The organism is Actinomycetospora chibensis, assembly GCF_028737215.1.
GTDB lineage: Bacteria > Actinomycetota > Actinomycetes > Mycobacteriales > Pseudonocardiaceae > Actinomycetospora > Actinomycetospora chibensis.
In genome coordinates this window covers 112917-168926 of the sequence record NZ_JAQZAM010000007.1, presented here as the reverse complement: position 1 = coordinate 168926, position 56010 = coordinate 112917, and the positions used below count along the sequence as shown (strand labels likewise).

The 56010-nt window shown below is 73.2% G+C and carries 53 protein-coding genes and 2 pseudogenes (2 of these 55 running past the window's edge); 28 read left to right on the top strand and 27 right to left on the bottom strand.

From position 1 onward, the window contains the following. From PH189_RS12935 to PH189_RS12925, 3 genes are all read left to right on the top strand, one after another. On the top strand, positions 1-412 hold the 3' portion of the coding sequence (locus PH189_RS12935; protein WP_274189201.1) for an amino acid ABC transporter permease. The gene continues 446 nt to the left of window position 1, outside the view; 412 of the gene's 858 nt are visible here — the last part of the coding sequence; the start codon falls outside the window, past its left edge; the stop codon is at positions 410-412. After that, positions 409-924, top strand: a complete 516-nt coding sequence (locus PH189_RS12930) for a GNAT family N-acetyltransferase (protein ID WP_274189200.1) — start codon at positions 409-411, stop codon at positions 922-924. The genes PH189_RS12935 and PH189_RS12930 overlap by 4 nt, the downstream gene beginning before the upstream one ends. Positions 925-1026: 102 nt before the next feature. After that, positions 1027-1512 carry a DUF3592 domain-containing protein gene (locus PH189_RS12925; protein WP_274189199.1) on the top strand — a complete coding sequence of 162 codons (486 nt, stop codon included), beginning with the start codon at positions 1027-1029 and terminating at the stop codon, positions 1510-1512. Positions 1513-1570: 58 nt separating this feature from the next. On the opposite strand, the gene PH189_RS12920 is transcribed toward PH189_RS12925, so the two are convergent. From PH189_RS12920 to PH189_RS12890, 7 genes and pseudogenes are all read right to left on the bottom strand, one after another. Beyond that, a complete protein-coding gene (locus PH189_RS12920) occupies positions 1571-2440 on the bottom strand; it encodes a succinate dehydrogenase/fumarate reductase iron-sulfur subunit (protein ID WP_274189198.1) in 870 nt (289 codons plus the stop codon). A gap of 128 nt (positions 2441-2568) precedes the next feature. Then, positions 2569-4518: pseudogene (locus PH189_RS12915) on the bottom strand (fumarate reductase/succinate dehydrogenase flavoprotein subunit); the annotation flags it as partial. Continuing rightward, positions 4518-5354 carry a hypothetical protein gene (locus PH189_RS12910; protein ID WP_274189196.1) on the bottom strand — a complete coding sequence of 279 codons (837 nt, stop codon included), beginning with the start codon at positions 5352-5354 and terminating at the stop codon, positions 4518-4520. The pseudogene PH189_RS12915 and the gene PH189_RS12910, both read right to left, overlap by 1 nt. Positions 5355-5559: 205 nt before the next feature. After that, positions 5560-6189 (bottom strand): regulatory protein RecX, encoded by a 630-nt coding sequence (locus PH189_RS12905; protein ID WP_274189195.1) that lies wholly within the window; start codon positions 6187-6189, stop codon positions 5560-5562. 5 nt (positions 6190-6194) lie between these two features. Further along, positions 6195-7235: a recombinase RecA gene (recA, locus tag PH189_RS12900; RefSeq protein ID WP_274189194.1), complete on the bottom strand. Its 1041-nt coding sequence runs from the start codon at positions 7233-7235 to the stop codon at positions 6195-6197. Positions 7236-7488: 253 nt separating this feature from the next. After that, a complete protein-coding gene (locus tag PH189_RS12895) occupies positions 7489-7683 on the bottom strand; it encodes a DUF3046 domain-containing protein (RefSeq protein WP_274189193.1) in 195 nt (64 codons plus the stop codon). Beyond that, a complete protein-coding gene (locus PH189_RS12890) occupies positions 7674-9341 on the bottom strand; it encodes a glycosyltransferase family 39 protein (protein WP_274189192.1) in 1668 nt (555 codons plus the stop codon). The genes PH189_RS12895 and PH189_RS12890 overlap by 10 nt, the downstream gene beginning before the upstream one ends. 131 nt (positions 9342-9472) lie before the next feature. On the opposite strand from PH189_RS12890, the gene PH189_RS12885 reads away from it, so the two are divergent. Together PH189_RS12885 and PH189_RS12880 are read left to right on the top strand one after the other, a co-directional pair. After that, positions 9473-10651: a sensor histidine kinase gene (locus PH189_RS12885; RefSeq protein ID WP_274189191.1), complete on the top strand. Its 1179-nt coding sequence runs from the start codon at positions 9473-9475 to the stop codon at positions 10649-10651. Next, positions 10648-11316, top strand: a complete 669-nt coding sequence (locus PH189_RS12880) for a response regulator transcription factor (protein WP_274189190.1) — start codon at positions 10648-10650, stop codon at positions 11314-11316. The genes PH189_RS12885 and PH189_RS12880 overlap by 4 nt, the downstream gene beginning before the upstream one ends. Here PH189_RS12880 and PH189_RS12875 read toward each other — a convergent pair. Together PH189_RS12875 and PH189_RS12870 are read right to left on the bottom strand one after the other, a co-directional pair. Next, positions 11313-11987, bottom strand: coding sequence for a GAP family protein (locus PH189_RS12875; protein ID WP_274189189.1), 675 nt, complete (start codon positions 11985-11987; stop codon positions 11313-11315). The genes PH189_RS12880 and PH189_RS12875 overlap by 4 nt on opposite strands. Positions 11988-11994: 7 nt before the next feature. Beyond that, positions 11995-13236 (bottom strand): patatin-like phospholipase family protein, encoded by a 1242-nt coding sequence (locus tag PH189_RS12870; protein WP_274189188.1) that lies wholly within the window; start codon positions 13234-13236, stop codon positions 11995-11997. A gap of 57 nt (positions 13237-13293) precedes the next feature. On the opposite strand from PH189_RS12870, the gene PH189_RS12865 reads away from it, so the two are divergent. Together PH189_RS12865 and PH189_RS12860 are read left to right on the top strand one after the other, a co-directional pair. After that, positions 13294-18060, top strand: coding sequence for an ATP-dependent helicase (locus tag PH189_RS12865; protein ID WP_274189187.1), 4767 nt, complete (start codon positions 13294-13296; stop codon positions 18058-18060). Positions 18061-18101: 41 nt separating this feature from the next. Further along, positions 18102-19058 carry a hypothetical protein gene (locus tag PH189_RS12860; RefSeq protein WP_274189186.1) on the top strand — a complete coding sequence of 319 codons (957 nt, stop codon included), beginning with the start codon at positions 18102-18104 and terminating at the stop codon, positions 19056-19058. Between the two features lie 83 nt (positions 19059-19141). On the opposite strand, the gene PH189_RS12855 is transcribed toward PH189_RS12860, so the two are convergent. Further along, the gene (locus PH189_RS12855) at positions 19142-19939 is read right to left on the bottom strand and encodes an IclR family transcriptional regulator (RefSeq protein ID WP_274189185.1); all 798 of its coding nucleotides are present in this window, start codon (positions 19937-19939) and stop codon (positions 19142-19144) included. Positions 19940-20040: 101 nt separating this feature from the next. Further along, positions 20041-21564 carry a M28 family metallopeptidase gene (locus tag PH189_RS12850; protein WP_274189184.1) on the bottom strand — a complete coding sequence of 508 codons (1524 nt, stop codon included), beginning with the start codon at positions 21562-21564 and terminating at the stop codon, positions 20041-20043. Positions 21565-21731: 167 nt separating this feature from the next. Here PH189_RS12850 and PH189_RS12845 point away from each other — a divergent pair, with 167 nt between their 5' ends. The 3 genes from PH189_RS12845 (at position 21732) to PH189_RS12835 (ending at position 24784) form a co-directional block, all read left to right on the top strand. Beyond that, positions 21732-23495 (top strand): MFS transporter, encoded by a 1764-nt coding sequence (locus PH189_RS12845; RefSeq protein ID WP_274189183.1) that lies wholly within the window; start codon positions 21732-21734, stop codon positions 23493-23495. Between the two features lie 75 nt (positions 23496-23570). Next, positions 23571-23885 (top strand): hypothetical protein, encoded by a 315-nt coding sequence (locus PH189_RS12840; protein ID WP_274189182.1) that lies wholly within the window; start codon positions 23571-23573, stop codon positions 23883-23885. A gap of 20 nt (positions 23886-23905) precedes the next feature. Further along, positions 23906-24784 (top strand): DNA-formamidopyrimidine glycosylase family protein, encoded by an 879-nt coding sequence (locus PH189_RS12835; RefSeq protein ID WP_274189181.1) that lies wholly within the window; start codon positions 23906-23908, stop codon positions 24782-24784. An 85-nt stretch (positions 24785-24869) separates the two neighbouring features. Here the strand turns inward: PH189_RS12835 and PH189_RS12830 are convergent, their stop codons facing one another. Further along, complete coding sequence (locus PH189_RS12830) at positions 24870-25337, bottom strand: DUF2000 domain-containing protein (protein ID WP_274189180.1); 468 nt, start codon at positions 25335-25337, stop codon at positions 24870-24872. Here PH189_RS12830 and PH189_RS12825 point away from each other — a divergent pair. Next, the gene (locus PH189_RS12825) at positions 25336-25980 is read left to right on the top strand and encodes an AraC family transcriptional regulator (RefSeq protein ID WP_274189179.1); all 645 of its coding nucleotides are present in this window, start codon (positions 25336-25338) and stop codon (positions 25978-25980) included. The genes PH189_RS12830 and PH189_RS12825 overlap by 2 nt on opposite strands. Positions 25981-26004: 24 nt before the next feature. Here PH189_RS12825 and PH189_RS12820 read toward each other — a convergent pair whose 3' ends face one another. The 4 genes and pseudogenes from PH189_RS12820 to rimO form a co-directional block, all read right to left on the bottom strand. After that, entirely contained in the window at positions 26005-26847 is an 843-nt protein-coding gene (locus tag PH189_RS12820) for a PspA/IM30 family protein (RefSeq protein ID WP_274189178.1), read from the bottom strand. A 531-nt stretch (positions 26848-27378) separates the two neighbouring features. Continuing rightward, positions 27379-27594: pseudogene (locus tag PH189_RS12815) on the bottom strand (helix-turn-helix domain-containing protein); the annotation flags it as partial. A gap of 169 nt (positions 27595-27763) precedes the next feature. Beyond that, a complete protein-coding gene (pgsA, locus tag PH189_RS12810) occupies positions 27764-28387 on the bottom strand; it encodes a CDP-diacylglycerol--glycerol-3-phosphate 3-phosphatidyltransferase (protein ID WP_274189177.1) in 624 nt (207 codons plus the stop codon). Beyond that, the gene (rimO, locus tag PH189_RS12805; protein ID WP_274189176.1) at positions 28381-29907 is read right to left on the bottom strand and encodes a 30S ribosomal protein S12 methylthiotransferase RimO; all 1527 of its coding nucleotides are present in this window, start codon (positions 29905-29907) and stop codon (positions 28381-28383) included. Before rimO ends, pgsA begins: the two co-directional genes overlap by 7 nt. A 55-nt stretch (positions 29908-29962) precedes the next feature. Here rimO and PH189_RS12800 point away from each other — a divergent pair, with 55 nt between their 5' ends. Then, entirely contained in the window at positions 29963-30484 is a 522-nt protein-coding gene (locus PH189_RS12800; RefSeq protein WP_274189175.1) for an amino-acid N-acetyltransferase, read from the top strand. Positions 30485-30582: 98 nt separating this feature from the next. On the opposite strand, the gene PH189_RS12795 is transcribed toward PH189_RS12800, so the two are convergent. Both PH189_RS12795 and PH189_RS12790 read right to left on the bottom strand, forming a co-directional pair. After that, the gene (locus tag PH189_RS12795; protein ID WP_274189174.1) at positions 30583-33270 is read right to left on the bottom strand and encodes a DNA translocase FtsK; all 2688 of its coding nucleotides are present in this window, start codon (positions 33268-33270) and stop codon (positions 30583-30585) included. Between the two features lie 156 nt (positions 33271-33426). After that, entirely contained in the window at positions 33427-34182 is a 756-nt protein-coding gene (locus PH189_RS12790) for a hypothetical protein (protein WP_274189173.1), read from the bottom strand. Positions 34183-34926: 744 nt separating this feature from the next. On the opposite strand from PH189_RS12790, the gene PH189_RS12785 reads away from it, so the two are divergent. The 12 genes from PH189_RS12785 to PH189_RS12730 all read left to right on the top strand — a co-directional run bounded on the left by PH189_RS12785 (position 34927) and on the right by PH189_RS12730 (position 43322). After that, positions 34927-35391, top strand: coding sequence for an MSMEG_3727 family PQQ-associated protein (locus tag PH189_RS12785; RefSeq protein ID WP_274189172.1), 465 nt, complete (start codon positions 34927-34929; stop codon positions 35389-35391). 14 nt (positions 35392-35405) lie between these two features. Next, on the top strand, positions 35406-37094 hold the full coding sequence (locus PH189_RS12780) for a PQQ-dependent dehydrogenase, methanol/ethanol family (protein ID WP_274189171.1): 1689 nt from the start codon (positions 35406-35408) through the stop codon (positions 37092-37094). A 47-nt stretch (positions 37095-37141) separates the two neighbouring features. Next, positions 37142-37231 carry a pyrroloquinoline quinone precursor peptide PqqA gene (gene pqqA, locus PH189_RS12775; protein WP_274189170.1) on the top strand — a complete coding sequence of 30 codons (90 nt, stop codon included), beginning with the start codon at positions 37142-37144 and terminating at the stop codon, positions 37229-37231. Positions 37232-37325: 94 nt separating this feature from the next. Next, complete coding sequence (rd, locus tag PH189_RS12770; RefSeq protein ID WP_274189169.1) at positions 37326-37544, top strand: rubredoxin; 219 nt, start codon at positions 37326-37328, stop codon at positions 37542-37544. 12 nt (positions 37545-37556) lie between these two features. Beyond that, the gene (locus tag PH189_RS12765; protein ID WP_274189168.1) at positions 37557-38321 is read left to right on the top strand and encodes a ribonucleotide-diphosphate reductase subunit beta; all 765 of its coding nucleotides are present in this window, start codon (positions 37557-37559) and stop codon (positions 38319-38321) included. 74 nt (positions 38322-38395) lie between these two features. Beyond that, on the top strand, positions 38396-38488 hold the full coding sequence (gene pqqA / locus PH189_RS12760) for a pyrroloquinoline quinone precursor peptide PqqA (protein WP_274189167.1): 93 nt from the start codon (positions 38396-38398) through the stop codon (positions 38486-38488). A gap of 88 nt (positions 38489-38576) precedes the next feature. Then, the gene (gene pqqB / locus PH189_RS12755; protein WP_274189166.1) at positions 38577-39503 is read left to right on the top strand and encodes a pyrroloquinoline quinone biosynthesis protein PqqB; all 927 of its coding nucleotides are present in this window, start codon (positions 38577-38579) and stop codon (positions 39501-39503) included. Between the two features lie 5 nt (positions 39504-39508). Next, entirely contained in the window at positions 39509-40252 is a 744-nt protein-coding gene (gene pqqC, locus PH189_RS12750; protein WP_274189165.1) for a pyrroloquinoline-quinone synthase PqqC, read from the top strand. After that, complete coding sequence (gene pqqD / locus PH189_RS12745) at positions 40249-40539, top strand: pyrroloquinoline quinone biosynthesis peptide chaperone PqqD (RefSeq protein ID WP_274189164.1); 291 nt, start codon at positions 40249-40251, stop codon at positions 40537-40539. Before pqqC ends, pqqD begins: the two co-directional genes overlap by 4 nt. Beyond that, positions 40532-41686, top strand: a complete 1155-nt coding sequence (gene pqqE, locus PH189_RS12740; protein ID WP_274189163.1) for a pyrroloquinoline quinone biosynthesis protein PqqE — start codon at positions 40532-40534, stop codon at positions 41684-41686. The genes pqqD and pqqE overlap by 8 nt, the downstream gene beginning before the upstream one ends. Positions 41687-41865: 179 nt before the next feature. Then, positions 41866-43014, top strand: coding sequence for a sodium:calcium antiporter (locus tag PH189_RS12735; protein WP_274189162.1), 1149 nt, complete (start codon positions 41866-41868; stop codon positions 43012-43014). A 44-nt stretch (positions 43015-43058) separates the two neighbouring features. After that, positions 43059-43322 (top strand): hypothetical protein, encoded by a 264-nt coding sequence (locus PH189_RS12730; RefSeq protein ID WP_274189161.1) that lies wholly within the window; start codon positions 43059-43061, stop codon positions 43320-43322. Between the two features lie 78 nt (positions 43323-43400). On the opposite strand, the gene fdhA is transcribed toward PH189_RS12730, so the two are convergent. Beyond that, positions 43401-44609 carry a formaldehyde dehydrogenase, glutathione-independent gene (fdhA, locus tag PH189_RS12725; protein ID WP_274189160.1) on the bottom strand — a complete coding sequence of 403 codons (1209 nt, stop codon included), beginning with the start codon at positions 44607-44609 and terminating at the stop codon, positions 43401-43403. 225 nt (positions 44610-44834) lie between these two features. Beyond that, positions 44835-45428, bottom strand: coding sequence for a hypothetical protein (locus PH189_RS12720; protein WP_274189159.1), 594 nt, complete (start codon positions 45426-45428; stop codon positions 44835-44837). 50 nt (positions 45429-45478) lie between these two features. On the opposite strand from PH189_RS12720, the gene PH189_RS12715 reads away from it, so the two are divergent. Continuing rightward, positions 45479-45862: an NUDIX hydrolase gene (locus PH189_RS12715; RefSeq protein WP_274189158.1), complete on the top strand. Its 384-nt coding sequence runs from the start codon at positions 45479-45481 to the stop codon at positions 45860-45862. Between the two features lie 13 nt (positions 45863-45875). Here PH189_RS12715 and PH189_RS12710 read toward each other — a convergent pair whose 3' ends face one another. The 3 genes from PH189_RS12710 to thyX form a co-directional block, all read right to left on the bottom strand. After that, a complete protein-coding gene (locus tag PH189_RS12710; protein ID WP_274189157.1) occupies positions 45876-47666 on the bottom strand; it encodes a ribonuclease J in 1791 nt (596 codons plus the stop codon). Between the two features lie 154 nt (positions 47667-47820). Then, positions 47821-48453: a TIGR03085 family metal-binding protein gene (locus PH189_RS12705; RefSeq protein WP_274189156.1), complete on the bottom strand. Its 633-nt coding sequence runs from the start codon at positions 48451-48453 to the stop codon at positions 47821-47823. Between the two features lie 30 nt (positions 48454-48483). Continuing rightward, positions 48484-49236, bottom strand: coding sequence for an FAD-dependent thymidylate synthase (thyX, locus tag PH189_RS12700; RefSeq protein WP_274189155.1), 753 nt, complete (start codon positions 49234-49236; stop codon positions 48484-48486). Between the two features lie 95 nt (positions 49237-49331). Here thyX and PH189_RS12695 point away from each other — a divergent pair, with 95 nt between their 5' ends. Then, the gene (locus PH189_RS12695) at positions 49332-50168 is read left to right on the top strand and encodes a toxin-antitoxin system HicB family antitoxin (protein WP_378015046.1); all 837 of its coding nucleotides are present in this window, start codon (positions 49332-49334) and stop codon (positions 50166-50168) included. Next, a complete protein-coding gene (locus PH189_RS12690) occupies positions 50165-51082 on the top strand; it encodes a DUF4097 family beta strand repeat-containing protein (RefSeq protein WP_274189154.1) in 918 nt (305 codons plus the stop codon). The genes PH189_RS12695 and PH189_RS12690 overlap by 4 nt, the downstream gene beginning before the upstream one ends. A 158-nt stretch (positions 51083-51240) precedes the next feature. On the opposite strand, the gene PH189_RS12685 is transcribed toward PH189_RS12690, so the two are convergent. The 3 genes from PH189_RS12685 to PH189_RS12675 are packed head-to-tail and all read right to left on the bottom strand — an operon-like array spanning position 51241 to position 54684. After that, positions 51241-51996: a succinate dehydrogenase/fumarate reductase iron-sulfur subunit gene (locus PH189_RS12685; RefSeq protein ID WP_274189153.1), complete on the bottom strand. Its 756-nt coding sequence runs from the start codon at positions 51994-51996 to the stop codon at positions 51241-51243. 12 nt (positions 51997-52008) lie between these two features. After that, entirely contained in the window at positions 52009-53985 is a 1977-nt protein-coding gene (locus PH189_RS12680; protein WP_274189152.1) for a fumarate reductase/succinate dehydrogenase flavoprotein subunit, read from the bottom strand. A 3-nt stretch (positions 53986-53988) separates the two neighbouring features. Next, positions 53989-54684 carry a succinate dehydrogenase cytochrome b subunit gene (locus PH189_RS12675; protein ID WP_274189151.1) on the bottom strand — a complete coding sequence of 232 codons (696 nt, stop codon included), beginning with the start codon at positions 54682-54684 and terminating at the stop codon, positions 53989-53991. Positions 54685-54760: 76 nt separating this feature from the next. Here PH189_RS12675 and PH189_RS12670 point away from each other — a divergent pair, with 76 nt between their 5' ends. Then, positions 54761-55705, top strand: coding sequence for a LysR family transcriptional regulator (locus PH189_RS12670; RefSeq protein WP_274189150.1), 945 nt, complete (start codon positions 54761-54763; stop codon positions 55703-55705). On the opposite strand, the gene PH189_RS12665 is transcribed toward PH189_RS12670, so the two are convergent. Then, positions 55675-56010, bottom strand: the 3' portion of a protein-coding gene (locus PH189_RS12665; protein WP_274189321.1) for a winged helix-turn-helix domain-containing protein. 912 nt of this gene lie beyond the right edge of the window; the window shows 336 of its 1248 coding nt (coding positions 913-1248); its start codon lies off the right edge, out of view; its stop codon occupies positions 55675-55677. The two genes, PH189_RS12670 and PH189_RS12665, sit on opposite strands and share 31 nt — an antisense overlap.

Sequence of the window (56010 nt, the reverse complement as noted above, 5' to 3'; positions counted from 1 at the left end):
CGGGGCGGTCCTCGCCGAGGTGTTCCGCGCCGGTGTCCTGGCGGTCCCGCGCGGGCAGTCCGAGGCCGCCTACGCCCTGGGGATGCGCAAGTCGGGCGTCATGCGGTTCATCCTGCTCCCGCAGGCCGTGCGCTCCATGCTGCCCGCGATCGTCAGCCAGCTCGTGGTGCTGCTCAAGGACTCCGCCCTCGGGTTCCTCATCACCTACCCCGAGCTCCTCTTCCAGGCGCAGTTCCTCGGCTCGAACGCCACGCTCGGCTCCCCGCTGATCCCTGTGGCCCTCGTCGTCGCGGTCATCTACATCACCCTGTGCCTGCTGCTGTCGGCCTTCGCGACCTGGCTCGAGCGACGGTCCCGGCGCAGCCCGGCCGCGCTGGCCGTGGCTCCCGTGGGCCGCCTCGACGACGCGTGACCGGACCGGGGCGGGTCCGCCCGGCCCGCGGCGACGAGCTGGAGGACCTGCGAGCGATCGAGGTCGCCGCCGGCGCGGTCTTCCGCGAGATCGGGATGGATCCCGTCGCCGACGACGCCCCGCCCTCGACGGTCGTGCTGCGCGGGGCGCTCGACCGCGGCGGGCTCCGGGTGATCGAGGACGACGGCGTCGTGGCCGGTTATCTGATGGACGACGTCGTCGACGGCGCGCCCCACCTCGAGCAGGTCTCGGTGCACCCGGACCACGCCCGCCGGGGCCTCGGGGCGCGACTCGTCGAGGATCTCGTGTCCCGCGCGCGGGCCGCGGGCCACCGGACGATCACGCTCACGACCTTCGTCGACGTGCCGTGGAACGGGCCGTACTACGCGCGGCTGGGCTTCCGGCCCCTCGCCGACGACGAGCTCGGGCCGGGCCTGCGGGCCGTGCGCCGCGCCGAGGTCGCCCGCGGGCTGGACCGCTGGCCCCGGACCGCGATGCGCCGCGAGCTCTGAGCCTGGCCCACGGCCCGACCGTGTCCTGAGGACACGGTCTCGTCGTGGAGATTCGTCCGTTCGGTCACTACTCTGGGTGACCCCTGTCGTCGAGGAGGCAGCGTGGACCCCGAACCGGCCGCCCCGCCCCGCGTCTCGCGCCTCCACCGGCTCACCGACCTCGTCGTGGGGCTCCTGCTCCTCGTCGGGGCCGTGTGGGCCGGGGTGAACGCCGGGACGGCGACGTGGGACGCCGCCGTGCTGCTCGTCCGTGGCGAGTCCGTGCCGGCGACCGTCGTGGCCGCCGACCACGATTCCCGGCTCGGTCGCATGGACGACCTCGTCGTGGCGCTCCCCGCTCCGTACGACGTCCGGGCCGAGGTCGCGACGCCGCGCGAGGACCTCGAGCCCGGCGACGTCGTCGCGACGGTGGTGGATCCCGACGCGCCGGCGCGCGCCGCACTCGTCGAGGACGGCTGGCCGTGGCGAACGACGTTGCCGCTGCTCCTCGTCCCCGTGCTGGCACTCCCCGCCCTGTTGGCCCTCGGCCTGGCTGCGTTCGGGCGTTCGTCCGGGACGGGGCGGGAGACGGCGGAGCAGGAGCCCTGACACACCGCGGCCCGGGCCTGCCGCAGCGGACCCGGGCCGACGGGCGACCGGAAGGGCGTCAGGCCTGAGCGCCCCCGCGCTGTTCGATGTGCGCGATGTGGTCGGCGTCGAGCGCGGAGCCGTTGTCGGGCCCCGGGGCGTCCAGCGAGCGGGCGCCGGTGGCGCCGCGCTGCTCGAGCTCCTGGCGCTTGAAGATCTTCTTACCGAGCCACACCAGCGGGTCGTACTTGCGGTCGACCACGCGCTCCTTCATGGGGATCAGCGCGTTGTCGGTGATCTTGATGTGCTCGGGGCAGACCTCGGTGCAGCACTTGGTGATGTTGCAGTACCCGAGGCCGTGCTCCTCCTGCGCGTCCTCCTTGCGGTTGCGCACGTCGAGCGGATGCATGTCCAGCTCGGCGATCCGCATGAGGTAGCGCGGGCCGGAGAACTCCTGCTTGTTCTCCTCGTGATCGCGCACCACGTGACAGACGTTCTGGCACAGGTAGCACTCGATGCACTTGCGGAACTCCTGCGACCGCTCGACGTCGGCCTGCGCCATCCGGTACTCGCCCGGCGCGAGCCCCTCGGGCGGCGCGAATGCCGGCACCTCGCGGGCCTTGGCGTAGTTGAAGTCGACGTCGGTGACGAGGTCGCGGATCACCGGGAAGGTCCGGATCGGCGCGACGCTGATCTCCTCGTTCTCCTCGAACGTCGACATCCGCGTCATGCACATCAGCCGCGGGCGGCCGTTGACCTCGGCGCTGCAGGAGCCGCACTTGCCGGCCTTGCAGTTCCAGCGCACCGCCATGTCCCCGGCCTGGGTGGCCTGGATGCGGTGCATGATGTCGAGGACGACCTCGCCCTCCTCGACGTCCACGGCGTAATCGACGAAGTCGCCGCCCTCGGCGTCGCCCCGCCAGACCTTGAACTGTGCCTGGTAGCCCATGCCTACGCTCCCCCTCCGGTGAGCTCGCCGCCCGGGTCGCCGCCGGTCTCGACGGTGGTCGAGCTCCGCTCCGCGTCGTCTCCGGCGTCCTCGGTGCCCCGCGACTGCCGCGGCGGCGCGTCCGAGCGGTGTCCACCCAGCTCGTCACCGGTGTAGTACTTCTTCAGCTCGTCGAGCTCGAAGAGGTCGAACAGGTCGTGGCGCATGGCCGGCTGGCCCTGGTGCTCGAGGTGCACCTCCGGGCCGTCCGGGCTGTCGCGCAGCGAGCAGACCAGCAGCTCCTGGCGCCAGTTCTCGTCCATCGTCGGGTAGTCGTCGCGGGTGTGCCCGCCACGGCTCTCCTGCCGCTCGAGCGCGGCCATCGCGATGCACTCGCTGACCATGAGCATGTTGCGCAGGTCGAGCGCGAGGTGCCATCCCGGGTTGTAGGCCCGGCGGCCGTCGACCGCGACGCGCGGGATCCGGTCCTTGAGCTCGTGGAGCTTCTTGAGCGCCAGCTCCATCTCGTCGGCCTTGCGGATGATGCCGACGAGGTCGTTCATCGTCTGCTGCAGTTCCTGGTGGACCGTGTAGGCGTTCTCGCCACCCGAGTTGTGGATCGGGCGCTCGACGTCCTCCCGGGCCGTGGCGATCGACTGCTCGCTGACCGACGGCACCTCGGCGAGCCCGTCGAGGTAGGCCGCGGCACCGGCACCGGCGCGGCAGCCGAACACGAGCAGGTCGGACAGCGAGTTGCCGCCGAGGCGGTTCGAGCCGTGCATCCCGCCCGCGACCTCGCCTGCGGCGAAGAGCCCCGGCACCGCCGAGGCGGCCGTGTCGGGGTCGACCTCGACGCCACCCATGACGTAGTGGCAGGTCGGCCCGACCTCCATCGGCCCCGCGGTGATGTCGACGTCCGCCAGCTCCTTGAACTGGTGGTACATCGACGGCAGGCGCCGGGTGATCTCCGCGGCCGGCATGCGGCTCGAGACGTCGAGGTAGACGCCGCCGGCCGGGGAGCCGCGGCCCTCCTTGACCTCGTTGTTGATCGCGCGGGCGACCTCGTCACGCGGGAGCAGCTCCGGCGGCCGACGGTTGTTGTCCGCGTCGGTGTACCAGCGGTCGCCCTCGTCCTCGCTCGTGGCGTACTGCTCGCGGAACACCTCGGGGATGTAGTTGAACATGAAGCGCTCGCCCTCGGAGTTCTTGAGGACGCCGCCGTCTCCCCGCACCGACTCGGTGACGAGGATGCCCTTGACGCTGGGCGGCCAGACCATCCCCGTGGGGTGGAACTGGACGAACTCCATGTTCAGCAGCTTCGCGCCGGCGCGCATCGCGAGCGCGTGCCCGTCGCCGGTGTACTCCCAGGAGTTGCTCGTGACCTTGAACGACTTGCCGACGCCGCCGGTGGCGAGCACCACCGCGGCGGAGTGGAAGCAGACCAGCTCGCCGGTGGGACGCCGGTAGCCGAAGGCGCCGGCGATCCGGTCGCCGTCCTTGAGCAGCTCGGTGACCGTGTACTCGTGGTAGACCGCGAGGTCGGACTCGTAGTCGCCGGTCCGCGCGAAGTCCTCCTGCTGCAGCGAGACGATCTTCTGCTGCAGGGTGCGGATCAGCTCGAGCCCGGTGCGGTCGCCGACGTGGGCGAGCCGCGGGAACTGGTGCCCGCCGAAGTTCCGCTGGCTGATCTTGCCCTCGGGCGTGCGGTCGAACAGGGCCCCGTAGGTCTCGAGCTCCCACACCCGCTGCGGCGCCTCCTTGGCGTGCAGCTCGGCCATGCGCCAGTTGTTGAGGAACTTGCCCCCGCGCATGGTGTCGCGGAAGTGGACCTCCCAGTTGTCGCGGGGGTTCGCGTTGCCCATCGACGCCGCGATCCCGCCCTCGGCCATGACCGTGTGGGCCTTGCCGAACAGCGACTTGGAGATGATCGCGACCCGCTTGCCGCGCAGGCGGGCCTCGATCGCGGCCCGCAGGCCGGCCCCGCCGGCGCCGATGACGACGACGTCGTAGGTGTGGTGGGTGACGGGGGCTTGGCCGTCGGGGCCCGTGGTGGGCGCGCCGGCCGCCTCGAACGCGGTGGTGGTTCCCGGGTCGGTCATCAGTTCACGATCCGCAGGTCGGAGATGGTCTCGCTCGCCACGAGCATCACGTAGAAGTCGGTCAGGATCAGTGTCCCGATCGTCAGCCAGGCGAACAGCATGTGGCGGGTGTTGAGCTTCGAGAGCGTGGTCCAGAGCTTGTAGCGCACAGGGTGCTTCGAGAAGTGCTTGAGCCGTCCGCCGGTGATGTGGCGGCAGGAGTGGCACGAGAGCGTGTAGAGCCAGAGGCCGATCACGTTGATCAGCAGGAGCAGCGTCCCCAGCCCCAGCCCGAACGACGTCTCCCCGGTGACCGGGTCGGTGCTCTGGAACGCGAGCACCATGTCGTAGGTGTTGAGGATCGAGATCGCGAACGCGACGTAGAAGAAGTAGCGGTGCGCGTTCTGCAGGATCAGCGGGAACCGCGTCTCACCCGAGTACTTCGCGTGCGGCTCGGCGACCGCGCACGCCGGCGGCGACGACCAGAACGCCCGGTAGTACGACTTCCGGTAGTAGTAGCAGGTCAACCGGAAGCCGAGCAGGAACGGCAGCGACACGAGCGCGTAGGGCAGGAACCACGGCATCTCGCCGAACCACTGGCCCAGGTGGCTCGCCTCGGGGATGCACGAGGCGCTCACGCACGGCGAGTAGAACGGTGAGAGATAGTGGTACTCCTCCACGTAGTACGCGGAGCCCCACAGCGAGCGGATCGTCGCGTAGACGACGAACGTGGCCAGGCCCAGCGCATTCGCCAGCGGCGGCAGCCACCAGCGGTCGGTGCGCAGGGTTCGCTGTCGGATGTCGGGTCGTCCCGGCGCCGGCGGCCGGTACGTCCCGGAGTCGTGTGTGGTGGTCACGGCACCCCGGTCCTCGTCTTCGATGACGTTCCGCGTCGCCGGGACCGCCGCGGTGGGGGGCGGTGGACCGCTGGTGAACCAGGGCGCGGCGACGCTCTGTGGTGGGCCGCACACTACGACGCGTCAAACCCCGGTGTCGCCCGGGTCACCCCCGTCTGGAGGCGTGACGATGGCCACGTCGGGTGATCGGGATCGTCGGCGGGCGTCAGCGGTGGTCGGCGTCCGGATCGGAGAGCAGGTCGTCGAGCGCCTCGTCGGCCTCGTCCGGCGACGGCCGCTCCGCCAGCGCCTCGCGGACGACCCCGTACGCGACGCCTGCGTCGTAGCCCTTGCGTGCGAGCATCCCGACCAGCCGGCGGGCCGCCACCGCGTGCTCGTACCGGGCGAGCGAGGGCAGCCGCCGGTCGACCAGCGCCCGGGCGCGGGCACGCTCGTCGTCACGGCCGATCTCCTCGACCGCCGTCGCGGCCGTCTCGCGGTCGACGCCCTTGCGGTGCAGCTCCCCGGCCAGCGCCCGCTTGCCGAGGCCCTGGTGCCGGTGCCGCGAGGACACCCACTGCTCGGCGAACGCGGCGTCGTCGACCAGGCCGGCGGCGCCCAGGCGGTCGAGCACCCGCCGGGCGACGTCGTCGTCGACGTCCTTGCGGGCGAGGGCGTCGGCCAGCTCGGCGCGTGAGCGGGCCCGGGTGGTGAGGAGGTTCAGGCAGATCGTGCGCGCCACCGACTCGGGGTCGGCGGGCGGATCGGCCGCGTGATCGGGACGGTCGGCGTCGGGTGGTTCCGGCGCACGTCCCCGCGACGACCCCCGCCGCCCGACCCCCTGGCCGAGACCCATCCGACTCAGAAGTCGACGGGCGCCGCGGCGGGCGCCTCGGCGTCGAGCTTCGCCCCGATGCCGAGCTTCTCCTTGATGCGCTTCTCGATCTCGTCGGCGACGTCGGGGTTGTCGCGCAGGAACTTGCGGGCGTTCTCCTTGCCCTGCCCCAGCTGGTCGCCCTCGTAGGTGTACCAGGCGCCCGACTTGCGGACGATCGCCTGCTCGACGCCCATGTCGATCAGCGAGCCCTCCTTGGAGATGCCGCTGCCGTAGATCATGTCGAACTCGGCCTGCTTGAACGGCGGGGCGACCTTGTTCTTCACGACCTTGACCCGCGTGCGGTTGCCGACCGCGTCGGCACCGTCCTTGAGCGTCTCGATGCGGCGGATGTCGAGCCGGACCGAGGCGTAGAACTTCAGCGCCTTGCCACCCGTGGTGGTCTCCGGCGAGCCGAACATGACGCCGACCTTCTCGCGCAGCTGGTTGATGAAGATCGCCGTGGTGCCCGAGGCGTGCAGCGCACCGGTGATCTTGCGCAGCGCCTGGCTCATGAGGCGGGCCTGGAGGCCGACGTGGCTGTCGCCCATGTCGCCCTCGATCTCGGCGCGCGGCACGAGCGCGGCCACCGAGTCGACGACGATGACGTCCAGCGCGTTCGACCGGATCAGCATGTCCATGATCTCGAGCGCCTGCTCACCGGTGTCGGGCTGCGAGACCAGCAGCGCGTCGGTGTCGACCCCGAGGGCCTTGGCGTACTCCGGGTCGAGCGCGTGCTCGGCGTCGATGAACGCCGCGATGCCGCCCTGGGCCTGCGCGTTGGCCACCGCGTGCAGCGTGACCGTCGTCTTGCCCGAGGACTCCGGGCCGTAGATCTCCACCACGCGCCCGCGGGGCAGCCCGCCGACGCCGAGCGCCACGTCGAGGGCGATCGATCCTGTCGGGATGACGTTGACCGGCGCCCGGCCGTCGTCGCCCAGACGCATGATCGAGCCCTTGCCGAACTGCTTGTCGATCTGGGCGAGGGCGAGCTCGAGCGCCTTGTCGCGATCCGGTGCCTGTGCCATGGAATGCCACCTTGCGTCGAAGGTCGGGGGTGTCAGGGGTCGACTCTCTGGCGCCGACGCTAGGCGGGGGGTCCGACAACGGTGGTGCCGGACCGGCCGCCCTGTGGAGAAACGGAACGGTTGTGGACGGACGGCGGCGACGCTGACGCCGCACGGCGACCGTAAGGAGCAGGGTAGACGAACACCTGTTCGATACCGAGCCCCGGTCGCCGACCGGCGTGTCGGGCCCGGCCCGGGTCCGCCCCGGATCCGGTCAGCGCCTCTCGGCCGGCACCTCGAACTCGGCGCACACCGCCCGCCACACGTCGCGGGGCTCGTCGCCGTCCTCGAGGGCCTGCTCGACGGTGCGCCCGCGGAGCGCGCCGAAGACGTGGTCGCGGGCGATCGAGCCGGCACGCACGGCCCCGAACTCGTCGTCCATGAGCCGGCGGAAATGGGTCAGCCGCACGGGCCCACGATAACCTCGGGGGCGTGGACCCCCTGCTCACCACCACGGCGTTCGACTCCCTCGGAGGCACCGTCGGCGCGGTGGTGGCGCTGCTCGGGATGCTCGCGGCGCTGGTCGTCCTGCTGCGCTGGTGGTTCCAGAACCGCGGGCGCTGACCCGTACCTCCTCACGGGCACGTCGAGATGGCGCAGGCTCGGCCAGACGGCGTCCCACGGGGCGAGCCGGCCGGTGGCCAGCCACACCTGCGCCCCCGGGTCGGTGGGGCTCCCGACCTCCCCGACCGGGCGAACCTCGGCGAACCACGGCCGCAGCTCGCCGGCGGTCGACCCGACGTAGAGGACCGAGTCGACGTCGTCCCCGGGCGGCGGGAACCACCCGTAGCTGCGGTTGCTGCTCATCGCGGGCGGGAGCGTCCCCTCCGGGGCCCGGGCATCGATCAGGGCGGCGTAGATGTAGGACTCGGCCATCACCCCGGTGTGCGCGCGCCGTTCGGGCGGGAGCGCGTCGTACGCGCGCGTCGTCGCCTGCGTGACCTGCTCGCCGACCGTGGGCGCGGCCGCCGCCACCGACCCCGGCAGCACCGCGCCCGCCGCCGCGACGCTCAGGACGGTCGCCGGCCAGGCCACCCAGCGCAGGCGACGGTGACCGGCCTCGCGGCGGCGCTGCAGGCCGACCGCACCCACTGCCGCGAGCAGCCCGTAGAGCCCGGCGAGGTAGTACGGGCGGCCGAGGGTGACCGAGAAGAACACGTAGAGGACCAGGGTCGTGAGCGCGAGGTGACGCAGGTCGTGCAGCGCCGGGTCGCGGGCGAGGAGCCACAGCCCGAACAGCACCAGCGGCACGCCCATCACCCCGGCCGCCGCGAGCAGGAAGATCATGATCCCGGGGCGTCCCTGGTAGAGGGATGCGGCCTCCGAGGCCACGATCGGGCCCATCCGCAGCTGCGGCCACCCGTGCAGGGCCTGCCAGACCAGCGTGGGCGTGGCGATCGCCGCCGCGATCCCGGCGCCGGCCCAGAGCCTCGGGCGGCGCAGCAACGCCCGCGGTCCGAGCACCGCGACCGACACCAGCATCACGGCGGCCAGGAGCAGCACCTGGAACTTCGTCTGGGCCGCCACGCCGACGGCGACGCCGAGCGCGAGCAGCAGGCGGTCGTCCCGCACCCGCCACCACCGCACGAGCAGCCACCCGATCACCAGCCAGGTCAGCGGCTCCAGCGTGTAGGGCGTGAGCCAGTGCCCGCTGAGCGTGAGCCAGAGCCCCGTGCCCTGGGCGATCGCGGTGAGCGTCTGCGCCCGCGTGTCCCCGCCGAGCTCACGCGCGATCATCGCGGCGAGCACCGCGGTCGCGGCCGTGGCGGCCACGGCCGGCAGCCGCAGCACGAGCACGTTGCCGGGGGCGATCAGGTCCATCAGGGCCGCGATCAGCGGGGCCATCGGCGGCTGGTCGACCGAGCCCCAGTCGAGGTGGTGGCGCCCGATCGCCAGCATGAGGGCCTCGTCGAACCACCAGCCGGGGATCCACGCGACGGCCAGGTGCGCGGCGGCGACCACGGCGGCGACGGCGCCGACGGGCCACCGCGCGAGACGCGGCACCGTGGCGGGCGGGCCGGCGGGCACGGACGGGCCTGCGGTCGTGGGCGGAGCCGTGAGCATCATGCCGACGAGCGTCGCGACGGGGCCGGGCCGGCGACCACGGCGCACCGGCCGGAGATCACCGTCGAAGGGACCGCTCCCGGTCGACCTTCGGCCGGGGCGGCGTGTCGGACGGCGGCGCTAGCGTGATCGCCGTGCCGCCCACCGCGCTCGTCGCGCGCCTCTACGACGCCGGCGCGCTCGCCGTCGCCCTGCTCGGGGTCTACCTCGCGCAGTGGCCCGAGCGCCCGGTGCAGGCCGGCGAGGCGCCGGCGTGGTGGTGGATCGACCTGGTCGGCGGCGTCCTGTCCGCCCTCGTGCTGCTCGCCCGCCGCCGCGCCCCGGTCGGCTCGGCGCTGATCGTCTTCGGCCTCACGGTGCTGTGCACGTCGGCCTGGCTCGCGGGTGCGGTGGCGACGTTCTCCCTCGCCGTGCGCCGCCCGTGGCCGACGGCCGTGGCGCTCGCGGCCCTCTCGCTGGCCATCGGTCCCCTGCAGGGCCTGTTCCGCGCGCAGACCGAGGAGTCCGCGTCCTGGGAGACCGTCGGGTACGCCGTCGTCATCACCGCCGCCGTCGTGGCCGTCGGCGCCGCCGTCCGCGCGCGCCACGAGCTGCTCGACTCGCTGGTCGAGCGGGCCGAACGCGCCGAGACCGAGGCGGCGCTACGGGCGGAGGCGGCCCGGACGGCCGAGCGCACCCGCATCGCCCGCGAGATGCACGACGTCCTCGCCCACCGCCTGTCGATGGTCTCCCTGCACGCCGGGGCGCTGGCCCACCGTCGCTCCGCCCCGCCCGAGGAGGTCCGCGACGCCCTCGAGGTCATCCGGACGGGGGCCCGCGACGCGCTGGTCGACCTGCGGGCGATCCTCGGCGTCCTGCGCGACCCGGACACCGACGACGAGGCCGACACCGGGGTCGATCCCGCCCAGCGGCCGCCGCAGCCGACCCTGGCCGACCTGGAGCGCCTCCTCGAGGGCGTGCGCGCCGCGGGCACCCCGGTGACCCTGCGCGACGAGCTGGCCGAGGGTGCACTGCCCGACGAGTGCGGGCGCACGCTCTACCGCATCACCCAGGAGGCGCTCACCAACGCCGCCCGCCACGCCCCGGGGCAGCCCGTCGAGGTCGTGCTGCGGGGCGCGCCGGGCGGCGAGGCCGAGCTCGAGGTCTCCAACCCGCTGCCCGCCCTCGGCCCCGTCCGGCCGCCCGGCAACGGGCTGCTCGGCATCACCGAGCGCGTCGACCTCGCGGGCGGCCACGTGCTCTCCCGCGGCCCCGATCACGGCCGCTTCCGTGTCGCGGTGCGGGTGCCCTGGCCGGTGATGGAGCCGCGATGACCGACCCGACCACGGTCCGCGTGCTCCTCGTCGACGACGACGCGCTCGTGCGCTCCGGCCTGCGGCTGATGCTCGGCGAGGCCGACGACATCGCGATCGTCGGCGAGGCCGCCGACGGCGACGAGGTGCCCGCCGCGGTCGCCGAGCACCGTCCCGACGTCGTCCTGATGGATCTCCGCATGCCGCGGGTCGACGGCGTCCGGGCGACCACCGAGCTCCTCGCGCACCCCGAGGCGCCCGCCGTCCTCGTCCTCACCACTTTCGACTCCGACCAGGACGTCCTCGCCGCCCTGCGCGCGGGCGCCACGGGCTACCTGGTCAAGGACACCCCGCCCGCCGACATCGAGGACGCCATCCGCCGGGTCGCGGCCGGCGGCACGTCGCTCTCGCCGTCGGTGACCCGCCGCCTGATCGCAGCGGCCACCGGTCGGGGCACGGGACGCCCGGACGCCGGGGCCCGCCTGGCCGCCCTCTCCGACCAGGAGCGCTCGGTCGCGGCGGCCGTCGGGCGGGGCTGGAGCAACGCGCGCATCAGCCGCGAGCTGCTGCTCTCGCTCTCGACGGTCAAGACCTACCTGTCGAGCGCGCTGTCCAAGCTCGACCTGGACAACCGCACCCAGCTGGCCCTGCTCGCCCACGACGCCGGGCTGTCGGCGCAGGACTAGCCGAGCAGCCCCAGGACGCCCTTGCCGGTCAGGTAGATACCGACCCCGCCGACGGCGAGCACCAGCAGGACCGTGGCGTGGCGGCGTCCCCAGGCGTGCACCGCGCGCACGAGCTCGAGGGTCCGGTCCGGGCGCACGATCACCAGCACGAGCACCGCGGCCGGCACCGCGAAGCGCAGGAGGTTGTAGACGAGCACCTGCGCGATCCCGCCGACGGCGCTCGGGTGGGTCTGGAGCACCGCCACCAGCGCCGCGATGTAGTAGAGCCCGGGGAGGTTGGTCACGAGGCCCGCCCCGGCCATCGCGGTCGGCGTGGGGGACTTCAGGCGTGTCGCGAGCGCGTCGGGGAGCACCGACGAGCGCTCCCTCTCGGGGCGCCGGCGCGGTCGCGGGAGGCGTCCCGTCGCGCGGGCGGCGGCCCAGACGATCGCGAGGACGCCGAGGACGAGGTCGACGATCAGGCGCCCGGCGGTGTTCTCCGAGCTCCGGGTGCTCGCGCCGAAGGCCGTGACGACCAGGACGCCGACCACGACGCTGAGGGCCGCGCCGGCCAGCAGGTACGCGGTCAGCAGGCGCCGGGGGCTCTCGGTGAGCAGCACCGCGTAGACGATCGCCAGGGGCACGGCGCGCACGGCGCTGAGGAGACCGAGGATCAGGGCCTCGGGGCTCACCGGGCACTCACCGCTCGTCCTCCGGCACGGGGCCGAGGTGCAGCGAGACGAGCCGCCCGGCGTCGAAGGTCACGGAGAGCACGCCGGGCGTCCCGGAGGCCGCCACCCGCCACACGACCTCCTCGCCGACGAGCTCCTTGCGCGTGACGTCGCGGACGACGGCGGTGGCGAGCACGACCGCGACGTCGTCGGTGGCGCGCCCGAACGGGGGCTCGAGGACGAGGCGCGCGCCGGCCAGCAGGGTCCGGAGGCGCTCGACGTCGCCCCCGTTCCAGGCCTCCTCGAACCGCAGCGAGGTCAGGAAGACGTCGGCCTGCTCGCCGCCGCGCCGGCGCAGGTCGCGCAGGAACACCACGTCGCGGTTGACCTTCGACGCGGCGCCGAGGAGCCCGGAGACGATCGAGCGGTCGAGCTCGAGCACGCGTACGGCGACCTGCCGGTACCCGCTGGCCGCGGTGAGCGTGCCGGCGGCGAGGAGCTGGTCGATCTTCTCGATCGACGCGAGCTCCTGGTAGAGCGAGAGGTTACCGGCGAGCTCGTTGCGGCGGTCGGCGATGTCGAGGGTCGTGCCCGGCTCGTCGTCGCGCCGCGTCGGGTTGATCTGGACGACCCAGAGCTCGTCGGGGTCGTCGTCGAGCAGCGGGGCGACCGGCGGGTTCTGCGAGAACAGCCCGTCCCAGTAGGCGCCGCCGTCGACATGGATCGCCCGGAACAGGGTCGGGATCGCCGCGGAGGCGAGCACGGTGTCCGGGGTGATGCGGTCGCGGCGGCTGTCGAACGCGCGGAACGCGCCGCTACGGACGTCCACGGCGCCGAGGACGAGGCGCGGGTGTCGGGCGTCGAGATCCGGGACGTCCAGCGCGTCGAAGTCGACGTGGCGTCGCAGCAGCCGGCGGAACTCCTCGCGGCCGTCGAACGCCGGGGGCACGAGGTAGGGGTTCAGCGGCGGCGCGAGGCCGAGGCTCTGGGCGACGCCGGCGCCCACGGCGACGGCGTTGCCGAGGCGCTGGAGCAGCCCGCTCGCGGCGTTGTCCTCCCAGAAGTCCTCGAGGTCGGCCGGGATGCGGTCGCGCCGGTCGTCGCGCAGCGCCGCGAACGTCAGCAGCGCGTTGATCGCCCCGCCCGAGGTGCCGCTGACCGCGACGATCTCGTGGCCGTCGAAGGCCCCGCGCTCGACGAGCCGGGACACCACGCCCGCGGTGAAGGCGGTGTGGCTGCCGCCGCCCTGGAAGGCCAGCGCGATTCTCACCAGGCCACGCTAGTGCTCGCCCGCGTCGTTGTCGGAGGTGCGGGGCACCATGGGGTCGTGTCCCCTTCCGACGGCTCGGCCCCCCGGCGGCCCGCGGCCGTCCTCGATCGTTTCTCCCCCGCCACGCGCGACTGGTTCACGGGCGCGTTCGAGGGAGCCACCGCCGCGCAGGAGGGCGCGTGGGACGCGGTCGCCGACGGGCAGCACGCGCTGGTCGTGGCGCCCACCGGCTCGGGCAAGACGCTCGCGGCGTTCCTCTGGGCGCTCGACCGGCTGGCCACCACGCCGCCGCCCGAGGAGGCCACGCGCCGCTGCCGGGTCCTCTACGTCTCGCCGATGAAGGCGCTCACCGTCGACGTGCAGCGCAACCTGCGCTCCCCGCTGGCCGGGCTGCGCCAGGCCGCGCACCGCCTCGGGATGACCGAGCCCGACGTCACGGTCGGCTCCCGCACCGGCGACACCCCCGCCGACGAACGGCGCAGCTTCAACCGCACGCCGCCGGACATCCTCGTCACCACGCCCGAGTCGCTGTTCCTGCTGCTCACCTCGGCGGCGCGCGAGTCGCTGCGCGGGGTCGACACGGTGATCGTCGACGAGGTGCACGCCGTGCTCGCCTCCAAGCGCGGGGCGCACCTCGCGCTCAGCCTCGAGCGCCTCGACGCCCTGCTCGACGCCCCGGCCCAGCGCATCGGGCTCTCGGCCACCGTGCGCCCGGTCGACGAGGTCGCGTCCTTCCTCGGCGGCGGACGCCCGGTGCGGATCGTCAACCCGGAGACGGCGAAGACCGTGCAGGTCCGCGTCGAGGTGCCGGTCGAGGACATGGCGGCGCTCGACGGCGGCGGCAACGCCTCCGGCCCCGGCGTCGAGGAGGAGGTCGAGGGCTCGGCCGCCGGCGCGGCGCAGAAGGCCTCGATCTGGCCCGCGGTGCAGGAGCGCGTGCTCGACCTCGTCGGCGAGCACCGCTCGACCATCGTGTTCGCCAACTCCCGACGCCTCGCCGAGCGGCTCACCGCGCGGATCAACGAGCTCGCCACCGAGCGTGCCCACGCCGCGGACGCGGAGCGTCCGCCCGTGGAGCTGGACACCGACGACGAGGCGGACGAACTGGCGCCGGTCGTCGGGAGCGCGTTCCCGGCCGAGGCCGTCGGGCAGTCGGGGACGGCCGAGCCCGCCGAGGTGATCGTCGCCCGCGCCCACCACGGCTCGATGAGCCGCACCCAGCGCACGCAGGTCGAGGAGGCGCTGAAGTCCGGGCACCTCCCCTGCGTCGTGGCCACGTCGAGCCTCGAGCTGGGCATCGACATGGGCGCGGTGGACCTCGTCATCCAGGTCGAGGCGCCGCCGTCGGTGGCCAGCGGGCTGCAGCGTGTCGGGCGCGCGGGCCACCAGGTCGGCGCCGTGAGCGAGGGCGTGGTGTTCCCGAAGTACCGCGGCGACCTCGTCTCGTGCGCCGTGGTCGCCGAGCGCATGGCCGGCGGGCAGATCGAGGCGATGCGCTACCCGCGCAACCCCCTGGACGTCCTCGCCCAGCACGTCGTGGCGATGACGGCGATGGAGCCGTGGTCGGTCGAGGACCTCACCTCGCTGGTCCGTCGCGCCGCGCCCTTCGCCGGGCTGCCGGACTCCGCGCTGCAGGCCGTGCTCGACATGCTCGCCGGGCGCTACCCCAGCGACGACTTCGGCGAGCTGCGCCCGCGCATCACCTGGGACCGCGTCACCGACCAGCTGGCCGGGCGCCCCGGCGCGCAGCGCCTCGCGGTCACCAGCGGCGGCACGATCCCCGACCGCGGGCTCTACACGGTGGTCACGCCCGGCTCGGGCGAGGGCGGCACCGGCGGGTCCCGGGTGGGCGAGCTGGACGAGGAGATGGTCTACGAGTCCCGGGTGGGCGACACCTTCCTGCTCGGGTCCACCAGCTGGCGCGTCCTCGACATCACGCGCGACCGCGTCGTCGCCGAGCCCGCGCCCGGCGTCCCGGCGCGGATGCCGTTCTGGAAGGGCGACGCGCCGGGCCGCCCGCTCGAGCTGGGCCGCGCGCTCGGGGCGTTCGTGCGCGAGGTCGCCGCGGCCGACGACGAGGCGGCCCACACCCGCACCGAGGCCGCCGGGCTGGACGCCAACGCCTCGTCGAACCTCCTGACCTACCTGCGCGAGCAGAAGGAGTCCACGCGCCACGTCCCCAGCGACCGCACCATCGTCGTCGAGCGCTTCCGCGACGAGCTGGGCGACTGGCGTCTCGTGGTGCACTCCCCCTTCGGCGCGCAGGTCAACGCGCCGTGGGCGCTGGCCATCGCCGCGCGGTTCCGCGAGACGCGCGGCCTCGAGGTGTCCGCGGCGAGCGCGGACGACGGCATCGTCCTGCGGCTGCCCGAGGCCCTCGACGACGCCGGCGAGGAGATCATGCCGGGCGCCGAGGACGTGCTGCTCGACCCGGACGAGGTCGAGCAGGTGGTCACGGCCGAGGTCAGCAACTCCGCGCTGTTCGCCGCGCGGTTCCGGGAGTGCGCGGCCCGCTCGCTGCTGCTCCCGCGGCGTGACCCGACCCGGCGCACCCCGCTGTGGCAGCAGCGCCAGAAGGCCGCCCAGCTGCTGAGCGTCGCGAGCCGGTTCGAGCAGTTCCCGGTGGTGCTCGAGACGATGCGCGAGGTCCTGCAGGACGTCTACGACGTCCCGGGGCTCGCCGAGCTCATGCGCGACGTGCGCTCGCGGGCGGTGCAGGTCGTCGACGTGGCCACCAGCAGCGCGTCGCCGTTCGCGCGCACGCTGATGTTCGGCTACGTCGGGATGTTCCTCTACGAGCTGGACGCCCCGCTGGCCGAGCGCCGCGCCGCCGCCCTCTCGCTCGACTCGACGCTGCTCGCCGAGCTCCTGGGGTCGGAGGCGATCCGCGAGCTGCTCGACGGCGACGTCCTCGCCGAGATCGAGGGCCAGCTGCAGCGCACCGACCCGGAGCGCCACGTCCGCGACGCCGAGGGCACGGCCGACCTGCTGCGTTTCGTCGGCGACCTCACCACCGCCGAGGCAGGGGCCCGCGGCGTGCAGGAGCCGTGGCTCACCGAGCTGGAGTCCGCGCGCCGGGCGATCCGGGTGCGGGTGGCCGGCGAGGAGCGCTGGATCGCGATCGAGGACGCGGGCCGCTTCCGCGACGCCCTCGGCGCCGGCCTTCCGGTCGGCGTGCCCGAGGCGTTCACCGAGCCGGTGGCCGATCCGCTGGGCGACCTCATCGCCCGCTTCGCCCGCACCCGCGGGCCGTTCCCGGTGGCGGCCGCGGCCCACCGCTTCGCCCTCGGCACGGCAGTCGTCGGCGGGGTGGTCGACCGCCTGGTGTCGTCCGGCCGGCTCATGCGCGGCGAGCTGCGTCCCGAGGGTGCCCCGCCGCTGCCCGGCGTGCCGGCCGACCTGCCGGCCACCGGACCGGACGTGTGCGACGCCGAGGTGCTGCGCCGGCTGCGGCGCGGCTCGCTGGCCCGGCTGCGCGCCGAGGTCGAGCCCGTCGAGCCGGCGGCGCTGGGTCGCTTCCTGCCCTCGTGGCACGGGATCGGGCCCAAGCGGATGCGCCGCTCGCCGGGTCCCGACGACGTCCTGGGCGTCGTCGAGCAGCTTGCCGGCGCACCGATCCCGGCCAGCGCACTCGAGAGCCTCGTGCTCCCGGCCCGGTTGCCCGGCTACTCCCCCGCGCTGCTCGACGAGCTCACGAGCGCCGGGGAGGTCACGTGGACCGGATGCGGCTCGCTGGCCGGCGGCGACGGGTGGCTGGCGGTCGCGCCCACCGACCTCGCCGACCTGCTGCTGCCCGACCCGGAGGACGAGCACGTCGACACGCCCCTGCACCGCGCGCTGCGCGAGACGCTCGACGCGGGCGGGGCGCTGTTCTTCCGCCAGCTCACCGAGCGCACGCAGGCGGTGCTGCGCGAGGGCGGCGAGGCCGAGACCGCCCTGCCCGACGACGCGACGCTCGTCGCCGCGCTGTGGGACCTGGTGTGGGCGGGTCTCGCCACCAACGACACGCTCGCGCCGGTCCGGGCGCTCGTGTCCGGCGGCGGGTCGCGCGGCAGCGGGGGCTCGCGGGGCGGGGCGCACAAGCAGCGCCGTTCGCCGTCGCGGGGTCGCTACGCCCGGCTGGGGCGCGCGCCCATGCCCTCGCGGACCGGCCCGCCGACGGCCCAGGGTCGCTGGTCGGCCGTGCCCGTCCGCGAGGCGGAGCCGACCCGGCGGGCCCAGGCGCGCACCGAGGCGTTCCTCGAGCGGCACGGCGTGCTCACCCGTGGCGCGCTCGACACCGAGCGCGTCACCGGCGGGTTCGCCGGCATCTACCCGGTGCTGCGGGCGATGGAGGAGTCGGGCCGTGCGCGGCGCGGCTACGTCATCGAGGGCCTGGGCGCGGCGCAGTTCGCGGTGCCCGGCGCGATCGACCGGCTGCGGGCCGAATCGCGCCTCGAGGACGACGGTGGCGCGCCGAGCGCCCTCGTCCTCGCCGCCACCGACCCCGCCCAGCCGTGGGGCGCCGCGCTCGAGTGGCCGCCCACGACCGGGGACAACTCCCATCGTCCGGGGCGCAAGGCGGGGGCCCTCGTCGTGCTCGCGAACGGAGAGCCGGCGATCTACGTGGAGCGGGGCGGGAAGTCGCTCTTGAGCTTCACCGGCGAGCGCGACGCCCTCGCCGCCGCCGCGTCCGCGCTGGCCACGGCCGTGCACGAGGGCTGGCTCGGCGGCATCGCCGTCGAGAGGGCCGACGGCTCGGGAGCCCTCGACGGGATCCTGGCCGAGGTGCTCACCGACGCCGGCTTCCGGCACAGCCCGAAGGGCCTGCGCCTGCGGGCCTAGGGTGGGCGCCGACAGCGAGCAGGCGAACAGCAGGGAGCGGTATGGCGCTGGCGTGCCCCACGTGCGAACAGTCCGCGGCCGAGTACCTCGGGATGGCCGACGACGGGCGCAACATGATGCGTTGCACCAGCTGCGGGCACGAGTGGGTGCTCGGCGCCAAGCCGATCTCACCCCGAGCGATCAGCCAGACGACGCGGTCGCGCAGCACGACGACCCGCACCACCACTCCCCGCTCGACCACCCCCGGCGCGACCGCGCCCCGGACACGGACGTCGGTCCCGGGCAGCTCGCGGCCGGCCCGCAGCGCCCGCCCGGTGGAGGGCGTCGAGATGGCCCGGCGCCGCTTCCCGACCGTCGACGACGTGGCGCCCGGCGCCCTGGTGCGCCTGGAGAGCCTGCGCAAGGAGTTCCTCGCCGACTTCCCGCGCCCGGACCCCGAGGCCGGGCTCTACCGCGACGTCTACCGGCAGGCGTTCGAGGCCGACGCCCTCCCCTACACCACGCCGGTCGCGCTCAAGGACTTCGCCAACAGCAAGGTCGTGGCGAGGCCCGGGAACATGAGCCGCTTCAACGACGAGTGGAAGGCCCTCGGCAACCAGCAGGCGGCCGAGGCGTTCCGCGGCGTGATCGAGTACCTGCTCCGCGGCGAGGAGCCGGCGGCGCAGGAGGACCGGCTCACGACGCTGATCACCTCGGACGAGCCGCCGGCCATGCCCGGCTTCCGCGAGTCGATGCTGACCCGTGTGCTCTGCATCGCCGAGCCCGAGCGGTTCCTGCCGATCCTGGTCTACTCGAGCCCGGCCGGCGGCAAGCGCGAGATCGCCCGCCGGGTGTTCGGCCTCGAGCTCCCGGCCCCGGCGACGACGGGGCAGACGATCGGGCGGCTCGTGCACTGGAGCAACGACCTGCTCGTCGAGCTCGTCGGCCACCGCTTCGTCGACCTCGACCACGCCCGCCAGTTCCTCTGGTGGGTCAAGGACCACCCGGACCTCGGCTGACCTCACTCCCCCTGGCCGGCGACGAGCGACGCCGGCCTTCGGCGAGGTAGCTCACCGAACCAGGACCGCGAGGCGCCGCCACGTCAGGACGAGGTGCCGACCCAGCCCAGCCGGGTCGAGAGCTCCTCGGCCGCCGCTCGGAGGTCCGGGACGATCGCGCGGGCCCGGCGGCGCGGCAGTCGGTAGGCCGGGCCGGCGGCGCTCAGCGCGGCGACGACGACGTCGCCCGCACCCCACACGGGCACGGCCACGGCGTGCAGGCCCACCTCGAGCTCCTCGAAGGACCGCGCGTTCCCCTCGTCGACCACCCGGGCGAGCTCGGCGCGCAGCGCGGCCGCCTCGGTGATCGTCGACTCGGTGTAGCGGGGCAGGCGCCGGCGCAGGAACGCCCGGCGGTCGGCGTCGCTCATGTACGCGAGCAGGACCTTGCCCGCCGAGGTCGCGTGCAGCGGCGTGCGTCGTCCGACCCAGTTGCGGGTGGTCACCGACGACGTCCCGAACTCCTGGGCGACGTTGATGGCCGCCTCGCCGTCGTGCACGGCGAGGTTGACGGTCTCGCCCACCACCTCGGCGAGCTGCTGGCAGGTCGGCTGGCCGAGACGGGCGAGGTCCATGCTGCCGGTCGCCGCTGCCGCGAGGCGGACGACGCCGAAGCCCAGGGCGATCCGCCCCCGGTCGCCCTTCTGCTCGAGCAGCCCGCGACGCGCCAGGGCGGCCACCAGCCGCGAGGCCGTGGACTTGTGCACCCCGAGCTCGTCGGCCAGCTCGGTGATGCCGATCTCGCCACGGGCCGCCACGATCTCGAGCACGGTGACCGCGCGATCGACCGAACGGACGAGCGCGGGCTCCTTGCCGTCGCCGTCGCCGTCGGTGCGTGCCATCGAGGAACATCCTCTCCGGTCGGACGGTGGCGACCGGGCGGCGGGTGCGGCGCGAGGGCGGAGCCACCTCGGGTTGCGGGATGCGCAACCTTAGCGCGTCGTCAGCGTGTCTGGCGCTGCTCCCGCGACGGGACCCCGTTCGGCCCGCCGAGGTCGACCGCGTAGGTGCCCAGCGAGACCGCGAGGGCGTCGAGCATGCGGTCGAGGGCGACGCGGTCGATGTTGGCGACGGTGTCGCAGGCCTGGTGGTAGCACCGGTCGAACGGGACGCCGGCCTGGCCGCCCCACAGCGCGGCGTCCTCCGGGGTCTTGACCTCCTCGGCCCCGGTGAACAGCCCGCCCGACGGGATGCCCGCCTCCACGAAGGGCCCGTAGTCCGAGCGGCCGTCGAAGTCGGTGCCGCGCGGCGACACGCCGGTGGCGGTGAGCGCCGCGGCGAGGGTCCGCTCGATGCCGTCGGACCCGGTCGGTCCGGGCGGCGCGCCCTCTCGGTCGGAGTCGTCGCCGTCGTAGATCAGGTAGGCGGGGTTCGGCGAGGCGAGCATGTCCGAGTTGAGCAGCACCGCGATGTCGCGGCGCGCCTCGGGCGTCAGGCCCTGCACGTAGGCCGTCGACCCGAGCAGGCCGTTCTCCTCGGCGCCCCACCAGGCGAAGCGCACGGCGTTGGTCACCGGCGGGGCACCGCCCATCCGCATCGCCAGCTCGAGCTGGGCGGCCGATCCGGAGCCGTTGTCGTTGATCCCGGGTCCCTGCGGGACGGAGTCGAGGTGGGCGCCGCTCATGACCACCTCGTCTCCGCGCCCGGTGGTGGTCTGCGCGATCACGTTGCGGGTGGTCACCGTCGCCGAGCGTGTGGCGAGAGTCAGGCCGACCGGGGTGCCGCCGCGGGCGACGAGCCCGTCGAAGTCGGCCTGCAGGAGCCCGCCGGTGGGCAGGCGGCCCTCGGCGACGGAGCCGAGCGTGCCGCCCAGGGGGCCCGGCGCGTTGTTGCCGACGAGCACGGCCGCCGCCCCGACCTCCGCCGCGACCTGCTGCTTCTGCGTGAACGTGCACGAGCCGCGGCGCACGAGCACGACCGCGCCACGGGCCGGCAGGGTGGCGTAGTCCGTCGCCTCGCAGCCCGGCGTCGGGTCGGCCGGCGCGTCCGGGGCCACCACGAGCGGCGCGGTGACGCCGCCCGGCGGGGTCGACGGCGAGTAGGTGAGCGCGGTGACCGCCGGACCGGGCGCCCCGGCGACGGTGAGGGACTCGCCGTCCACGGCGAAGGTGTCGAACGGGAAGCTCGGCGTCTCCACCCGGAACCCCGCCCGGCGCAGCTCGCCCGCGACGTACTCGACGCTGGCGTCGTAGCCCGGCGAGCCGGCCGCGCGGTTGCCGCCGTTCGCGTCCGCGATCCGCTGCAGTTCCGCCAGCCGCGCGAACGCCGCGTCCCCGGTGCTCTGCTCGGCGAGCCGGCGCGGCAGCCCGGGGTCACCGGTGGGTGCGGCGGCCGGGCTCGGCGCGGGCGGGGTCGTCCCGGGCGGGGTCGGCGTCCCCGCGCCTCCGCTCCCCCCGGTGCCGCAGGCCCCGAGCGCGAGGGCGGCCACGATGACCAGCGCCGCGGCGCTCCGTCGAGACGCGATCATGCTCACGGACCGTAGCGGATCGGCACGGACGCGGTGACGGCAACCGCGCGGACCGGACGCGGGGCGCGACAAGAGACACGTGTCCCGAGGAATGCCCGCCGTCTACAGTTGGTTCGGCCCAGTTAGTTGGTACAGCCAATTACCCCTCACGTCCTCCGGGAGGATGCGTGCCGAACACCGGCGCTCCGGAGTCGGTGGACGCCGCAGCGGGCCGCGCGGCTCCCCGCCCGGCGCTCGTGGTCTCGGTCCTGTCGTCGGTCGGGCTCGTCGCGGCGCTGTGCATGACCCTGGTCGTCCCGATCGTTCCGCAGCTCCCCCAGCTGCTCTCGACGACGTCCGCCACCGCCTCCTGGGTGATCACCGCGACGCTGCTCGCGGGGGCGGTGGCCACGCCCATCGCCGGCCGGCTCGGCGACATGATCGGCAAGCGTCGCGTCCTGCTCGCGACGCTCGGGCTGCTCGTCGTCGGCTCGGTGCTCTGCGCCGTGACCTCGGAGCTCGTGCCCGTCCTCGTCGGCCGCGCCCTGCAGGGCGTCGCGGTGAGCGCGGTGCCGCTGGGCATCAGCCTCATGCGCGACACGCTCCCGCCCGAGCGCCTCGGGTCCGGGATCGCGCTGATGAGCGCGACGCTGGGCATCGGCGGCGGCCTGGGCCTCCCGCTGGCCGCCGTGATCGTCGAGATCGCCGACTGGCACGCCCTGTTCTGGGTGGCGGGCGCCCTAGGGCTCGCGGGCCTCGCGCTCGTCGCCGTGATCATCCCCGAGTCGACCACCCGCTCCGGCGGACGCTTCGACACCGGCGGCGCGGTCGGGCTCTCGATCGGCCTCATCGGCCTGCTGCTCGCCGTCTCCAAGGGCGCCGAGTGGGGCTGGACCAGCGCCGCGACCCTGGGCTCGGCGGGCGTCGCCGTCGTCGCCCTCGTCGGGTGGGCGCTCTACGAGCTGCGCGTGCGCGACCCGCTGGTGGACCTGCGCCTCAACGTCCGGCGCGCGGTCCTGCTGCCGAACCTGATCTCGATCCCGGTCGGCGTCGCGATGTTCACGGGCATGGTCGTCTTCCCGCAGCTGCTCTCCGCACCGGTCGCCTCCGGCCACGGTCTCGGGCTCAGCCTGCTCGTCGCCGGGCTCACCCTCGCCCCGAACGGCCTCGTCATGATGGCCATGTCGCCGGTGACCGCCCGCATCTCGACGATCTGGGGTCCACGGACCTCGCTGCAGATCGGCCTGGTCATCATCGCCGGGGCCTACGGCGCGGGCACCATGCTGCTCTCCGCGGCCTGGCAGGTCTCGCTGGTCATCGCCGTGATCGGGGCCGGCGTCGCGCTGGCCTACGGCGCGCTCCCCGCGCTGATCATGCGGGCGGTGCCGACCACCCGCACCGCCGCCGCCAACGGCCTCAACACCCTGATGCGCTCGATCGGCACGTCGACGGCCTCGGCCGTCGCGGCGGTCGTGCTCTCGGCGTCGACCGTGCCGGTCGAGGGCACGCTCGTGCCCTCGCTGGCGGCGCTGCGCACCACGCTGATCATCGCCGCGGGCTGCGCCGTCCTCGCCCTGCTCGTCAGCCTCGCCGTGCCCTCCCTGCCCGACCCGGCCCGACACGTGGAGTCGTTCGGGGACGCCCCCTCCGACGACGCCCCCGAGGTGCCGGCCGCGCCGGCGCTGGTCCGCGGCCGGGTCCTGCACGACCACGGCGCCCCGGCGACCGGGGCCCGCGTGACGCTCGTGGGTCATGACGGCCGGCAGCTCGCGGTCATCCCGGTCGATCCCGACGGCGGGTTCGCCGCGGACCCCGGTGCCGAGCGCCCCGTCCTGCTCATCGCGGGCCTCGCGGGCGCCCGGCCCGCGGCCGTCCACGTCGTCCCGGGCCAGGACACCCTCGACCGCCCGCTCGTGCTGGCGACGCCCGGCGAGCTGATGAGGGAGAGCTGAGCCCGGGGGTTTGTGTCGCGCCCCGTCCGTGGCATTCCTCCCTCCAGGACCCGACGACGTGTCCGGGAGGGCTCCATGTCGAGCGACGACACCCCGGTGGTGGCGGTCCGCCAGGCCACCGCCGCGCTGCGAGCAGGCACCGTCACGCGTGCCCTCGACAGCGACGACCTCGGGCTGCTGGGCGCGGAGGCCCGCGGCCTGGTCGAGCAGCTGGTCGACGTGCTGCAGAGCGTCGACCGGGCGACCACCGATCCGCGCGACCCGCACACCCGCGACCTGAGCGCGCTGCGTGAGCGGCTCGCCGGCGCTCTCCGACCCATCGACGTGGCCGGTGACCCGCGCGACCGCGTCGGCGACCAGGAGGTCCGCGTCGGTCGGCCCGACGACTGACCTGGTGGGACGATGGCGACGTGCCCGAGGGTGACACCGTCTTCCTCGCCGGCAAGCGCCTGCACGACGCGCTGGCCGGCGCGACGCTGACGCGCGGGGAGCTGCGGCACCCGCGTCTCGTGGAGCACGATCTCGCCGGGCGCACCGTGCTCGAGGTGGTCAGTGTCGGCAAGCACCTGTTCACCCGCTTCGACGACGCCACGAGCCTTCACAGCCACTTCCGCATGGACGGCACGTGGCACCTCTACCGGCCGGGCCGTCCCTGGCGCGGGGGTGGCGACCACCAGATCCGGGCGATCCTCGAGGTGCCCGATCGCGTCGCCGTCGGTTACCGGCTGCACGACCTCGACCTGCTGCCCACCGCGCACGAGGACACCTGGGTGGGCCACCTCGGGCCCGACCTGCTCGGCGACGACTGGGGGCCCGACGCGGCCGCCGAGATCGAACGGCGCCTGCGCGCCGACCCGGCCCGCGAGCTCGGCGCCGCCCTGCTCGACCAGCGGGTGGCCTGCGGGGTCGGCAACCTCTACAAGGCCGAGATCTGCTTCCTGATCGGCGTGTCGCCGTGGACGACGGTCGGCGACCTGTCCGACCGGCAGGTCCACGACGCCGTCGCCTGGGCCCGCAAGCTGCTCGAGCGCAACGCCTGGCGCCCCGAGCAGTCGACCACCGGCGACCTCGGCGGGAACGCCCAGCACTGGGTGTTCGAGCGGGGTGGGCGCGGGTGCCGCCGGTGCCGCGACGTCGTGCGGACCGCGGGGCAGGACGATGGTTCGCCGGACCGCGAGGACCGCATCGCCTACTTCTGCCCCACCTGCCAGCCCGGACCGCACCCCCCGCTCGAGCGGCGGCGTGGTCGCCGGCCCCAGCAGCAGTCGGGCCGTCAGGCCCGCTACTAGCGAGCAGCATCGACTGCTCGGGGACGACGCCAGTTCGCCGCAACACTTCGGAAACCGAAGCAACTCCACGACCTCGACAACGACCTCACGGGTGCATCCGCGCATCCTTGACGATCTTGTCGACCGCGTTGCGGGGTCCGTGCACCGCGAGGCCGACGAGGTCGAGGTCGTCGCGACCGACCTTGGCCACCGCGGCGCGGTTGTCGGCGTCGTTGCCCGTCGCGAACAGGTCGGCGGTGAACACCGCGATGCGCAGCCCGCGGCCGAGGGCGCGCCCATGGGCGGCGCGCACCACCCCGGCGTCGCCGGCGAAGACCATCACCGGCTGGCCGAGCATCGGCAGGTAGGCGGTGCCGTCGGCGTCGGCGTAGGGCTCGCCGACCAGCTCGGGGGTCGCCGCGGTGATCCCGCTGACGAGGAACGCGGTGACGTTGAGGGCCTGCCAGCCCGCGAGGTCGTCCCGCAGGACGACGGCGATCTTGGTGTCGAATGCGCTGCTCACCGGCTCAGCGTCACCGGGGCGGACCGCGCCGGTCTTGTACGTTCCTGGCATGGCTGGCCCGGCCGAGCACGTCCGCGCCTGGCGCCCGGAGGTCCCGGGGGTCACCGAGGTGTTCCACGCGCGGTTCACCGAGCACGCCTATCCGTCGCACACCCACGACGCGTGGACCCTGCTGATCGTCGACGACGGCGCCGTCCGCTACGACCTCGACCGCCACGAGCACGGCGCGCTGCCGTCGTCGGTGACGCTGCTGCCGCCCCACGTCGCGCACGACGGGCGCTCGGCCCGTCCCGGCGGGTTCCGCAAGCGCGTCGTCTACCTCGACGACACCGCCCTGCACGGCCCCTCGCTCACCGGGCGCGCGGTGGACCGGCCGGCGTTCGACGACCCGGTGCTGCGCCGGCGCATCGACCAGCTGCACCGCGCGCTCGCCCACCCCGGTGAGGAGCTGGCGGCGCAGAGCCGGCTCGCGTTCATCACCGAGCGGCTCGCGGCCCACCTCGGCGACGAGCGCGCCTCAGCGCCCCGCGACCCCGGCCTCGCCGACCTCGCGCGCCGCCTCGTGCTCGGTGGGATGCCGCCGGCCGAGGTGGCGGCGGCCGCGGGGTTCCACGACCAGCCGCACCTGACCCGGCATTTCCGCCGCGTCACCGGCACCACGCCGGGCCGCTTCACAGCGGCCCGGCGCGGATGACCTCCGGGACCGGAGCTTCAGTACTCAGTACTGGCGCGGGGCCTGCGTGTTCTGGGTGGGCTGCGCCGCGGGCGCGGGCTGGGCCTGCGTCGGCTGCGCCGGCTGGACCTGCGGCTGGGCCGCCTGCCCGGCCGGGATCTGCGCGCCCCCGCCCATCGAGGCGCGGATCTGGTCGAGGCGGCTCTTGCCCGCGAAGTCGCGGGTGGACTCCTCCACCTCGAGCATCCGGCCCTGCACGCTGTTCTGCGCCAGCTCGGCCTGACCGAGCGCGGTGGAGTACCGCCGCTCGATCTTGTCGCGCACCTCGTCGAGCGACGGCGTGTTGCCCGGCGCCGCGACCTCGCTCATCGAGCGCAGCGATGCGGAGACCTGCTCCTGCATCTTGGCCTGCTCGAGCTGGCTGAGGAGCTTGGTGCGCTCGGCGATCTTCTGCTGCAGCATGTTGGCGTTGCGCTCGACGGCCTGCTTGGCCTGCTGCGCCGCGCCGATCGACTGGTCGTGCAGCGTCTTGAGGTCCTCGACGTTCTGCTCCGCGGTGACCAGCTGCGAGGCGAACTGCTCGGCGCTCTGCTCGTAGCGCCGCGCAGACTCCTCGTCGCCCTTGGAGCGCGCGTCGTCGGACATCACCAGCGCCTGCCGCGCCGAGGCCTGCAGCTTCTCGATGTCGGCCAGCTGACGGTTCAGCTTCATCTCCAGCTGGCGCTGGTTGCCGATCACCGACGCGGCCTGTTGCGACAGCGTCTGGTGCTGACGCTGTGCGTCCTCGATGGCCTGCTGGATCTGGACCTTCGGGTCGGCGTTCTCGTCGATCTTCGAGGAGAACGCGGCCAGGAAGTACCGCCAGGCCTTGACGAAGGGGTTGGCCATCTGCTCCCGCCCAACTCGTGACGTCGATACGGCTCAGGCCGCGACAGCCGCGCCTGGTCTCCCGACCATCGTCTCACCTCCTCGCGGAGGCTTCCACCGACCCGCCCATCGGCGACGATCACGCGAGCCGGACGCTCACACCGATCACACGGCTCAGGCCGCGGCGCGCACCACGTGCGACCGCGGACCGCTGGTCACACCGCCCGCCAGACCGACCAGACGCACGGTCGTCGCCCCCTCCACGGGCGCCACGACCTCCTCGTCGGAGTCACGCTGCGGCAGGCCCTCGGGCTCGGGCAGCGCGACCGTGCGCGGCGCGGCGGGCTCCTCGGGCTCCGGCGGGGTCGGGAGGGTGGCGGACATACTGGCCGACATGCCGGCCGAGGCGTCGTCCCCGGAGGTCGTGGGCTCGAAGGCCTCCTCGACCGCGGAGCGCAGCGCGGCGTCCACCCCGGGCGCGTCCCCGAAGCCCCGCGGAGCGCCGGCACCGACCCCGGCCGGGACCGGGCGCGGGGCGGGACGCAGGACGTCGGCCACCTCGTCGAGCAGTTCGGGCAGCGGCAGGGAGAGCGCCTCGCAGATCGCGGCGAGCAGCTCGCTCGACGGTTCCTTGCGCCCGCGCTCGATCTCGGAGAGGTAGCCCAGGCTCACGCGCGCCTCCTTCGAGACGTCACGCAACGTGCGGCGACGCTCGGTCCGGGCACGGCGGATGCTCCCGCCGATGGCCTCCCGCAACAGCAGCGACATGCCACACCTCCCACCACCGGCCGCGCGGGGTTCCCCTGGCGGCACCTCGGAGGGAGGGCCGTCGACGACCGTGTCCGTTCACCGTACCGACGCGCGACGATCAGGGAGCGTGTCGCGATCCCCGCCGCGTTCGCCGAGGGCGAACGCCCCGCCCCGGTAGACCGCGCCGTCAGACCGCCGTCGCTCCGGCCTTCGCCCGCGCACGCAGGCGCAGCGCGCGGATGAGGTAGTCGAAGCCGGTGACGACCGTGACCACCACGGCGGCGACCATCAGCACCGCGACCGCGGGCTCGAGCACCACGGGCAACGGCATGATCGCGAGCCCCAGCGCGAGCGTCTGCACCACCGTCTTGATCTTCCCGCCGCGGCTCGCCGGGATCACGCCGTGGCGCAGCACCCAGAACCGCAGCAGCGTCACCCCCAGCTCGCGGACCGCGATGGTGATCGTCACCCACCACGCGAGCTCCCCCAGCATCGACAGCCCGACCAGGGCGGCGCCGGTGAGGGCCTTGTCCGCGATCGGGTCGGCGATCTTGCCGAAGTCGGTGACGAGGCCCCAGCGGCGGGCGAACTCACCGTCGAACGTGTCGGTCAGCGACGCGAAGGCGAACACGGCGAACGCGCCCCACCGCCACGCGGAGCTCTGGCCGTGGTCGACGAACAGCACGACGAGGAACACCGGCACGAGGAGCAGGCGCACCACGGTGAGCCCGTTCGCGATGTTGACCAGTGGCACGGGGGCGACCACGCCCGTCGGGGTGGTCGGTCCGCCCGGGCCGGCGTCGGTCACCACGCTCCGGCACCGACCGGCGCACCGGTGGCGGGGTCGGACGCGGGCTCGGTGCCGGCACCGTCGGTCACGACGGCCAGCGCCTCGACCACCAGGTCGATCCCCTCGGCGTCGGTGACCGTTCCCCGGACCACGACACCCGGGTCGAGCCCGTCGAGCAGCTCGGGATCGCCCTCCAGGCGACACTCGCCGTCGACGTCCGGGCCCTGGTGCGGGGCGCGCCCCACCCAGCAGTCGTCCTCGGCGTCGTACCGCTCGACCAGCACCTCGACGGTGGTGCCGACCCGACGCGCGGCCCGGTCCTCCGCGACGTGCTCGGCGAGCTGGGTGATTCGCTCGACGCGCGCGGCGATCTCCGTCGGGTCGACCTTGTCGGGCAGGCCGAGCGCCTCGGTGCCATCCTCGTCGGAGTAGCCGAACACCCCGACCGCGTCGAGCTCGGCCTCGGAGAGGAACGCCTCGAGCTCGGCGAGGTCGTCCTCGGTCTCGCCCGGGAAGCCGACGATGACGTTCGACCGGATGCCCGCCTCGGGATCGAGCGCGCGGATCTCACGGCAGAGCGCGAGGAACGTCTCGCGCGACCCGAAGCGCCGCATCCGGCGCAGCACCGCGGCGCTGGCGTGCTGGAACGAGAGGTCGAAGTAGGGCGCCACCCGGGGCGTGCGGGCGATGGCGGACAGCAGCGGCGGGCGCACCTCGGCCGGCTGCAGGTACGACACGCGCACGCGCCGCAGCCCGGGCACGGCGGCGAGCTCGCCGAGCAGGCGCTCGAGCGCGCCCCCGGCGGCGCCCCGGGCGTCGATGTCCTTGCCGTAGGACGTGGAGTTCTCGCTGACCAGCAGGACCTCGGCGACGCCGTGGTCGGCCAGCCAGGCGGCCTCGGCGACGACGTCGCGGGGGTCGCGGGAGACGAAGGCGCCGCGGAACGAGGGGATCGCGCAGAAGCTGCAGCGCCGGTCGCACCCCGAGGCGAGCTTGAGCGGGGCCACGGGGGCGTCGTCGAGGCGCTGCCGCGGCACGGTCGGCACCCACTCGTGGCCGGGGATGCTCTGGTCGCGCACGGCCTCGGGCCGCTTCACCGGGCTGATCGGCAGCAGCGTGCGCCGGTCGCTGGGCGTGTGCGACGCGAGGGGCCGCCCGGCGAGGACGTCGTCGAGCCGGGAGGGCAGGTCGCCGTAGTGGTCGAACCCGAGCACCGCGGCCGCCTCGGGCAGCGCCTCGGCGAGCTCGGCGCCGTAGCGCTCCGCCATGCAGCCGACCGCGACGACCCGGGCGTTGCCGCCGCCCGCGGCCAGGACGGCGTCGACCGAGTCCTTCTTCGCCTGCTCGACGAACGTGCAGGTGTTGACGACGACGACGTCCGCGTCCCCGTCCGTTCCGTCGGAGGAGGCGCTGACGTCCCACCCGTCCGCGGCCAGCCGACCGGCCAGCTCCTCGGAGTCGACGTCGTTGCGGGCGCACCCCAGGGTCACGAGCGAGACCCGTGGGGGACGCTCATCGGTACCGGGGGAGCTCTCGACCACCTGCCCAGCCTATCGGCCCGGGGACTGGCCTACCCTCCGCCGGTGTGAGCGTCCGGTGAGCCCCTCGCCCGAGACAGCCGCGCCGGTCCTGCTGAGGAGGGCCCGGACGGCCGACGTCCGCGGCATCAAGACCCTGGTCGACTCGTTCGCCGACGACAACATCCTGCTGCGCAAGCCCCTGGTCACCCTGTACGAGACGGTCCAGGAGTTCCGGGTCGCGGTGCGCGGACGGGAGGTCGTCGGCTGCGGGGCGCTGCACGTGCTCTGGGAGGACCTCGCCGAGATCCGCACCATCGCCGTCGACCCGCGCATGCAGGGCGCGGGCATCGGCCACGCGCTCGTGGAGGAGCTCGTGGCCCAGGCGCGGGCCCTCGGCCTGCGCAGCCTGTTCGTGCTCACCTTCGAGCTCCCCTTCTTCCAGCAGCACGGCTTCCGCGAGATCGAGGGCTCGCCGGTGGCCCCCGAGGTCTACGCCGAGATGCTGCACTCGGCCGACGAGGGCGTGGCCGAGTTCCTCGACCTCGCCTACGTCAAGCCGAACACCCTCGGCAACAGCCGGATGCTGCTCGACCTGTAGGGCGGCGCGGGATCGGCCGCTCGCCGCGAGTTCTCCCGCGGACGCTTCGGTTTCCGAAGCGTCCCGACCGGGTCCGCGGCGGCGGACGACGAGGCCCCTCAGATGTCGTCGTCCGGCACGCGGGTGTCGGCCTCGCCCCCGCCCGCCGACGGCGCCGGCTCGCCCCGCAGGGACGCCAGCAGGTCGGGCAGCTCGTCGGGCTTGAACAGCACGTCGCGGGCCTTCGAGCCCTCGGACGGTCCGACGACGGCGCGGGTCTCGAGCAGGTCCATGAGCCGCCCGGCCTTCGCGAAGCCGACGCGCAGCTTGCGCTGCAGCATCGAGGTCGACCCGAACTGGCTGGTGACGATCAGCTCCGCCGCGGCCACGAGCAGCTCGAGGTCGTCGCCGATGTCGGCGTCGATCTCCTTCTTCTCGCCGGCGGCCTCGGTGGTGACGCCCTCGGTGTAGTCCGGGTCGGCCTGTTCCTTGCAGTGCTCGACGACGGCGCTGATCTCGTCGTCGGCGATGAACGCGCCCTGCAGGCGGTTGGTCTTGCCCGCACCCATGGGCAGGAAGAGGGCGTCGCCCATGCCGATGAGCTTCTCGGCGCCGGGCTGATCGAGGATCACGCGCGAGTCCGTCAGCGACGACGTCGCGAACGCCAGGCGCGACGGCACGTTGGTCTTGATCAGGCCGGTGACGACGTCGACGGACGGGCGCTGCGTCGCGAGCACCAGGTGGATGCCGGCGGCGCGGGCCTTCTGCGTGATCCGGACGATCGCGTCCTCGACGTCGCGCGGGGCGGTCATCATGAGGTCGGCGAGCTCGTCGACGATGCACATGATGTACGGGTAGGGCCGGTAGACGCGCTCGGAGCCGAGCGGCGCGGTGATCTCCCCGGAGCGCACCTTGCGGTTGAAGTCGTCGATGTGCCGCACACGGTTGGCCTGCATGTCCGTGTAGCGCTGTTCCATCTCCTCGACCAGCCAGGCCAGCGCGGTGGCCGCCTTCTTCGGCGAGGTGATGATCGGCGTGATCAGGTGCGGGATGCCCTCGTAGGGCGTCAGCTCGACCATCTTCGGGTCGATGAGGATCATCCGGACCTCGTCCGGCGTCGACCGCGTGAGCAGCGACACCAGCATCGAGTTGACGAAGCTCGACTTGCCGGACCCGGTGGAGCCGGCCACCAGCAGGTGGGGCATCTTCGCCAGGTTGGCCGTGACCATCCGGCCCTCGATGTCCTTGCCGAGCCCGATGACCATCGGGTGGGTCTCGGCACGGGCGGTCGGCGAGTTCAGGACGTCGGCCAGGCGCACCATCTCGCGGTCGGCGTTGGGCACCTCGATACCCACCGCGGACTTCCCGGGGATGGGGGCGAGCAGCAGGATCCGGTCGGTCGCGGCGGCGTAGGCCAGGTTGCGGTGCAGCGCGGTGATCTTCTCGACCTTGACGCCGTGCCCGAGCTCGACCTCGTACCGGGTGACGGTGGGACCGCGGGTGAACCCCGTGACCTCCGCGTCGACCTTGAACTGCTCGAGGACCCCGGTGATCGCCTCGATCATCGCGTCGTTCGCCGCACTGCGGGCCTTGGGCGGGTCGCCGGGGATCAGCAGGTCGGGCGGCGGCAGGCGGTAGTCGTCGTCCTCGCCGGGCTCGCGCTGGGAGCTGAACGACGCCGCGGCCTGCGGGTCGGGCTCGGTCTCGGGCGGCGCGGTCACGTCGGGCACGGCGGCGGGTGCCGCCGCGGCGGGCCTGCGCTTCTTCGCGGGCGGCGCGGGGGCGGCGGCCTCGGGCTCGGCGACGACCGCCGCAGCACCCTCGGGAGGTGTCGTGAGGTCGGGCACCGCGCCCGGGGTGCGTTCGCGGTGGCGGGCCGGGTGCGCGGCGGCGTCCGGGTCCGGGTCGTCCTCGGCGGCGTCCTCCCCGCGACGCCGACGGCGGATCCGCGTGGTCGGCGCCGTGCCGTCGTCCCCGTCGACGTCGACGTCCTCGGGACCACCCCACTCGTCGTCGGGGTACTCGCCGGTGACGAGGGCGCGCAGGCGCTCGCCGACCTCGCGGACGGGGGTGCCCGTGAGCACGAGCAGGCCGTAGAGCCCGACGAGCACGAGCACGATGCCGGCGATCCAGGTGGTGACGCCGCGGGCCAGCGGGTCGGCGACGACGGCACCGATCACGCCCCCGGCGGCGCGCCGACCGCCGAGGTCACGGGGTGAGCCGGTGACCAGGTGCCAGACGGCGAGCACGGCGACGCCCAGCAGGAGCGCGCCCACGACGCTGCGCGGGCGGGTCTCGGGCACCGGGTCGGTGCGCAGGAGGATGACCGCGACGCCCAGCAGGACGACGGGCAGGACCAGGGCGGCCGCGCCGATGATCGTGCGCAGGCCGATGTCCAGGCCCGCGCCGACCGGGCCGCCGGCCCCCCACCACACCCCGGCGGCGGTGAGGACGGCGAGCACCACGAGCCCGAGAGCCACACCGTCGCGGCGGTGGGCGGCGTCGACGTCCCGGGCACGTCCCAGGGTGCGGACCAGGGACCCGAGGCCGCGCGCGGTGAGCACCCAGCCACCGTGCAGCGTGCGCACGATCGGCCCGGGTCCGCCTCGTCGTACGGGCGCACGACCCTTCGTCGTCCGGCCCTTCGACCCGCCGGTGGGACGCCGCCCACCCTTCGACGGCGGGCGCTGCTGGGGCGACCGGGTCGGGGTCTGCGGGCCGGCGCCGGTGCGGCGGGGCGTCCGGCCGCCGGTCAACGGGCGGCTACGGGACGCGCGCTTGTCTGGTGTCTCGGTCCGCCCGGCCATGCCGTCACGGTATCCCGGGCGCACCACGAGCCCCGGTAGCCACACGCGCCACCACCCGGCCGGTGCTCGTTCGGGGCCGGGGCACCGGAGGGTCAGGCCGCAGGAGAGTCAGGCCGCAGGAGAGTCAGGGCGCGGGAGAGTCAGGGCGCGGGAGAGTCAGCGACCGGCGTGGTAGCCGACCTCGTCGGCCCACACCGAGGTCTTCTGGACGTACTCCCCCGCGCAGGTGACGTCGCGCTCGGCGATCAGCCGCTCGAACGCCGCCGCGGTGGCGACCACCTCCGGCGGGCAGCACCGGGTGGAGAGCTCGAGGAGCTCCCGTCCGCTGGGAAACCGGAAGTGCTCGAGGTCGGCCCGGCTCAGCCCCTCGGCCGCCGCGACCTTGACCCGCCGCACCACCAGCGGGCCGTGGACCAGGAGCTCCTTGAGCAGGTCGTCGTCGACGGTCTCGCTGCCGCCGCCGCAGGCCCACGTCTTCTGGGCGGGCGAGAGCAACTGCCGCGACTCGGCCGAGCCTGCGATCACCGCGGCGGCCGCGGCGCGATCGATCTCGCGGCGCACCTCGATGTCCTGCCACACGCCCCCCGGCACGACGTCGTACTCCACGCGCGCGCCCCGGGGGATCGCCGGGGGCCGCCCGGTGCCGCCATGCCGCGTGGACACGCAGAGGTCGAAGCGCCCGCGGGCCCGGCGGCGCAGGCGGATCTCGACGCCGGCGCGGATCAGGTCCAGCGAGGGGGTGTCGACGAGGTAGGACTCGCGCACGCTCCACGTCGGGGACGGACGTCCCGTCAGGGCCTCGGCCGCCGCGCCGGCCGGGGGCACGAGCAGCGACTTCATCTCGACGCTGGCGGTGTCGTCCCCCGGGCCGTCCAGCTGGGCGAGTGCCTCGGCCGCCGCGAAACTGCCCACCGATCGACCTCCTGCCGGACCCCATGTCGGTCCCCGTCGCCGGCATCGCCCTGCCGCGACCATAGCTCCGCGCGGTGACCCGGGACACCTCGGGACGAGGAAACTGGCGGGTTGGACAGGTGCCCTGCGCGGGCGCGACGAGCCGTGATCCACAGGGCCCCGATTCCGGAAGTCGGAACGCCGTCGAGATTTCTCGGTCGCCGTCGTTTCCCCTGGCGAGCCCGGTCGGAAGGGCCGGATCGCCGTGATCGAGAGCGCCGACGGACCGATCGGACCCTTGCCGATCACGGACCGCATCCCTATGGTCACCTGTGGCTCAGCACACACCGTTGGTCGACCGACTGGCTCCGCTCGTCGTCGATCACGTCGTGTCCTGCCGCCCAGCGGTCGAGACCCTCGGCCAGACGGTCCTCCGGGATCGTGGCGGCACCTGCTGTACGCCGTCTCCGAGGTGTCCCCGGGACGGCGACGGCCAGGAGGAGCACATGGGAGTGCCCGAGCATGCGTCCACGGACGCGCTCGCGCCGGGGCGCATCAGCTCCGGCAGCACGGCCTCCTCCTCCCCGCACGTCGATCCCGCCGTCCGCCGGGTCGAGGGCACGCGGCTCGTCCGGCCGGGAGAGCACACAGCTCCCGGTCGTCCCGAGCCCGCGTGACCGTCGACGACGGAAGGGCCGGGCTGGTTCACGTGGTGGCCGTGCCACCACGAGCAGGAAGTCCGCTAGTGACGAGGAGGGATGGCCGATGACGGCCACGGATAGCGATCGCGAGTCCGAGCTGCATGCAGCGGGACTGGACGGACAGAACAGGACGGCCCTGGGCCGACTGCTCGGTACCGGCGGCATCGGTTACGCCGAGGAGGGATCGGACGGGGTCATGCGGGCCACGGTCCGCATCCCGGAGGACCAGCTCGTCTGGGAGCCCTCGATCCTCGTCTTCCCGCACGGTGGCGAGATCGAGCTCACGCTGATCAACGACGACAAGAACACGCACTGCGCGGTGCTGCCCAACAACGGTGACCCCAAGATCATCTGGATGGTCAACCACTCCAAGGGCACGGCGCGGCTCAACCTGGGCGGACCGGGCACGTACTACTACGGCTCCACCACCGGCAACGACGAGGGCCGCGGGCTGACCGCCGCGCTCGTCTTCGGTGGCGAGGTGCCGGACTCGGCCAAGCTCGACCGTCCCCCGCAGCCGCGCCCGTAGAGAGGAACCCGTCAATGACTGACTACGTGGACGCCGGCGAGGCCGTCCCCCACAAGACCCTGAGCGCCGTCAAGGGACAGGCCCCGCAGGTCAGCAACGTCGACTACGAGCGCATCCAGAACGCGGCCTCGGAGCCGCACAACTGGATCACCTACTACGGCACCTACGACGCCCAGCGGCACAGCCGGCTCGACCAGATCAACAAGGACACCGTCAAGCGCCTGAGCCCCGCGTGGGTGTTCCAGGCCGGCTCGACGGGTCTGCACTCCGGCTCCTCGACGTACTCGTTCGAGGCGTCCCCGCTCGTGGTGGACGGCGTCATGTTCGTCTCGGGCCCGGAGGGCAAGGTCTGGGCGATCGACGGCAAGACCGGCGAGGAGCTGTGGCGCTACAAGCACGCCTCCCCGTACGACGTCTCGCTGTGCTGCGGCAACGTCAACCGGGGCGTCGCGGTGGGCCACGGCAAGGTGTATATGTACACCCTCAACGCCCACCTCATCGCGCTCGACGCGGAGACCGGCGACCTGGTCTGGGACGTCACCAACGGCGACGTGCGCGCGGGTGAGTCCGGCTCGGTGGCCCCGCTGATCGTCAAGGACAAGGTCATCGTCGGCAGCGCAGGCGGCGAGTTCGGTGTCCGCGGCCACCTGGACGCGTTCGACGCCCAGACCGGCGAGCGCCAGTGGCGCTGCTACACGGTGCCGAAGCCGGGCGAGCCCGGCTCGGAGACCTGGCCGGACGACGGCGAGGCCTGGCAGCGCGGCGGCGCGAACTGCTGGATCACCCCCTCCTACGACCCGGAGCTCGAGCTCCTGTTCCAGGGGACGGGCAACCCGGCGCCCGACTTCGACGGCGGTGTGCGCGAGGGCGACAACCTCTACACCGACTCGACGGTCGCCATCGACGTGAACACCGGCGAGATTCGCTGGCACTACCAGTTCACGCCCCACGACCTGTGGGACTACGACTCGACGATGGAGAACCTCCTCTTCGACGCTCCGGACGGGCGCAAGCTGCTCGCCCACGCGGACAAGAACGGCTACTTCTTCGTCCTCGACCGCACGAACGGCGAGCTCGTCCGCGTGTTCCCGTTCGTCGACCGCATCACCTGGGGCGACATCAGCCCCGACGGCAAGGTCACGCCGAAGGTGTACCCGGACGAGGAAGGTGTCCCGGTGCACTTCTGGCCGGGCCCGGCCGGCGGCAAGGAATGGACGCACATGGCGTACAGCCCCAACACGGGGCTGATCTACGTGCCGGTGCAGGAAGTCGGCGCGACGGCCACCCGCCGTCGCCGCGAATTCAAGGAGAGCATCCCCTACTGGGGTGCCGGCGTGGCCGTCGACCTCGACGACCACTACGGATTCGTGGCCGCCATCGACCCGCTCACGGGCGAGGAGAAGTGGCGCTGGCGCAACGAGTACCCGATGTGCGCCTCGACGCTGACCACCGCCGGTGGTCTGGTCTTCCAGGGCACGCCGACCGGCGAGTTCGTCGCCCTCGACGAGCAGACCGGCGAGAAGCTCTGGTCGTTCCAGTGCGGCAGCGGGCACCACAGCAGCCCGATGTCGTACAGCATCGACGGCCGGCAGTACATCGCGGTGCCCACGGGCTGGGGCGGCTGGGTCGAGGGCTTCCTGCCCGGCCTGCTCGGCGCGGCGGCGGGCGACGCCCTGTTCGTCTTCGCCCTGCCCGAGAACTAGTTTTCCGCTCCGGCGGGATCGCGAGACCTGTGAGAGGAGGTCACGAGATGGAGCTCCACGTGTGGGAGGCCCCGCAGTTCGAGGAGATCGGGGTCGCTCCTGAGGTGACGATGTACGTCGCCCAGATGGACGACTGATCGACTGACACCGGGAGGGGCGCCGGACCTCGCAGGTCCGGCGCCCCTCTCCGGTTTCGGGACCGCCCGGGCCGGAGAACCGTGGAGAGAGGGTATGACCGTCGAGGAGACGCTGGCGCCGCCCGAGGCCCCACGTTGGCTCTGCGAACTGTGCGGATTCATCTATGATCCGGAGGAGGGCGACCCCGACAGCGGCATACCGCCCGGGACGGCCTTCGAAGACATCCCGGACGACTGGATGTGCCCGATCTGCGGAGCCGAGAAGTCCGACTTCCGCATGCTGGAACCGGGAGAGCACCTCCCGGGGATGTGAGGATGCTGATCAATGATCACCGGGTACGGCCACTTCGTCCAACTCGCGGAATCACTGCAGTGGGACGAGACCGCCATCGACCTCACCACGGACATCGAGTCCTGGACGAAGCTCGAGGACAGCGAGTACGACCAGATCCTCGGGCTGATCGCCGGCTTCTGCGTCGGTGAGACGTCGGTGGCCCTGCACCTCGGATCGTTCCAGTCGAAGGCCACCGTCGACGACGCGATGGCCGGCTGCTTCGAGGCGCAGGCCCGCGACGAGGCCCGGCACGCCCGCTTCTTCGACCGCGTCGTCGGCGAGGTCGTCGGCGTCCCGGGGAAGAACCTCAACGAGCGGCTCCAGGTCCTGCGTGAGCGGGTGAGCCCGGAGCTCCTCGAGCTGTTCGAGGAGCGCCTGCCGGCCATCGCCCGCGGCCTCGCCGAGTCCGACGAGGAGCTGACCACCGCGGTCGGGCTCTACCACATGATCCTCGAGGGCGTGGTCCTCACGGCCGGGCAGCACGCGCTGCTCGACGCCCTCGAGAAGTTGTCCGTCCCCATGCCGGGGATGCGCAAGGGCATGGAACTGGTGCTGCGCGACGAGCGCTGGCACATCGGTTTCGGCTCACGGGTCATCCAGAGCGCCGACCTCGTCGACAACGACCTCGAGAAAATCCTCAACGAGGGCTCGAAAGCGGCCTGGGCCTGGGGCGACCTCATCTCCTCCAAGGACATCGAGAAGGTGGACCAGCTCCACAAGCGCCGCCTCAAGTCCGTCGGGATCAAATTCTGGTGATCCCCGAATCACTGCTGCGGTCCGCCGCGGCAGGTAGGTTGGACCGACCGTTGAGAAAGGAGGTGGCATCAGACATGGAGACGCTCGCCGTGTGGGAGACCCCGCAGTTCGAGGAGTTCGGCGTCGCCCCCGAGGTGACGATGTACATCGCTCAGCTCGACGACTGACCAACGTCACCGCGAGGGGCGCCAGGATTGCTCTCGGCGCCCCTCGCGTGCGTTGTACCGGAAATGCTCAGGAGGAGGACGTCTCACGATGTGGGTGCGGGTGCTGGGAGCAGGCGCCGGTGGCGGCTTCCCCCAGTGGAACTGCGGGTGCCCGGGTTGCCGCGCCGTCCGCGACGGTTCCCGCCCGACCCGGCCGCGCACCCAGTCGTCGATCGCCGTCAGCGCCGACCGGACCACCTGGTTCCTGGTCAACGCCTCCCCCGACCTCCGCAGCCAGATCGAGGCCACGCCCGCGCTGCAGCCCCGTTCGGGACGCGAGAGCCCGATCGCCGCGGTGCTGCTCACCGACGCCGAGCTCGACCACACGATGGGTCTGCTGCTCCTGCGCGAGGGTCCGGGCATCGAGCTGCATGCCTCCGACGCCAGCGTCGAGACCCTCACCGGGGGCACCGGCTTCCTGCCGACCCTGGAGCGCTACACGGCGGTCGACCGGCGGCGCGTCGTCCCCGGCGAGACCGTCGCGCTCGGCGAGGGCCTGTCCTACCGCGCGTTCGACGTACCGACGGTGAAGAAGAAGCGGTTCGCGGACGACGCCGCACGGAGCTCGTCCACGGTCGGAGCCGCCTCGGACGTCGGCCGGGTGGTGGGCTACCGCCTCACCGACACCGCGAGCGGGCGCGTCGCGGTGTACCTGCCGGGCGTCCAGGAGATCACCCCCGCGGTGCACGACGAGCTCGCGGCCGCGGACGTCGTGCTGGTCGACGGCACGACGTGGACCGACGACGAGATGATCCGCCTGGACCTGGCGTCCAAGACCGCCCGCGACATGGGGCACATGGCCGTCGACGGTCCGGACGGGAGCCTCGCGGTCCTGGCCGGCCTGCCGGCGGAACGCAAGATCTACGTACACATCAACAACACGAACCCCATGCTGCTCGAGGACTCCCCCGAGTACGCCACGGTGGTCGCCCGCGGCGCGGAGATCGCGACCGACGGGCTCGAGGTGGAGGTCTAGAGCGGATGACCGCGACGCACGACGTGACCCACGAGGTGGCGGGGACGAACGGCGCCGGACACGGCGGCGCCGTGGGCCCGGACGCGCTCGTCGAACGCCTGCGGTCCCAGGCCACCCGCTACCACAGCGAGCACGACTTCCACGTCCGGATGAACGCGGGCGAGCTCTCCCCCGCCCAGATCCGGGGCTGGGTGGCCAACCGGTTCTGCTACCAGGAGGCGATCCCCCGCAAGGACGCCGCGATCCTGGGCAACTGCCCCGACCGCGAGATCCGGCAGCGCTGGATCCGGCGCATCACCGACCACGACGGGACCGAGACGACCGAGGGCGGCATCGAGGCCTGGCTGCGCCTCGGCGAGGCCGTCGGGCTCGACCGGGCCGAGCTGCTCGACGGGCGGCACATCGTGCCCGGCGTCCGGTTCTCGGTCGACGCCTACGTGGTGTACGCGCGCACCCGGCCCTGGCTCGAGGCCGTGGCGTCGTCGCTCACCGAGCTCTTCGCGCCGGGCCTCATGGCCGAGCGCCTCGCGGCGTTCGAGAAGCACTACACCTGGATCGACCGCGACGGCCTCGACTACTTCCGCAACCGGCTGCACCAGGCCCCGCGCGACTCCGAGCACGCCCTGGAGATCGTCACCGAGCGCTGCCGCACGGCCGAGCAGCAGGACGCCGCCGTCGCCGCGCTCGCGTTCAAGAACGACGTGCTCTGGGCGATGATGGACGCCATCGACCGGGCCTATCCGGCATGACCGGCACCGTCCCGCTCACCGGCCGCCCCGCGCTCGCCCGGTTCGTCAAGATGCGCTTCGACAAGGCGCGGGACCGTCAGGTGCTGCTCGGTCCGGAGACGGTCGTGACGCTCAACCCCACCGGCGCCGACATCCTCGGTCTCTGCGACGGGACCCGGAGCGTCGCCGACATCGTCGACGAGCTCGGCCGGCGGTACGACCGCGTCGTCGACGACGAGGTGACGCAGTTCCTCGCCCAGCTCGTCGCCCGTCGCTGGATCGCCATCGAGGAGGACACCGGTGCCTGAGACGACGGTGGACGGCCCACTCGGTCTGCTCGCCGAACTGACGCACGCCTGCCCGCTGTCGTGCTCGTACTGCTCGAACCCGCTGGAGCTCACCAAGCGCTCCGCGGAGCTGGCCACCGCGGACTGGCACCGCGTGCTCGACGAGGCCGCGGACCTCGGCGTGCTGCAGAGCCACTTCTCGGGTGGCGAGCCGCTGCTGCGCCGCGACCTCGTCGAGCTCGTCGGGCACGCGAGCTCGCTCGGGATGTACACGAACCTCGTCACCAGCGCGATCGGTCTGTCCCGCCCGCGTGCGCAGGCGCTGCGCGACGCCGGCCTCGACCACGTGCAGGTCAGCATCCAGGCCGACGAGCCCGTGCTCTCCGACCGTCTCGCCGGCATCTCGTCGTTCGACAAGAAGATCGAGGCGGCCCGGCTGGTCAAGGAGCTGGGGTGGCCGCTGACCCTCAACGTCGTGCTGCACCGCCAGAACATCGACCGCGTCGAGGCCATCCTCGGCTGGGTGGAGGAGCTCGGGGCCGACCGCGTCGAGCTCGCCAACACCCAGTACTACGGCTGGGCGCTGGCCAACCGGTCCGCGCTGCTGCCGAGCCGTGAGCAGCTCGAGAACGCGGAGAAGGTCACCCGGGCGTTCCGCGAGCGCCTGCGGGACCGCACCGACGTCATCTACGTCATCCCCGACTACTACAGCCGCTACCCCAAGCCCTGCATGGGCGGCTGGGGCGATCGCCAGCTCGTCATCGGGCCCGAGGGAAACGCCTGGCCGTGCCTGTCCGCCCACGAGCTGCCGCTGCCGAAGGCGAACGTCCGGGAGCACCCCCTGGACTGGATCTGGCGTTCGTCGCCGATGTTCACCGCGTTCCGGGGCACCGACTGGATGCCCGACCCGTGCCGCAGCTGCGAGCGCCGCGAGGTCGACCTCGGCGGGTGCCGCTGCCAGGCCTTCCAGCTCACCGGGGACATGACCCGCACCGACCCGGTCTGCGTGCTCTCGCCCGATCGCCACCTCATCGACGAGGCCGTCGCGGCGGCGAACGACCCCGCCACCGCCGACCCCGCCGAGCAGGTCGGCCCCGTCCCGGTCGGGTCCGGGCCCGTCGGGCTGGGGATGCCGGAGCTCGCGGTCCGGCCGCATCGCGCCGATTGATCTGGGCGGGATTGAACTGGGCGGGACTGATCCGGTCGGGTTTGATCACCGCTCGCAACGGCACGAGTGACCTGCGCTACACAGCCGAGTGACCGTGTCAACCCGTTGAAACACGGGCCCGTGACGATCACCATATGGCGGCCACCTCACCAGGCGTCGGTTGAGCAAGGAGCCGTTTCGTGATCCCCATCCTCCAGTTCGTCCTGGGCATCGCGGTGCTCGTGTACAGCGCCGAGAAGCTCATCGGATATCTGGTGGGCGTCTCCAGCCGATGGGCGATCTCGCTCTTCCTCATCGCCGTCGTCTTCACCGGGATCGAGTTCGACGACCTCGCCTTCGGCATCGTGCTCAACCTCGAGGACCTCAGCGAGGTGGCCCTCGGCACCGTCGTCGGGACGACCACCGCGATGACCGGCATCGTGCTCGCCCTCGCGGCGATCATCGCGCCGACCCCGGTGGACGTCCCGAAGGACTACCTCGTCCTGTTCGTCCTCGCGCCGATCATCATGTTCGCGCTCGCGCTCACCGGGGCCCTGACGGTCCTCACCGGCGTGGTGCTGCTCCTGCTGTTCGTGGCGTTCGTCGGCTGGGTGGCCTACCGCGAGTACTCCGCGCGACGCCCGGTGTGGCGCAACGCCGAGGTGTACGAGCAGCTCGAGAAGGCCGGCGTGACCGCCGGAGGCGGCACGGCCACCCTGACCCGTGAGGGCGGGGGCGGTGACGGCCCGAGCGCCGGCACCGACGGCAGTGGCACGGGTACGGGCACGGGCGGCGGCACCGGCCCCGGCGGTCACGGCGGCTTCGAGCTGCCGGCCGACCTCCGCATCGACCAGGGCTTCCTCAAGGCGCGTCAGACCTCGCCGGTCGGCACCGTCGTCCTCGCGGTCCTGGCCCTGGTCGGCCTCGTCGTCGGCGCCGTGGTCGCCGGTGCGGGCACCGAGGGGATCCTCGACGAGTTCGCCATCGAGGGCACGGTCTTCGGCGTCACGATCGCGACGTTGGCGCTATCGCTCGAGGACATCTTCCTCACGGTCGAGCCCGCCCGCCGGGGCGCGCCGGAGATCGGCATCGCCAACGTCATCGGGAGCGTCGTGTTCTCCGTGACCGGCAAGCTCGGCATCATCCTGCTCGTCGGCGGGGCCATCACCATCGACGACGACACCCTCGCCTGGCACATGCCGGTCCTGCTCGTGATGACGGTGATCGCGGCGGTCTTCCTGGCGACCGGCCGGCTGCGTCGCTGGCACGGCATGGTGCTGCTCGGCCTCTACATCGCCTACTTCGTGATCAGCCTGGTGATCTTCGGCGAGGTCCCCGTCGACGACTGAGCCGGACCCACCGAGGACACGCCCACCGGAGAGGACGACGCGACGTGACGAAGGATCGAGTCGGGGCCGGCCTCGCCGCGCTGGCCGCCATCATCGGGTTGTGGCTGGTGTTCCAGTTCCCCCAGTCCCCGGGTGACGACGACGGCGACGACGCTCCCGCGGGCCCGGCCACCGGCCAGATCGCCCCGGCGCCGGGCGTACTGCCGCCCGGACAGGTCCAGCCGCCCGCCCCGGGCGGCCAGGTGCAGCAGCCGCAGGCCCCCACCCCGCCGGACGCCGACGGCGATGACGACGACGGGGACGGCTAGGACGTCCCGACCGTCCGGACGTGATCGTGCGGCCGCGCTCCCTCACGGGGAGCGCGGCCGCACGTCGTTGTGGTCAGGTCAGTGGGCGATCATGCCGTGCGGGTCGATGACGAACTTCTTCGCTACGCCCGAGTCGAACTGGGCGTAGCCCTGCGGGGCATCGTCGAGGGAGATGACGTCCGCGTTGACCGCCTTCGCGATCTGCACCTTGTCGCGCAGGATCGCGTTCATCAGCTGCCGGTGGTAGCGCATCACCGGGCACTGCCCGGTGGTGAACGAGTGCGACTTCGCCCAGCCCAGACCGATGCGGATCGAGAGGCTGCCCTCCTTGGCCGACTCGTCCGGGGCTCCCGGGTCGCCGGTGACGTACAGGCCCGGGATGCCCAGCCTCCCCGCCGCGCGCGTGACCTCCATGATCGAGTTCAGCACCGTGGCCGGGGCCTCGCCGGCGTCCTTGCCGTAACCGCGGGCCTCGAAGCCGACGGCGTCGACCGACGCGTCGACCACGGGCTCGCCGACGATCTGCTCGATCTTCTCCGGCAGCGTGCCGTCCTCGGTGAGGTCGACGGTCTCGCAGCCGAACGACCGGGCGTGGGCGAGCCGCTCGGCGTTCATGTCCCCGACGATCACCGCCGCCGCACCGAGCAGCTGCGCCGACGCGGCCGCGGCGAGCCCGACCGGTCCCGCACCCGCGATGTAGACCGTCGATCCCGTCGTCACGCCCGCGGAGACGCAGCCGTGGTACCCGGTCGGGAAGATGTCCGACAACATCGTCAGGTCGAGGATCTTCTCCATCGCCTGGTCCCGGTCCGGGAACTTCAGCAGGTTCCAGTCGGCGTAGGGGACCATCACGTACTCGGCCTGACCGCCCTGCCAGCCACCCATGTCGACGTAGCCGTAGGCGGAGCCCGGGCGGTCGGGGTTGACGTTGAGGCAGACCCCGGTGTGCCCCTCCTTGCACATCCGGCACCGCCCGCAGGCGATGTTGAACGGCGCGGAGCACAGGTCGCCCTGCTTGATGAACTCGACGTCGCGGCCGACCTCGACGACCTCGCCGGTGATCTCGTGGCCGAGGATCAGGCCCGGCGGCGCGGTGGTGCGGCCCCGGACCATGTGCTGGTCCGAGCCGCAGATGTTGGTGGCGACGAGCTTGAGGATCACCCCGTGCGGGCACTTCCGCCCGACGTTGGCGGGGTTCACCCCCGGCCCGTCCTTGAGCTCCAGGCTCGGGTACTCGATGTCCTGGACCTCGACCTTCATGGGCTCGATGTAGGCGACGGCCTTCATGGGCGCTCCTCAGGGGGGTCGTCTCGCCGACTCGGACGGCCCCGGCCGGGGCCGCCGCGGCGGGCTGACTCCGTGATCCTCCGCCGCGTGGTGGCGTGTGTCACTCGCGCGGTCGCACCAGGACGGACCCCTGGACGTTCCAGCGATCAACGCTCTCCGCGGTCGCCCGACTCTCGTCGGTGACCGGTGAGGGGCCCGCGCTCCCCCGTCAGCTCCAGCCCGACCTCACCCGACCCCGGCGAGCAGCAGGACCGCGGTGGTCACCCCGGCACCGACGACGACACCGGCGACGACCTGCGCCGCGGTGTGGGCGCGCAGCACGAGACGCGCCCAGCCGACGAGGGGTACGGCGAGCCAGGACAGCGCCCACCACGGCCCGCCGAGCAGGGTCAGGACCGCCGCCGCCGCGGCCACGACGGCGGTGTGAAAGCTGATCTTCCAGACGAGCGTGATCGCCGTGGCCGCGGCGACCGTGACCAGCACGGCGATCTGCAGCGCGGTGATCGCCCGTGGCGCGCCGGCGACGAGCAGCACCACCACGCCGCTCGCGACCGAGAGCGCGGCCAGACCCAGCGGCACGGCCCGCTGCTCGCGCTCGCGCAGGTGGTGGTCGGTGTACCGTCCGCTGCGCACACCGCGGTCGACGATGAACGCCGGGATCGCCACGGTGAACAGCATCCCGACCAGCGACCACGCCACGCCCACCACCCCCACGGCCAGGGCACCGACCACGGGGTAGAGCACGGCGAGCAGCAGGGTCGGCGACGTCAGCGTGGTGACGCGCGAGGCGACCCGCCGGGCGGAGACGGTGGCGCTCACCCGCGGGAGCCTAGGCCGAGGACGACCACCGCCGAGCAGAGGAGAGACGCGTGGGCCGGGAGGCACAGCTCGTGCTGGCCGTGGTGACCGCACCCCCGGGGCGGGTGCTGCTCGTGCACCGGCCGGGTGAGTGGCCGCCGGCGATCCTCCCCGGCGGGCGCCCCCAGGCCCGCGAGTCCCCCGGCGCCACCGCCGAGCGGGGGTGCCTCGAGGAGGCGGGCGTCGAGATCCGTGCCGGGCGCCAGCTCGGGCGGCTCCTGAACGACGGGATCGCGACGATCTACGTCGCCGCCCGCCCGGTGCACGAGGTCGACCCCGAGGAGATCCCCATCAGCGTGCGCGCCGGCTGGTACACGCTGGACCAGGTCGACCTCGTGATCCCCGACCTGTGGGCGCCGGTGCGTCACCACCTGTCGAAGACGATCCGCCGGTGACGCCGCGACGCCCTCAGACGGGCAGGACCGTCGGCACGATCATCGGGCGACGGCGGTAGGTCTCCCCCACCCACTTGCCGACGACGCGGCGCACCGACTGCGCGATGCGATGGGTGTCGGTGATGCCCTCGGCCTCGGTGCGCGAGAGCTCCATCTCCACCAGCGAGACGACGTCCTCGAGCGCCTTGGGATCGTCGGAGAACCCGCGCCCGGAGATGCGCGGTGGCGCCACCGCGCGTCCCGTGGACGCCTCGACCGCCACCGTGATCGCGATGAAGCCGCCCTCGCCGAGCACGAGGCGGTCCGAGAGGGTCGACTCGCCGACGTCGCCGACCTGGTTGCCGTCGACGTAGACGTGCCCGACCTCGACCCGCCCGGAGATCGCGGCCCGCCCGTCGACGAGGTCGACGACCACGCCGTCCTCGGCGATGACCACGTTCTCGACGCCGGTGCGGCGCGCGATCTCGGCGTTGGCCCGCAGGTGACGCCACTCGCCGTGCACCGGCATGACGTTGCGCGGCCGCAGCGCGTTGTAGAGGAACATCAGCTCGCCCGCGCTCGCGTGGCCCGACACGTGCACCTTGGCCACGCCGGAGTGCACGACCTCGGCGCCGAGGCGCGTCAGTCCGTTGATCACCGCGAACACCGCGGTCTCGTTGCCGGGGATCAGGCTCGAGAGCAGGACGACGGTGTCGCCCGGGGTGATCGTGATCTGGCGGTGGTCGCCGCGCGCCATGCGCCCGAGGGCACTCAACGGCTCGCCCTGCGAGCCCGTCGACACGAGGACGACGTCCTTCTCCGGCATGGCCAGGGCGTCGTCGAGATCGACGAGCAGGCCGTCGGGCACTCCGAGCAGGCCGAGGTCGGTGGCGATGCCCATGTTGCGCACCATCGAGCGCCCGGTGAAGCAGACCTTGCGCTCGTGCTTCGCCGCGGCGTCGAGCACCTGCTGGACGCGGTGCACGTGGCTCGCGAAGCACGCGACGATCAGGCGGGATGGCGCGTCGCGGAACACCCCGTCGATCACCGGCGAGATGTCGCGCTCCGGGGTGACGAAGCCGGGCACCTCGGCGTTGGTGGAGTCGACGAGCAGCAGGTCGACGCCCTCGTCGCCCAGGCGCGAGAAGCCCGCGAGGTCGGTGAGGCGCCCGTCGAGGGGCAGCTGGTCGAGCTTGATGTCGCCGGTGTGCAGCACGGTGCCGCCCGGGGTGCGGACGGCGACGGCCAGGGCGTCGGGGATCGAGTGGTTGACCGCGAAGAACTCGCAGTCGAACGAGCCGTGGTGCCCGCGCTCGCCCTCGCGCACCTCGAGCAGGCGCGGCGTGAGCTGGTGCTCCTTGCACTTCGCCGCGACCAGCGCGAGCGTGAAGCGCGACCCCACGACGAGCAGGTCGGGACGCTGACGCAGGAGGAACGGCACGGCGCCGATGTGGTCCTCGTGCCCGTGCGTGAGCACGAGCGCGTCGACGTCGGAGAGCCGGTCCTCGACCGCCCGGAAGTCGGGGAGGATCAGGTCGACGCCGGGGGCCTCCTCCGACGGGAAGAGCACCCCGCAGTCGACGATGAGCAGGCGCCCGTCGTACTCGAGGACGGTCATGTTCCGCCCGATCTCCCCGATGCCGCCGAGGGCGACGACGCGCAGCGCGCCCTCGGGGGTCGGGGGCGGGGCGCCCTCGGCGCCGGGGGCGGACGACGTGGGCACGCCGGAGCCGCGCGCGCAGTCGTGGGTGGGCGGCGTCGAGCCGCGGCCCTGCGGAGGGCCTCCGCGGGGCGGCTCGGGGCGGCGGGCGGTCGATCGGCTCATCGGGCGCCTCCGTGGGCGCGGCGCGGCGAACGGGTGGTGATCAGGTCCTCCTGGGTGCGGGGGGCCGGGGCGGGGGTCCGTCCGGCCGTCGTGGGTGGGTCCTGGCGGGACCCGTCGCTGATGTCTGGGTGGGGTGATGTCGGGGGGCGTGCCTCTACAGGCCGCGCTCGAGCGCCATGACCGTGGCGACGTCGGCCGGCTCCCCCTCAGGGTGCACGACGCACTCGTCACGGCCGGCCGCGTGCAGCAGCAGCTCCCCCGGCTCGCCGGTGAGGATGACCGTGCGCGGGCCCGACTTCACGGCGTGCTCGGCACCGTCCGGGCGGCGCAGCGTCACGGCCACCGGGCTGGACCGGTAGGTCAGGCGGCCGAGGAGGCCGACCATGCGCCAGAGCTGGTGGTCGCGGGCCTCGTCGGGCGGACGGGGCGACCAGCCGGGCCGGGCACGGCGGACGTCCTCGTGGTGGATGAAGAACTCCTGGACGTCGACGGCGCGCAGCGGGGGCAGCGCCAGCGGGCTCCAGAACGGCGGGCCCGAGCGCAGGGTGCCGACCAGCTCGCCGAAGTCACCGTGGGCCACGGAGTCCTGCACGCGCTCGGTCCACCACGCCAGCGGCGGGATCAGGATGCCGGGCGCGGCGTCGAGGCGGCGCTCACGGGTGATGAGGTGGGCGAGCAGGTCGCGCGTGGTCCAGTCGCCGCAGAGCGTGCTCTCGTCGGGGCCGAGCTTCAGCAACAGGTCGGCGAGATCGCGACGCTCGGCGTCGGCGATCTGTGCGGCACTCATGGACTACTCCTACCCGGGGCGACCCGGGGTTCACCCCTCGGCGACGAAGGGGCTGCTGGCGACCTCGGACCCGCTGGGCAGCCGGGTGATCTCGAAGTCGGCGAAGACGTTGGGGACCTCGGCCTGCAGGATCTTCAGGCACATGATGGCGAGGTCGCGGATCTCGACGTCGGCGTGCTCACTGGCCCGCATGGCGATGAAGTGCCGCCAGGCGCGGTAGTTGCCGGTGACGACGATCCGCGTCTCGGTGGCGTTCGGGAGCACGGCCCGGGCGGCCTGGCGGGCCTGCTTGCGCCGCAGCGTGCGGTTGGGCTCGTCGGCGAAGCGCTCCTCGAGGCCCGCCAGGAGCTTCTCGTACGAGGCGAGCGCGGCGGCGCTCGCCTCGGCGAAGAGCTGGTGGAGCTCGGGGTCGTCGGCGATGACGTCGGGCTCCACCATCGCGGCGTCCCGCTCGGGCACGTAGCGCTGCGAGAGCTGCGAGTAGGAGAAGTGACGGTGCCGGATCAGCTCGTGGGTGAGGCTGCGCGACATCCCGGTCAGGTAGAAGCTCACCGACCCGTGCTCGAGCACGGAGAGGTGGCCGACCTCGAGGATGTGGCGCAGGTATCCCTCGTTGCTCGCCGTCGCGGGGTTCGGTTTGCTCCACGACTGGTAACAGGCGCGGCCCGCGAACTCCGCGAGCGCCTGCCCGCCGTCCGCGTCGGTCTCCCACGGGACCCCGGGCGGCGCCTGGAACTCGGTCTTCGCGATCAGCGTCACCTGGGGATACACGGTGTCGGCCACCCCCGCACGGTACGACACCGGTTCCGGCGTTCGCCCACGGCGGACGTGACACCACGATGGTGGCGCCCGCGTCGTCATGGTGTCACAGTGGTGTCATGGACCTGACACCGTACGTCGCCTCCCTGCGCGACGACCTCGCCGCGGCCGCCGCGGTCGGCGACGAGGCCACCACCCGGGCGGGCAGCTCGCTCGCCGCCGCCCTCGAGCCCGCCGTCCGGCTGGCGCTCATGAACGCCCTGTCCGACCTCGCGGGCGAGGTCACCGAGGCCCTCGGCGACCGCACCGTCTCGCTGCGCCTCTCGGGGCGGGAGGTGAAGGTGGCTGTGGAGCGAGCCGACCGTGACGCCTCCGGTGACGGCGCCGACGGCTTCTTCGCCGGGCCGACGTCGTCCCCGTTCGCCGGGACCCCCGGCGGCGGGCCCGGCGGGCCGCAGCGCCCCACCCCTCCCCCGCCGCCCGGGCCGGGCTTCTCGGGCGCCGACGCGTTCAACGCCGCCTTCGGGGGCGGCCAGGGGTTCGGCGGCCAGGGGTTCGGCGGCCGGGGCGGTCCCGACGTCGGCGACATCTCGCGGATGACCCTGCGCCTCGTCGACCAGATCAAGGGCCAGGCCGAGCGCGCCGCGGCGTCGCAGGGCATGAGCCTGAACTCCTGGATCGCCCAGGCCGTCCAGGGCGCCCTGCACGACAAGCAGCGCGGCGGCGGCTGGGGCGGCGGCTGGGGCGGCCGGGACGGCGGCTGGGGTGGCGGGCGTGACAGCGGCGGCGGCAGCGGCTGGACCGACGGGCGCCCGAACGACGAGCCGGTGCCGGAGAAGCCCAGGGACACCGCTGAAGACACCCCCGCGGACAAGCCCGCCGACACGTCCGGTCCGTCCGGCACCCCCGAGGCCGGCCCCGACGACGGGGGCGTCGACGGGTGGGTGAAGGGATGAGCTCGGCGCGCGAGGTCAACGGCACCGGCCCGGAGCCGGTGACCCTGGACGTCGCGCTCGACGCGGGCCGGGTGCGGGTGAACCTGGCGCCGCCCGCCGAGGACGGTGCCTCCCTGCGCGTCCGGGTCGAGGCCGACCCGGACGCCCCGGCCGGCTGGCTGCGGGGACTGGGCACGGTGCTCGGTTTCCTGGGCGTCGACCGTGACGGGCCGTCGTCGCCGGAGGAACGGGCCGAGGCGGCGGTCGCGGGCGCGACGCTGGAGTGGGAACCGGACACCCGGCGGGTCACCGTCCGCGGCCCGCGCGACCTCGGCCTGCGCGGCGTCCCGCTCGCGGTGACCGTGCGCGCACCGCAGGACTCGGAGCTCCGGGTGCGCGCGGGCGCCGCCCGGGTCGCCGTCGAGGGCCGCGCGGGGGAGGTCTCGGTGCACGGCACGGGCGAGGTCCGCCTCGACGAGGTGGCCGGGCGCACCGACCTGCGCTGTGGCGCCGGCGAGGTGAGCATCGGGCACCTGGGTGCCCCGCTGCGGCTCACCGGGGGCGCCGGCGGGGTCCGTGTCGACCACGTGCACGCGCCGGTCGAGATCACCACCGGCGCCGGGCGCGTGCGTCTGGGCGACGTGCACGCCGACGTGGCGGTCCGCGCCGCGGCCGGCGACATCGAGGTGGCCGACGCGGTCGCCGGCGACGTCGAGATCGGCACCGGCGTGGGCTCGCTGTGGGTGGGCGTGCACGCCGGCGTCGACGCGAAGGTCGTGCTGAACTCCGCGGTGGGCCGCGTGCGCAGCGAGCTGCCGGTGCGCGCCGACCGTCCCGACCAGCCCGACGGCGGGCCTCTGCGCGTGCGAGCGAGGACCGGCGCGGGCGACGTCACCGTCGCCACGGCCCGCCCCCGCCCGGCCCTGACCGCGTGAGCGGTGGCCCCCGGTTCGAGCGAGGGACGCCCCGGATGCGTCCGGCGCAGCGAGGGACGCCCTCGCTCGCCGGTGGTGCGCGCTCCTCGGACGCGCGAACGGCACCATCAGCCGGATAGAGCGGCTGGCGGTGCCCTTCGCGCGGAACCCAGGGCCCGCTAGTCCGAGCGCGCCCCCGCGAGCGTCGCGCCGAGGACGTCGTGGTTGAGCTGGGCGATCGAGGCCAGCGGGATGCCCTTCGGGCACACCTCGTGGCAGGCGCCGACGTTGGTGCAGCCGCCGAAGTCCAGCTCGTCCTGCTTGGCGAGCATGTTGATCGCCCGGGTCGCCCGCTCCGGCTGCCCCTGCGGGAGCAGTCCGAGGTGGGTGACCTTCGCCGAGGTGAACAGCATCGAGCTGCCGTTGGGGCAGGCCGCGACGCAGGCACCGCAGCCGATGCAGGTGGCGGCGTCGAACGCGTCGTCAGCCGAGACCTTGTCCACCGGGATCGCGTGCGCCTCGGGCGCCGAGCCGGTGTTGACCGAGATGTAGCCGCCAGCCTTGATGATCTCGTCGAACGCGCTGCGGTCGGTGACGAGGTCCTTGATCACCGGGAACGCCTTGGCCCGCCACGGCTCGATGTCGATCGTGTCGCCGTCGGCGAAGTGCCGCATGTGCAGCTGGCACGTGGTGGTGTTCTTCTGCGGGCCGTGCGCCGTGCCGTTGATGACCATGGCGCACGAGCCGCAGATGCCCTCGCGGCAGTCGTGGTCGAACGAGACCGGGTCCTCGTCGTCGAGCACGAGCTTCTCGTTGAGCACGTCGAGCATCTCGAGGAACGACATGTCGGGCTCGACGTCGTCCAGCACGTACTTCTTCATCTTGCCCTTGGCGTCGGGCGAGGCCTGACGCCAGATACGCAGGGTGAGCTTCACGTCGGTACTCCGCTACTTGTAGCTGCGCTGGCTCGGGTGCACGTAGGAGAAGTCGAGATCCTCCTTGTGCAGCACCGGCCGCTGGTTGTCGCCGCCGTACTCCCAGGCCGCCACGTACGAGAAGTTCTCGTCGTCGCGCTGGGCCTCGCCGTCCTCGGTCTGGTGCTCGACGCGGAAGTGGCCACCGCAGGACTCCTCGCGGTGCAGCGCGTCCATGCACATGAGCTCGGCGAGCTCCATGAAGTCGGCGACGCGGCCGGCCTTCTCCAGCGACTGGTTGAAGCCGTCGCCGGTGCCGACGATCTTGACGTCGCGCCAGAACTCCTCGCGCAGCGAGGGGATCCGGTCGAGCGCCTTCTCCAGGCCCTCCTTGCTCCGCGCCATGCCGCACTGGTCCCAGACCAGCTGGCCCAGCTCGCGGTGGAACGAGTCGACGGTGCGGTGCCCGTTGGCCGAGAGCAGCTTGTCGATGCGCTCGCGGGTCGCCTCGACGGCCTCCACGACGTCCGGGTGGTCGTCGGGGACGGCCTCGAACGGGGCGTCGGCGAGGTAGTCGGCCACCGTCGTCGGGAGCACGAAGTACCCGTCCGACAGGCCCTGCATCAGCGCGGACGCGCCGAGCCGGTTGGCGCCGTGGTCGGAGAAGTTGGCCTCGCCGCCCACGAACAGCCCCGGGATCGTCGAGCGCAGGTCGTAGTCGACCCACAGCCCGCCCATCGTGTAGTGGATCGCGGGGTAGATGCGCATCGGGACCTCGTACGGGTCGTCCCCGGTGATGCGCTGGTACATCTCGAAGAGGTTCCCGTACTTGGCCTCGACGGCCGGACGCCCGAGACGCTCGATGGCGTCGGAGAAGTCGAGGTACACGCCGAGCCCGCCGGGCCCGACGCCGTGCTCGGCGTCGCACATGTTCTTCGCGGCGCGCGAGGCGATGTCGCGCGGGACCAGGTTGCCGAACGCCGGGTACTGGCGCTCGAGGTAGTAGTCCCGCTCGTCCTCGGGGATGTCGTTGGGCGGGCGGTCGTCGCCGCGCTCCTTCGGCACCCACACGCGGCCGTCGTTGCGCAGCGACTCCGACATCAGCGTCAGCTTCGACTGGTACTCGCCGGACACCGGGATGCAGGTCGGGTGGATCTGCGTGTAGCAGGGGTTGGCGAACAGCGCGCCGCGCTTGTGCGCCCGCCACGCCGCCGTGACGTTGGAGCCCTTGGCGTTCGTCGACAGGTAGTAGACGTTGCCGTAGCCGCCCGAGCAGAGGATCACGGCGTCGGCCAGGTGCGTCTCGATCTGCCCGTTGAACAGGTTGCGGGTGACGATCCCGCGGGCCTTCCCGTCGACGACGATCAGGTCGAGCATCTCCGTACGCGGGTGCATCTCGACCGTGCCGGCCGCGATCTGGCGCTCGAGGGCCTGGTAGGCGCCGAGCAGCAGCTGCTGGCCCGTCTGCCCGCGGGCGTAGAAGGTGCGCGACACCTGGGTGCCACCGAACGACCGGGTGTCGAGCAGGCCCGAGTACTCGCGGGCGAAGGGCACGCCCTGCGCGACGCACTGGTCGATGATGTTGAGACTGACCTCGGCCAGGCGGTGCACGTTCGACTCGCGCGAGCGGAAGTCGCCGCCCTTGACCGTGTCGTAGAACAGCCGGTGCACCGAGTCGCCGTCGTAGCGGTAGTTCTTCGCGGCGTTGATGCCGCCCTGCGCCGCGATCGAGTGGGCGCGGCGCGGGCTGTCCTGGAAGCAGAACGACTTCACGTGGTAGCCGGCCTCGCCCAGCGTCGCCGCCGCGGCGCCGCCGGCCAGGCCGGTGCCGACGACGATGACGCTCATCTTGCGGCGGTTGGCCGGGTTGACGAGGCGCGCGGAGAACTTGCGGTCGGCCCACCGGTCGCCGATCGGGCTGTCCGGGGCACGGGTGTCGGCGATCGGGTCACCGACGACGTAGCGGCCCTCGCCCTGGGTCGCCGTGGGCTCCTGCTGGAGTTCAGACATCTGTCACCTCACCAGACCGGTCATCACGGAGAGCGGGACGATCGCGAAACCGATCGTGATCGCCGCCGCCACGACGTAGGAGAAGGTCTTGAGCGCGTGCTGCTTCAGCGCACTGTTGGCGCCGAAGGTCTGGATGGCGGACCAGAGCCCGTGGGCGATGTGGAACCCGAGGGCCACCACCGCGACGATGTAGAAGAGCGCGACGTACCAGCGGTCGAAGCTCGCGACGAGCTTCAGGTAGGCGCTCTCGTCGCCACCGAGGGGATTCACCGTCCCCGTGGTCAGGTCGAGGATGTGCCAGATCACGAACAGCGCGATGATCACCCCGCCCCAGCGCATCGTGCGGGCCGCGTAGCTGCCCTGCCAGCTCTGCCGGTGCTGGTACCCGATCGGCCGGGCCTTCTTCGCCCGCGCCCACAGCGAGAACGCCGCCCACATGTGCAGGACGACGGCCGTCACCAGGACGAGGCGGATGAGCCAGAGGACGCCCTCGTAACCGAAGATCGCCTCGCCGATCTCGCGCAGGTGCTGCGAGTAGGCGTCGAAGGTCTCGATGCCGAAGAAGATCTTCAAATTCCCGATCATGTGGGCGATCACGTAGAGCAGGAAGATGCCGCCGGTCACCGCCATGACCGACTTCTTCCCGACCGAGGTGCCCCACGTCCTCGACACGATGTTGCGCTGCGGTGAGATGACCACGCGCTGACGGTAAGTCGCGGTGTCGCGGAGAGCCAATGCATGGACGAGTGACTTGGCATAGCTTGGAGCTATGGCGATGACCATCAAACAGCTCAGCTACTTCCTCGCTGTGGTGGACACCGGCCGATTCACGCAGGCAGCGGCCTTGTGTCGCGTCGCGCAGCCCACGCTGAGCAAACAGATCCGGAGTCTCGAGGAGGACCTGGGCGAGACCCTCGTCACGCGGGGTCACGACAACGTCACACCCACGGCGGCGGGCGAGGCCCTCCTGCCCCTCGCCCGGCGGATCGTCGCGGACTCCGAGACGGCCCGGATGGAGATCGCGGAGCTCGCCGGGCTGCGCAAGGGGCGGCTGCGCCTCGGCGCCACCCCGAGCCTGTGCGTCAGCGTGGTCGCCGACGTCCTCGAGGTCTTCCACGGCCGCTACCCCGGCATCGCCCTGCAGGTCTCGGAGGGCGGGTCGCAGGACCTGGTGTCCGACCTGCAGCGCGGCCAGCTCGACGTCGCCCTGGTGATCGACCGCGGTGTCACCGTCGCCGACCTCGCGCTCACGCCCGTCCTGCGCGAGGAGCTCGTCGTCGTGTCGGCGCCGGGGTGGCCCGACCTCGGCGACCACATCGGCGTCGCCGAGCTGGCCGCGCACCCGCTGGTGGTCAACCGCCCCGGCTACGAGCTGCGCGAGGTGACGCTCGCGGCGTGCGCGGCCGCCGGCGTGACGCCCCGGATCGCGGTGGAGGGCGGCGAGATGGATGCCGTGCTGCGCATGGTGGAGCGCGGCCTCGGCGTCGCGATCGTGCCGAGCCTCGTGCTGGCCGGGCACCCGACGCTGCGCGCGACGCGCCTCGACGGCGGCGCCTGGAGCCACCGGACGATCTCGCTGGCGCACCGCACCGACGTCGCGCCGACCCGCGCCGCCCAGGCGTTCCGCGAGGACCTGCTGGCCGTGCTCGCGCGCACCTCGCGCACCGGGCACCTGCCCCCGGGCGTGCGCTACGTCCACCCGCCGGCGCTGACCGCCTGAGCGAGCGCCGGCGCGAGGTCGCCACCCCCGTCGACGGCGACGCCGTCGAGCCCGAGCCACCCGGCCATCGTCGCCAGCTCGGCGGCGAGCTCCGCCGCGACCCGCGCCCCGTCCCGACCCTCGACCCCGTCCTCGGCGAACGCGCCCGGTACGTGCAGGACACCGCCGACGCGGTCGGCCTTGAGGTCCACCCGCGCGACGAGGCGCCCGTCGAGCAGGAACGGGAAGACGTAGTAGCCGTGCGTGCGCTGCTCGGCCGGGGTGTAGATGCCGATGCGGTAGTGGAAGTCGAAAATGCGCAGCGT

Bases quoted from the DNA above. Each gene is read 5' to 3' on its own strand.
- PH189_RS12920 (WP_274189198.1), bottom strand. From the start codon at position 2,440: ATGGGCTACCAGGCACAGTTCAAGGTCTGGCGGGGCGACGCCGAGGGC.
- PH189_RS12905 (WP_274189195.1), bottom strand. From the start codon at position 6,189: ATGGGTCTCGGCCAGGGGGTCGGGCGGCGGGGGTCGTCGCGGGGACGT.
- recA (WP_274189194.1), bottom strand. From the start codon at position 7,235: ATGGCACAGGCACCGGATCGCGACAAGGCGCTCGAGCTCGCCCTCGCC.
- PH189_RS12890 (WP_274189192.1), bottom strand. From the start codon at position 9,341: ATGATGCTCACGGCTCCGCCCACGACCGCAGGCCCGTCCGTGCCCGCC.
- PH189_RS12880 (WP_274189190.1), top strand. From the start codon at position 10,648: ATGACCGACCCGACCACGGTCCGCGTGCTCCTCGTCGACGACGACGCG.
- PH189_RS12860 (WP_274189186.1), top strand. From the start codon at position 18,102: ATGGCGCTGGCGTGCCCCACGTGCGAACAGTCCGCGGCCGAGTACCTC.
- PH189_RS12855 (WP_274189185.1), bottom strand. From the start codon at position 19,939: ATGGCACGCACCGACGGCGACGGCGACGGCAAGGAGCCCGCGCTCGTC.
- PH189_RS12850 (WP_274189184.1), bottom strand. From the start codon at position 21,564: ATGATCGCGTCTCGACGGAGCGCCGCGGCGCTGGTCATCGTGGCCGCC.
- PH189_RS12840 (WP_274189182.1), top strand. From the start codon at position 23,571: ATGTCGAGCGACGACACCCCGGTGGTGGCGGTCCGCCAGGCCACCGCC.
- PH189_RS12825 (WP_274189179.1), top strand. From the start codon at position 25,336: ATGGCTGGCCCGGCCGAGCACGTCCGCGCCTGGCGCCCGGAGGTCCCG.
- PH189_RS12830 (WP_274189180.1), bottom strand. From the start codon at position 25,337: ATGCCAGGAACGTACAAGACCGGCGCGGTCCGCCCCGGTGACGCTGAG.
- PH189_RS12820 (WP_274189178.1), bottom strand. From the start codon at position 26,847: ATGGCCAACCCCTTCGTCAAGGCCTGGCGGTACTTCCTGGCCGCGTTC.
- PH189_RS12795 (WP_274189174.1), bottom strand. From the start codon at position 33,270: ATGGCCGGGCGGACCGAGACACCAGACAAGCGCGCGTCCCGTAGCCGC.
- PH189_RS12785 (WP_274189172.1), top strand. From the start codon at position 34,927: ATGACGGCCACGGATAGCGATCGCGAGTCCGAGCTGCATGCAGCGGGA.
- PH189_RS12780 (WP_274189171.1), top strand. From the start codon at position 35,406: ATGACTGACTACGTGGACGCCGGCGAGGCCGTCCCCCACAAGACCCTG.
- pqqA (WP_274189170.1), top strand. From the start codon at position 37,142: ATGGAGCTCCACGTGTGGGAGGCCCCGCAGTTCGAGGAGATCGGGGTC.
- rd (WP_274189169.1), top strand. From the start codon at position 37,326: ATGACCGTCGAGGAGACGCTGGCGCCGCCCGAGGCCCCACGTTGGCTC.
- PH189_RS12765 (WP_274189168.1), top strand. From the start codon at position 37,557: ATGATCACCGGGTACGGCCACTTCGTCCAACTCGCGGAATCACTGCAG.
- pqqA (WP_274189167.1), top strand. From the start codon at position 38,396: ATGGAGACGCTCGCCGTGTGGGAGACCCCGCAGTTCGAGGAGTTCGGC.
- pqqB (WP_274189166.1), top strand. From the start codon at position 38,577: ATGTGGGTGCGGGTGCTGGGAGCAGGCGCCGGTGGCGGCTTCCCCCAG.
- pqqC (WP_274189165.1), top strand. From the start codon at position 39,509: ATGACCGCGACGCACGACGTGACCCACGAGGTGGCGGGGACGAACGGC.
- pqqD (WP_274189164.1), top strand. From the start codon at position 40,249: ATGACCGGCACCGTCCCGCTCACCGGCCGCCCCGCGCTCGCCCGGTTC.
- fdhA (WP_274189160.1), bottom strand. From the start codon at position 44,609: ATGAAGGCCGTCGCCTACATCGAGCCCATGAAGGTCGAGGTCCAGGAC.
- PH189_RS12710 (WP_274189157.1), bottom strand. From the start codon at position 47,666: ATGAGCCGATCGACCGCCCGCCGCCCCGAGCCGCCCCGCGGAGGCCCT.
- PH189_RS12705 (WP_274189156.1), bottom strand. From the start codon at position 48,453: ATGAGTGCCGCACAGATCGCCGACGCCGAGCGTCGCGATCTCGCCGAC.
- PH189_RS12695 (WP_378015046.1), top strand. From the start codon at position 49,332: ATGGACCTGACACCGTACGTCGCCTCCCTGCGCGACGACCTCGCCGCG.
- PH189_RS12690 (WP_274189154.1), top strand. From the start codon at position 50,165: ATGAGCTCGGCGCGCGAGGTCAACGGCACCGGCCCGGAGCCGGTGACC.
- PH189_RS12680 (WP_274189152.1), bottom strand. From the start codon at position 53,985: ATGTCTGAACTCCAGCAGGAGCCCACGGCGACCCAGGGCGAGGGCCGC.
- PH189_RS12670 (WP_274189150.1), top strand. From the start codon at position 54,761: ATGACCATCAAACAGCTCAGCTACTTCCTCGCTGTGGTGGACACCGGC.